This is a genomic window from Bacteroides sp. L008 (genome assembly GCF_040812255.1).
Classification (GTDB): Bacteria; Bacteroidota; Bacteroidia; order Bacteroidales; family Bacteroidaceae; genus Bacteroides; species Bacteroides vicugnae.
The window spans coordinates 1-57,671 of the sequence record NZ_JBFNXO010000003.1 but is presented as its reverse complement, the minus strand read 5'-3'; the positions used below and the strand labels follow the sequence as shown (position 1 = coordinate 57,671).

The 57,671-nt window shown below is 42.2% G+C and carries 48 protein-coding genes, 1 tRNA gene and 2 pseudogenes (1 of these 51 running past the window's edge); 26 read left to right on the top strand and 25 right to left on the bottom strand.

Annotated features, from left to right (window positions below):
• Positions 1 to 851, top strand: the 3' portion of a protein-coding gene (locus AB3G73_RS24095) for a pyridoxamine kinase (protein WP_148364460.1). The gene continues 22 nt to the left of window position 1, outside the view; the window shows 851 of its 873 coding nt (coding positions 23-873); its start codon lies beyond the left edge, outside the window; the stop codon is at positions 849 to 851.
• A gap of 25 nt (positions 852 to 876) precedes the next feature.
• Here AB3G73_RS24095 and AB3G73_RS24090 read toward each other — a convergent pair whose 3' ends face one another.
• A complete protein-coding gene (locus tag AB3G73_RS24090; protein ID WP_367745746.1) occupies positions 877 to 2,091 on the bottom strand; it encodes a carboxypeptidase-like regulatory domain-containing protein in 1,215 nt (404 codons plus the stop codon).
• Entirely contained in the window at positions 2,088 to 2,660 is a 573-nt protein-coding gene (locus AB3G73_RS24085; RefSeq protein WP_217723159.1) for an RNA polymerase sigma factor, read from the bottom strand. Before AB3G73_RS24085 ends, AB3G73_RS24090 begins: the two co-directional genes overlap by 4 nt.
• Before the next feature lie 151 nt (positions 2,661 to 2,811).
• On the opposite strand from AB3G73_RS24085, the gene AB3G73_RS24080 reads away from it, so the two are divergent.
• Entirely contained in the window at positions 2,812 to 4,662 is a 1,851-nt protein-coding gene (locus AB3G73_RS24080) for a von Willebrand factor type A domain-containing protein (protein WP_367745745.1), read from the top strand.
• A 259-nt stretch (positions 4,663 to 4,921) separates the two neighbouring features.
• Here the strand turns inward: AB3G73_RS24080 and AB3G73_RS24075 are convergent.
• The 3 genes from AB3G73_RS24075 to AB3G73_RS24065 all read right to left on the bottom strand — a co-directional run bounded on the left by AB3G73_RS24075 (position 4,922) and on the right by AB3G73_RS24065 (position 6,040).
• Positions 4,922 to 4,994: transfer RNA gene (locus AB3G73_RS24075), tRNA-Trp, on the bottom strand.
• A gap of 65 nt (positions 4,995 to 5,059) precedes the next feature.
• The gene (locus AB3G73_RS24070; RefSeq protein WP_148364464.1) at positions 5,060 to 5,413 is read right to left on the bottom strand and encodes an arsenate reductase family protein; all 354 of its coding nucleotides are present in this window, start codon (positions 5,411 to 5,413) and stop codon (positions 5,060 to 5,062) included.
• 48 nt (positions 5,414 to 5,461) lie between these two features.
• Entirely contained in the window at positions 5,462 to 6,040 is a 579-nt protein-coding gene (locus AB3G73_RS24065) for a uracil-DNA glycosylase family protein (RefSeq protein ID WP_367745743.1), read from the bottom strand.
• 108 nt (positions 6,041 to 6,148) lie between these two features.
• On the opposite strand from AB3G73_RS24065, the gene AB3G73_RS24060 reads away from it, so the two are divergent.
• The 4 genes from AB3G73_RS24060 (at position 6,149) to AB3G73_RS24045 (ending at position 13,055) form a co-directional block, all read left to right on the top strand.
• The gene (locus AB3G73_RS24060; protein ID WP_367745742.1) at positions 6,149 to 9,277 is read left to right on the top strand and encodes a SusC/RagA family TonB-linked outer membrane protein; all 3,129 of its coding nucleotides are present in this window, start codon (positions 6,149 to 6,151) and stop codon (positions 9,275 to 9,277) included.
• 15 nt (positions 9,278 to 9,292) lie between these two features.
• A complete protein-coding gene (locus AB3G73_RS24055) occupies positions 9,293 to 10,888 on the top strand; it encodes a SusD/RagB family nutrient-binding outer membrane lipoprotein (protein WP_195649195.1) in 1,596 nt (531 codons plus the stop codon).
• Positions 10,889 to 10,961: 73 nt separating this feature from the next.
• Positions 10,962 to 11,669 (top strand): DUF5020 family protein, encoded by a 708-nt coding sequence (locus AB3G73_RS24050; RefSeq protein WP_217723152.1) that lies wholly within the window; start codon positions 10,962 to 10,964, stop codon positions 11,667 to 11,669.
• A 72-nt stretch (positions 11,670 to 11,741) separates the two neighbouring features.
• Positions 11,742 to 13,055, top strand: coding sequence for a nucleobase:cation symporter-2 family protein (locus AB3G73_RS24045; protein ID WP_298043887.1), 1,314 nt, complete (start codon positions 11,742 to 11,744; stop codon positions 13,053 to 13,055).
• Positions 13,056 to 13,147: 92 nt separating this feature from the next.
• Here the strand turns inward: AB3G73_RS24045 and AB3G73_RS24040 are convergent, their stop codons facing one another.
• The 4 genes from AB3G73_RS24040 to AB3G73_RS24025 all read right to left on the bottom strand — a co-directional run bounded on the left by AB3G73_RS24040 (position 13,148) and on the right by AB3G73_RS24025 (position 18,353).
• Positions 13,148 to 15,283: a KamA family radical SAM protein gene (locus AB3G73_RS24040; protein ID WP_367745741.1), complete on the bottom strand. Its 2,136-nt coding sequence runs from the start codon at positions 15,281 to 15,283 to the stop codon at positions 13,148 to 13,150.
• Positions 15,284 to 15,529: 246 nt separating this feature from the next.
• Positions 15,530 to 16,159 (bottom strand): hypothetical protein, encoded by a 630-nt coding sequence (locus tag AB3G73_RS24035; protein WP_148364470.1) that lies wholly within the window; start codon positions 16,157 to 16,159, stop codon positions 15,530 to 15,532.
• Between the two features lie 111 nt (positions 16,160 to 16,270).
• On the bottom strand, positions 16,271 to 17,659 hold the full coding sequence (locus AB3G73_RS24030) for a sodium:alanine symporter family protein (protein ID WP_259022498.1): 1,389 nt from the start codon (positions 17,657 to 17,659) through the stop codon (positions 16,271 to 16,273).
• A gap of 46 nt (positions 17,660 to 17,705) precedes the next feature.
• On the bottom strand, positions 17,706 to 18,353 hold the full coding sequence (locus tag AB3G73_RS24025; RefSeq protein ID WP_195649198.1) for a helix-turn-helix domain-containing protein: 648 nt from the start codon (positions 18,351 to 18,353) through the stop codon (positions 17,706 to 17,708).
• A gap of 147 nt (positions 18,354 to 18,500) precedes the next feature.
• Between AB3G73_RS24025 and AB3G73_RS24020 the strand changes: the two genes are divergently transcribed.
• The 3 genes from AB3G73_RS24020 to AB3G73_RS24010 all read left to right on the top strand — a co-directional run bounded on the left by AB3G73_RS24020 (position 18,501) and on the right by AB3G73_RS24010 (position 21,150).
• Positions 18,501 to 18,677 carry a histone H1 gene (locus tag AB3G73_RS24020; RefSeq protein WP_004301965.1) on the top strand — a complete coding sequence of 59 codons (177 nt, stop codon included), beginning with the start codon at positions 18,501 to 18,503 and terminating at the stop codon, positions 18,675 to 18,677.
• A 270-nt stretch (positions 18,678 to 18,947) separates the two neighbouring features.
• Positions 18,948 to 20,216, top strand: a complete 1,269-nt coding sequence (locus tag AB3G73_RS24015) for a putative DNA modification/repair radical SAM protein (protein WP_004304808.1) — start codon at positions 18,948 to 18,950, stop codon at positions 20,214 to 20,216.
• 157 nt (positions 20,217 to 20,373) lie between these two features.
• Positions 20,374 to 21,150, top strand: coding sequence for a TIGR03915 family putative DNA repair protein (locus tag AB3G73_RS24010; RefSeq protein WP_148364579.1), 777 nt, complete (start codon positions 20,374 to 20,376; stop codon positions 21,148 to 21,150).
• A gap of 32 nt (positions 21,151 to 21,182) precedes the next feature.
• On the opposite strand, the gene AB3G73_RS24005 is transcribed toward AB3G73_RS24010, so the two are convergent.
• The gene (locus AB3G73_RS24005) at positions 21,183 to 21,851 is read right to left on the bottom strand and encodes an MgtC/SapB family protein (RefSeq protein WP_259022499.1); all 669 of its coding nucleotides are present in this window, start codon (positions 21,849 to 21,851) and stop codon (positions 21,183 to 21,185) included.
• 174 nt (positions 21,852 to 22,025) lie between these two features.
• On the opposite strand from AB3G73_RS24005, the gene AB3G73_RS24000 reads away from it, so the two are divergent.
• Positions 22,026 to 22,394 carry a DUF2809 domain-containing protein gene (locus tag AB3G73_RS24000; protein ID WP_074637904.1) on the top strand — a complete coding sequence of 123 codons (369 nt, stop codon included), beginning with the start codon at positions 22,026 to 22,028 and terminating at the stop codon, positions 22,392 to 22,394.
• Positions 22,395 to 22,399: 5 nt separating this feature from the next.
• On the opposite strand, the gene AB3G73_RS23995 is transcribed toward AB3G73_RS24000, so the two are convergent.
• Complete coding sequence (locus tag AB3G73_RS23995; protein WP_320983054.1) at positions 22,400 to 23,269, bottom strand: ion transporter; 870 nt, start codon at positions 23,267 to 23,269, stop codon at positions 22,400 to 22,402.
• Positions 23,270 to 23,307: 38 nt separating this feature from the next.
• On the bottom strand, positions 23,308 to 24,288 hold the full coding sequence (locus tag AB3G73_RS23990; protein WP_195649200.1) for a lytic transglycosylase domain-containing protein: 981 nt from the start codon (positions 24,286 to 24,288) through the stop codon (positions 23,308 to 23,310).
• 130 nt (positions 24,289 to 24,418) lie between these two features.
• Between AB3G73_RS23990 and AB3G73_RS23985 the strand changes: the two genes are divergently transcribed.
• Both AB3G73_RS23985 and AB3G73_RS23980 read left to right on the top strand, forming a co-directional pair.
• Positions 24,419 to 25,732 (top strand): TIGR01777 family oxidoreductase, encoded by a 1,314-nt coding sequence (locus AB3G73_RS23985; protein ID WP_148364475.1) that lies wholly within the window; start codon positions 24,419 to 24,421, stop codon positions 25,730 to 25,732.
• 81 nt (positions 25,733 to 25,813) lie between these two features.
• The gene (locus AB3G73_RS23980) at positions 25,814 to 26,077 is read left to right on the top strand and encodes a GNAT family N-acetyltransferase (RefSeq protein WP_148364476.1); all 264 of its coding nucleotides are present in this window, start codon (positions 25,814 to 25,816) and stop codon (positions 26,075 to 26,077) included.
• Positions 26,078 to 26,118: 41 nt separating this feature from the next.
• Here AB3G73_RS23980 and AB3G73_RS23975 read toward each other — a convergent pair whose 3' ends face one another.
• The 4 genes from AB3G73_RS23975 to AB3G73_RS23960 all read right to left on the bottom strand — a co-directional run bounded on the left by AB3G73_RS23975 (position 26,119) and on the right by AB3G73_RS23960 (position 30,662).
• A complete protein-coding gene (locus AB3G73_RS23975) occupies positions 26,119 to 28,869 on the bottom strand; it encodes a hybrid sensor histidine kinase/response regulator (protein WP_148364477.1) in 2,751 nt (916 codons plus the stop codon).
• A gap of 460 nt (positions 28,870 to 29,329) precedes the next feature.
• Positions 29,330 to 29,596, bottom strand: a complete 267-nt coding sequence (locus tag AB3G73_RS23970; RefSeq protein WP_217723144.1) for a zinc ribbon domain-containing protein — start codon at positions 29,594 to 29,596, stop codon at positions 29,330 to 29,332.
• Between the two features lie 20 nt (positions 29,597 to 29,616).
• Positions 29,617 to 30,342 (bottom strand): SDR family NAD(P)-dependent oxidoreductase, encoded by a 726-nt coding sequence (locus AB3G73_RS23965; protein WP_074557892.1) that lies wholly within the window; start codon positions 30,340 to 30,342, stop codon positions 29,617 to 29,619.
• Between the two features lie 20 nt (positions 30,343 to 30,362).
• On the bottom strand, positions 30,363 to 30,662 hold the full coding sequence (locus AB3G73_RS23960) for a nitrous oxide-stimulated promoter family protein (RefSeq protein WP_074557894.1): 300 nt from the start codon (positions 30,660 to 30,662) through the stop codon (positions 30,363 to 30,365).
• 249 nt (positions 30,663 to 30,911) lie between these two features.
• On the opposite strand from AB3G73_RS23960, the gene AB3G73_RS23955 reads away from it, so the two are divergent.
• The 3 genes from AB3G73_RS23955 to AB3G73_RS23945 all read left to right on the top strand — a co-directional run bounded on the left by AB3G73_RS23955 (position 30,912) and on the right by AB3G73_RS23945 (position 34,186).
• Positions 30,912 to 32,417 carry a TrkH family potassium uptake protein gene (locus tag AB3G73_RS23955; protein WP_259022502.1) on the top strand — a complete coding sequence of 502 codons (1,506 nt, stop codon included), beginning with the start codon at positions 30,912 to 30,914 and terminating at the stop codon, positions 32,415 to 32,417.
• 78 nt (positions 32,418 to 32,495) lie between these two features.
• The gene (locus AB3G73_RS23950) at positions 32,496 to 32,702 is read left to right on the top strand and encodes a hypothetical protein (RefSeq protein ID WP_148364480.1); all 207 of its coding nucleotides are present in this window, start codon (positions 32,496 to 32,498) and stop codon (positions 32,700 to 32,702) included.
• A gap of 122 nt (positions 32,703 to 32,824) precedes the next feature.
• Positions 32,825 to 34,186, top strand: coding sequence for an MATE family efflux transporter (locus AB3G73_RS23945; protein ID WP_148364481.1), 1,362 nt, complete (start codon positions 32,825 to 32,827; stop codon positions 34,184 to 34,186).
• Here the strand turns inward: AB3G73_RS23945 and AB3G73_RS23940 are convergent.
• Complete coding sequence (locus AB3G73_RS23940; protein ID WP_367745740.1) at positions 34,183 to 35,886, bottom strand: pseudouridine synthase; 1,704 nt, start codon at positions 35,884 to 35,886, stop codon at positions 34,183 to 34,185. The two genes, AB3G73_RS23945 and AB3G73_RS23940, sit on opposite strands and share 4 nt — an antisense overlap.
• 75 nt (positions 35,887 to 35,961) lie before the next feature.
• Here AB3G73_RS23940 and AB3G73_RS23935 point away from each other — a divergent pair, with 75 nt between their 5' ends.
• Positions 35,962 to 36,489, top strand: a complete 528-nt coding sequence (locus AB3G73_RS23935; RefSeq protein ID WP_367745738.1) for an SGNH/GDSL hydrolase family protein — start codon at positions 35,962 to 35,964, stop codon at positions 36,487 to 36,489.
• Between the two features lie 120 nt (positions 36,490 to 36,609).
• Positions 36,610 to 37,074: a MaoC family dehydratase gene (locus AB3G73_RS23930; RefSeq protein WP_004301986.1), complete on the top strand. Its 465-nt coding sequence runs from the start codon at positions 36,610 to 36,612 to the stop codon at positions 37,072 to 37,074.
• Between the two features lie 115 nt (positions 37,075 to 37,189).
• Here the strand turns inward: AB3G73_RS23930 and AB3G73_RS23925 are convergent, their stop codons facing one another.
• Positions 37,190 to 38,170, bottom strand: coding sequence for a linear amide C-N hydrolase (locus tag AB3G73_RS23925; protein WP_004304821.1), 981 nt, complete (start codon positions 38,168 to 38,170; stop codon positions 37,190 to 37,192).
• 158 nt (positions 38,171 to 38,328) lie between these two features.
• Between AB3G73_RS23925 and AB3G73_RS23920 the strand changes: the two genes are divergently transcribed.
• Positions 38,329 to 39,003 carry a MarC family protein gene (locus tag AB3G73_RS23920; protein ID WP_148364485.1) on the top strand — a complete coding sequence of 225 codons (675 nt, stop codon included), beginning with the start codon at positions 38,329 to 38,331 and terminating at the stop codon, positions 39,001 to 39,003.
• A gap of 31 nt (positions 39,004 to 39,034) precedes the next feature.
• Here AB3G73_RS23920 and AB3G73_RS23915 read toward each other — a convergent pair whose 3' ends face one another.
• From AB3G73_RS23915 to bla, 3 genes are all read right to left on the bottom strand, one after another.
• The gene (locus tag AB3G73_RS23915; RefSeq protein WP_148364486.1) at positions 39,035 to 39,559 is read right to left on the bottom strand and encodes a hypothetical protein; all 525 of its coding nucleotides are present in this window, start codon (positions 39,557 to 39,559) and stop codon (positions 39,035 to 39,037) included.
• Between the two features lie 22 nt (positions 39,560 to 39,581).
• The gene (locus tag AB3G73_RS23910) at positions 39,582 to 41,012 is read right to left on the bottom strand and encodes a GNAT family N-acetyltransferase (protein ID WP_320980075.1); all 1,431 of its coding nucleotides are present in this window, start codon (positions 41,010 to 41,012) and stop codon (positions 39,582 to 39,584) included.
• A gap of 71 nt (positions 41,013 to 41,083) precedes the next feature.
• The gene (gene bla, locus AB3G73_RS23905) at positions 41,084 to 41,965 is read right to left on the bottom strand and encodes a class A beta-lactamase, subclass A2 (RefSeq protein WP_320980074.1); all 882 of its coding nucleotides are present in this window, start codon (positions 41,963 to 41,965) and stop codon (positions 41,084 to 41,086) included.
• Between the two features lie 285 nt (positions 41,966 to 42,250).
• Here bla and AB3G73_RS23900 point away from each other — a divergent pair, with 285 nt between their 5' ends.
• From AB3G73_RS23900 to AB3G73_RS23870, 7 genes and pseudogenes are all read left to right on the top strand, one after another.
• Positions 42,251 to 43,447: a hypothetical protein gene (locus AB3G73_RS23900; RefSeq protein ID WP_004314780.1), complete on the top strand. Its 1,197-nt coding sequence runs from the start codon at positions 42,251 to 42,253 to the stop codon at positions 43,445 to 43,447.
• Between the two features lie 29 nt (positions 43,448 to 43,476).
• The gene (locus AB3G73_RS23895) at positions 43,477 to 44,028 is read left to right on the top strand and encodes a hypothetical protein (RefSeq protein WP_004308256.1); all 552 of its coding nucleotides are present in this window, start codon (positions 43,477 to 43,479) and stop codon (positions 44,026 to 44,028) included.
• Positions 44,012 to 47,680, top strand: a complete 3,669-nt coding sequence (locus AB3G73_RS23890; RefSeq protein WP_320978746.1) for an ATP-binding protein — start codon at positions 44,012 to 44,014, stop codon at positions 47,678 to 47,680. Before AB3G73_RS23895 ends, AB3G73_RS23890 begins: the two co-directional genes overlap by 17 nt.
• Positions 47,677 to 48,537 (top strand): hypothetical protein, encoded by an 861-nt coding sequence (locus AB3G73_RS23885; RefSeq protein WP_367745735.1) that lies wholly within the window; start codon positions 47,677 to 47,679, stop codon positions 48,535 to 48,537. The genes AB3G73_RS23890 and AB3G73_RS23885 overlap by 4 nt, the downstream gene beginning before the upstream one ends.
• Positions 48,538 to 48,546: 9 nt before the next feature.
• Positions 48,547 to 50,301 carry an SWIM zinc finger domain-containing protein gene (locus tag AB3G73_RS23880; protein ID WP_367745734.1) on the top strand — a complete coding sequence of 585 codons (1,755 nt, stop codon included), beginning with the start codon at positions 48,547 to 48,549 and terminating at the stop codon, positions 50,299 to 50,301.
• Positions 50,302 to 50,387: 86 nt separating this feature from the next.
• On the top strand, positions 50,388 to 51,272 hold the full coding sequence (locus AB3G73_RS23875) for a HEPN domain-containing protein (protein ID WP_320978748.1): 885 nt from the start codon (positions 50,388 to 50,390) through the stop codon (positions 51,270 to 51,272).
• 603 nt (positions 51,273 to 51,875) lie between these two features.
• Positions 51,876 to 53,964 (top strand): annotated as a pseudogene (locus tag AB3G73_RS23870) (BT4734/BF3469 family protein).
• A 100-nt stretch (positions 53,965 to 54,064) separates the two neighbouring features.
• Here the strand turns inward: AB3G73_RS23870 and AB3G73_RS23865 are convergent.
• The 4 genes and pseudogenes from AB3G73_RS23865 to AB3G73_RS23850 form a co-directional block, all read right to left on the bottom strand.
• Complete coding sequence (locus AB3G73_RS23865) at positions 54,065 to 54,499, bottom strand: DUF6078 family protein (protein ID WP_321020541.1); 435 nt, start codon at positions 54,497 to 54,499, stop codon at positions 54,065 to 54,067.
• A gap of 327 nt (positions 54,500 to 54,826) precedes the next feature.
• Positions 54,827 to 55,030: pseudogene (locus AB3G73_RS23860) on the bottom strand (XRE family transcriptional regulator); the annotation flags it as partial.
• A 93-nt stretch (positions 55,031 to 55,123) separates the two neighbouring features.
• Entirely contained in the window at positions 55,124 to 55,975 is an 852-nt protein-coding gene (locus AB3G73_RS23855; protein WP_367745732.1) for a GIY-YIG nuclease family protein, read from the bottom strand.
• A 130-nt stretch (positions 55,976 to 56,105) separates the two neighbouring features.
• A complete protein-coding gene (locus AB3G73_RS23850; RefSeq protein WP_164727359.1) occupies positions 56,106 to 57,032 on the bottom strand; it encodes a site-specific integrase in 927 nt (308 codons plus the stop codon).
• 76 nt (positions 57,033 to 57,108) lie between these two features.
• Between AB3G73_RS23850 and AB3G73_RS23845 the strand changes: the two genes are divergently transcribed.
• Positions 57,109 to 57,671: restriction endonuclease subunit S (locus AB3G73_RS23845; protein ID WP_367745731.1), on the top strand; the 563-nt coding region annotated here is incomplete at its 3' end.

Sequence of the window (57,671 nt, the reverse complement as noted above, 5' to 3'; positions counted from 1 at the left end):
AAATAGCCGCCGTTCATGACCTTTCGGGAATGGGACGCGTGTCTCTCACTGTCGTTATTCCTATTCTTTCATCCATGGGCTTTCAGGTTTGTCCGCTTCCTACGGCTGTATTATCCAACCATACGCAATATCCCGGTTTCTCCTTCCTCGACCTGACGGACGAAATGCCGAAGATTATTGCCCAGTGGAAGAAACTGGAGGTGAAGTTTGATGCTATCTACACCGGATATCTGGGCTCTCCGAAACAGATTCAGATTGTTTCTGATTTTATCAAGGACTTTCGCCAGCCGGATAGCCTGATAGTTGCCGATCCGGTGTTGGGAGATAACGGCCGGCTGTACACTAACTTTGATAGGAAGATGGTGAAAGAAATGCGCCACCTGATAACCAAAGCAGATGTGATTACTCCCAATCTGACGGAATTATTTTATTTATTGGATGAACCCTATAAAGCAGACAACACGGATGAAGAGCTGAAAGAATATCTTCGCCTTTTGTCTGATAAAGGTCCGCAAGTGGTTATCATAACCAGTGTCCCCGTGCATGATGAACCCCATAAAACGTCTGTCTACGCTTATAACCGTCAGGGAAACCGCTACTGGAAAGTGACCTGTCCTTATCTGCCTGCACATTATCCCGGTACGGGAGATACTTTTACAAGTGTCATAACCGGCTCTTTGATGCAGGGAGACAGCTTGCCGATGGCATTAGACCGTGCCACTCAATTTATCCTGCAAGGAATCCGTGCCACTTTCGGGTATGAATATGACAATCGGGAGGGTATTCTGTTGGAGAAAGTACTTCACAATCTGGATATGCCGATACAGATGGCCAGTTATGAATTGATTTAATCTTTTACATTCACAAATTTTTGTCCTATTCGAATTTGACGGTTATTTCCACTGATTTATTGCCATAAATCCAGTCCGGACCTTCCTGAATCAGGCGGATGGCTTCCTTGTCGGAAGATTCGCAGAGGCTCTCTTTTACTTTGATGTAGAAGGGACGCCCTTCCTTGTTAACTAGGAAAGTTAATACCACTTTCCCTTTCACTTGTGCGCATTTTTCATCCGTCGGACGAACCAGATTCTCCTTCAGGTACTTCTGATATTTGCGTTTACCAATCACGGGTTGCGGAGTAATATCTTTGTCTGCCTGCTCCTTAGCCGTCACGACAGTTGTCGACTTCTTATTTTTATTTGTTCCGTATCCCACTACCACCACTTCGTTAAGCGTTTGTTTGTTTTCGTTCATGGCAATGAGCATTGTCTGGCTGGTATCTACCGGAATTTCTACCGGATCATATCCGATGAACTGCGCTGTCAACTGTTTTTTACCTTCCTTTTTAACCAGCGAAAACTCTCCGTTCATATTCGTAATGGTTCCGATATTTGTCCCTTTATATGCCACACTGGCCCCGATGATCGGTTCTCCTTTTTCATTGGTCACTTTTCCCTGAATAATGTTACTGTTGGGAATAGTCACCACTTTAGCCATTCTCATTTTCTTGTCGGAAGCGGACTCGGAAGTATCCATTGTTGCTGCTACCTCTTGCAATTCAGCAGTCTGCTCCAAGGCTTCCTCCATCATCGGTTCTATTACTGCGGATGCACTCATCTCTTTCTTGTCCGCTTGTTTCACAGCAATTCCGGAAATAGGGGTAGAATCCGTTTTGACCTTTGTGGCAGCCAGCGCGATTTCCTTTCGCGGGGTTACAGGAGCTGCCGGAGTCGCCGGATTTGTAGGAGTTGCCGGTATTGCAGCTTCAGGCAACTTTGCAGGAACAGACTCTTCAGCGATAAACACTTCATCTGTCATGCTCTTTTTCAGGAACAGGAAATAACTGCTGATACCGAATCCGATAACCAGACATGCAGCGATGCTCCAGGTGATAGCATAAGTGTTCTTTTTCTTTGCCGAATGAGCAGAAACCTGCATCCGCAGTTTCTCGATCCGTTGTTCGTGATTTCCCTCCACCTGGTTGTATCCATCCATAGCATCAGCCAGGAAAGGGTCCTGCATCGACTCTTTTTCCAGCCGGTGTGCCTCTTTTCCTTTGCGGAGTCCTCGTATGTAGTCCAATAGTTTCATAGGGCTTGTTTCTTAATACAAATTTTCAAGTTTCGCTTTCCGTTTTGGATATAGCTTTTCACATTGTTCAGAGTAAATCCGGTCTGTTCCACAATGTCGGCATACGACATTTCCTCTAAAAAGAAACGCGTAATGCTGGTCCGTTGTTCTTCGGGCAACTTTTCGAGACAGTGATGTAATGCCTTTAGTTGTTCCTCTGAACTTTCCTCCTCACTTAATAGATGCAGAAATTCGTCGGATTCCATAACATTAACGGTATAATCTAACGTAATTTCTTTATTTTCCTTTCGTAAAAGTTGCAGGCAATGATTCTTTGCCACCCGGTAGAGCCATGGCTTGAACACTTTTATCTCATAATTTCCCAGTTTAGGCAATAAATCTTCAAACAACTGCATGACCGCCTCCTGTGCCCGGTCTTCATCATGCAGATATTTCAGGCAAAGTCCGTATAGTAACGGGATATATCGGTTATATAATTCGCCGAAATATTCCGTATCGCCGGACTTCGTATAATGTATTAGTAATTCCTCGTCCGATAGTTTTAATATTTTTCTTTTGAAAAACAACATCTATTGATTGCCAAAGATAGGGATTGAGACTAAAAATAACAACTGTAAGACTAAAAATAAAAAAAAAGTTTGATGCCTTTATGGAATCTGTGTGAAATGTGCATCTCTATAATAAAAGCGAACTAATAGTAACATTTTAAAATAAGAAGTTATGAAAACAAATCAATTCAGAGCGATGATGCTCGTACTGCTAATGGCGGTTATTTCTTTAGGTAGGATGAATGCGCAAGTTATTACTGTGTCGGGTACGGTGACGGATGCAAAGGATGGAAATCCGCTTGTAGGTTGTTCGGTACAGATCAAGGGTACTTCGAAGGGGGCAATAACGAATATGAAGGGCCAGTACACAATTCAGGCCAAGAAGGGGGAGACGTTGTTGTTTCAGTATATCGGGTATAAGCAAGAGAGAAGGGTGGTGAAATCGGCTACGCTGGATGTGAAGATGAAAGCTGATGATGTGGTATTGGAAGAATGTGTAGTGGTAGGATACGGGCATGAGCTAAAGGCTACTAAATCGGTGTCTGCTGCTTATATGGCGGTATGTCCGACACCGGGAATCATGTATGATGCTGTAAATGCGGAAGAATACGGGCAGATTCAGGAGAATGGATTTAAGAGTGTGTCGGATGCTCCGCTTTCTACTTTCTCTATTGATGTAGATGCTGCTTCTTATAGTAATATGCGTCGTTTTATCAATAAAGGGGAATTGCCTCCTGTAGATGCTATCCGTACAGAAGAATTAGTGAACTACTTTTCCTATGATTATCCGAGACCGACAGGAAGTGATCCTGTGAAAATCACGATGGAAGCCGGAGCATGTCCCTGGAATGCGGATCACCGTCTTGTGCGTATCGGCTTGAAAGCTAGAGAAATTCCGACGGATAATTTGCCTGCATCTAACCTGGTGTTTCTGATTGACGTCTCCGGCTCTATGTGGGGAGCCAACCGGTTGGATTTGGTGAAATCATCTCTCAAATTGTTGGTAAACAACTTACGGGATAAAGATAAAGTAGCTATCGTGACTTATGCAGGCAGTGCCGGTGTGAAACTGGAGGCCACTCCGGGTAGTGACAAACAGAAGATTCGTGAAGCGATAGATGAATTGACGGCAGGTGGTTCTACGGCAGGTGGTGCGGGTATCCTGTTGGCGTATAAAATAGCCAAGAAGAATTTTATCTCTAATGGCAACAATCGTATCATACTTTGCTCCGACGGTGATTTTAATGTGGGTGTTTCTTCCGCCGAAGGATTGGAACAATTGATTGAAAAAGAATGTAAGAGTGGAGTGTTCCTTACCGTATTAGGTTATGGTATGGGTAATTATAAAGATAAGAAGATTCAGGTGTTGGCAGAAAAGGGAAACGGTAATCATGCTTATATAGATAACTTGCAGGAAGCCAACCGTGTTTTAGTAGGCGAATTCGGTGCTACATTGCATACGGTGGCGAAAGACGTCAAACTGCAAGTGGAATTTAATCCTTCCCAAGTGCAGGCGTATCGTTTGATTGGTTACGAAAGCCGTCTGTTGAAAGACGAAGACTTTAATAATGATGCTAAAGATGCCGGAGATATGGGTGCGGGACATACGGTAACTGCTTTTTACGAAGTGATTCCTACCGGTGCAAAGAATGAATATGTGGGTAAAATAGACGATCTGAAATATCAGAAGAAAGAGAAAGTGGCAGTGAAACCGACAGGCTCTAATGATCTCCTGACTGTGAAACTGCGTTATAAAGCTCCGGATAAAGATGTCAGCAAGAAAATGGAACTTTCTTTCGTTGATAATAAAGATAATAATGTTTCTTCCGATTTCCGCTTTGCTTCTGCAGTGGCTATGTTCGGACAGCTGCTTCGGGACTCTGATTTCAAAGGAAATGCCAGTTACGATAAAGTGATTAATCTGGCCAAACAGGGACTGAATAATGATGATAAAGGATATAGAAGAGAATTCATTCGTCTGGTTGAGGCTGCCAAGGGATTGGAAAGAACGAATAAGAACTAGGAAATCGTGTAGGAGTCATTGTGAGTGTACGCTATGTGACTATGCGTAAGATTCGCAGATATGAATGAACGTAGAATTCCAGATGGATAATCGTAGAAAATGATAGTGACGGTATATGTTCGGGATAGTGACGCTATCGCTGTTGTATACCGTCACTATCTTTGTCGGATGGCGTCACTATCATTTCTTTCGTCCGAATTTCGTCCGACCTGAAACGAAAAATAGCCGTAAACTTATCGTTTACAGCTATTTAACTCTGCACGGGAGGAGAGGCTCGAACTCCCGACACCCGGTTTTGGAGACCGGTGCTCTACCAACTGAGCTACTCCCGTGTTTGCGGCTGCAAAGGTAGTAGAAACTTCTGAATCTCCAAACATTCGGGTAAATAAGTTTTGAATTATTTTAATTTTTCCCACTCATCGGGCTTAAAACCGACCAGAACGAAGCTGTCTGTCACTACCAATGGGCGTTTCACCAATTTACCGTTAGTTGCCAATAGTGCTATCTGTTCTTCCTCACTCATTGTAGGTAACTTCTCGCTTAGTTTCAGCTCTTTATATACTAATCCGCTCGTGTTGAAGAATTTCTTCACCGGCAGACCGCTGCGCGGAATCCATGCCTTTAATTCTTCCACCGTAGGATTTTCTTCTACGATTAAGCGGTTGGTAAACTCAATGTTATTTTCTGTTAACCATTTCTTGGCTTTTTGGCATGTGCTGCATGCCGGGTACTGCAAAAATAATGTTGCCATATTCATTTATAATTTAATATTTGATATTTTATACTTAATACTTGAACTTCACTTCAATATCTGTAAATCCTGAAACATAATCCGGTAAGCGGCCGCTTTCTTGTCCAATGCTAATGGATACGCCCTTGATGATGAGGGCATCCGGAAAAGCCGCATGGCACGTCCTTCGAAAACAAATTCGGAGTAATCACCTACTTTGGGCTCTTCTATGTCGAATTGCTGTCGAAGAGTGTCCGTTGCTTTTTGGCCTGTGGTGACGATTGCTTTGCATTCGGGAAGTTGCCGCAGTAATGCTGCAACATCGGTAGCTTCCACTACTTCAAGAAACTTGTCCGATGCATTATCCTGCAACCGGCGAATGGATGAAGCGGTATCAAATAGGGCAATCCCCTTTTCGTTCAAAAAGTCTATGATTTGCTCGCGACAGAACGATTTTAGTGTCGAATTTAGAAAGTGATTCTTATCATTAAAGAATAAAATCCCATATATACGCCACATGTCGTTGTTTAGGTTCGGGTAGTAAAACTCCATAGACCAACGTTTTTTCTGTGGCGGAAAACTTCCTAGCATCAGAAGTTTTGATTTCGCTGGGAGAAACGGTTCTAGCGGATGTGTTTCGATTTCCATAATTCCTTTCATTTTAATTTCGTACAAAAATAGTGATAATGTTTATTTCCCTCAAAATCAATGAGAAAAAATGCTAGATTTAAAATAATTAGTTATTTTTGCGGCGTGATGAACAAACAATATTTTATTATATCATTGAAAAAAGAAGTTTTTGTGAGTTGCTTCTTAATAGGCCTATTTTTCCTGGCGGGAGGAAATTGTTATGCTTCGGAGCAACAAGCGTTAAGAGGGACGATAGAAGTTCCTTCTGATCATAATACCGTGAGAGGGCGTGTAATTGATATCTATGGTGAACCACTGATCGGTGCTACAATACGCGAAAGGGGGGGAACCAATGGTACTGTGACCGATATTGATGGAAAGTTCTTTTTATCTGTGCCGGATAGTGCTGTCTTACAGGTTTCTTTTGTGGGTTACAAGACTGTAGATGTCAATGTGACAGGTCGGAATGTGCTTGAAATACGTCTTCAGGAAGATGCGGTGATGCTTGATCATGTCATTGTAACGGCCTTGGGACTTGAAAAGGATGAAGCTTCATTAGCTTATTCTGTGCAGAAAATCAAGGGAGAGGAACTGAATCGGGTGAAAGAAATAAATATGATTACTGCCTTAGCGGGAAAAGCTGCCGGTGTACAAATCAATAAGAATTCTTCCGGTATGGGTGGTTCCGCAAAAGTCAGTCTCCGGGGAATCCGTTCGGTATCCGGTGATAATCAACCGCTTTATGTAATAGATGGAGTACCGATGTCGAACACCTCTTCCGAACAGGCTTATTCGGCTATTGGGGGGACGGCTAATGCAGGAAATCGTGATGGGGGAGACGGAATCTCTAACCTGAATCCGGAAGATGTGGAAAGCATCAGTATTCTGAAAGGTGCTCCTGCTGCGGCTTTATATGGTAGCATGGCTGCTAACGGAGTGATTCTTATTACGACTAAAAAAGGAAACTCTGTCGGACAAAGGAATATTAATTTTTCTACGGGACTCACTTTCGAGAAAGCATTCAGTATGCCTAAAATGCAGAATCGTTATGGTGTCAGTGATGTGGTAGACAGTTGGGGCGAGAAAGAGAATCTGATGGCTTATGATAATCTGAATGACTTTTTCCGTACCGGATTGACTTCGATGACTTCCGTATCTATCAGTTATGGAAATGAAAACCTGCAAACTTATTTCTCCTATGCCAATACTACCGGAAAGGGGATTATCGACAAGAATAAACTGAAAAAGCATAATATAAACTTGCGTGAGACGGCTACCATGTTCGACAAACGTCTGAAACTGGATGGTAGTGTAAATGTCATGAAACAGACCGTCGAGAATAAGCCGGTATCGGGAGGTTTCTATATGAATCCATTGGTAGGGCTTTATCGTTTCCCTCGTGGGGAGGATCTGTCTTATTATAAAGATCATTTTGAAACCTATGACGAAGAACGGAAACTGGGTGTGCAGAATTGGCATACGTTTACCGAAGACTTCGAACAGAATCCATACTGGATAACGAACCGTATACAAAGTAAAGAAACACGTACGCGCGTTATCCTTTCTCTTTCAGCAAACTTTAAAGTTAATGAATGGCTGACGATTCAAGCCCGTGGCAACATGGATTACTGGGCGGACAAGTTACGCCAAAAATTCTATGCGTCTACCGCCACCGCTCTGTGTGGAGCGAACGGACGATATGTTGAGATGGATTATCAGGAAACGCAGATGTATGGTGATGTCATGGCGATGGTGAAGAAAATCTGGGGGGATTTTACACTGGATGCGGCGATTGGTGGTAGTATAAATGACCGAATCAGAAATTCTACCCGTTATGATTCGAAGAATGCTTCTTTGAAATTTGCTAATGTGTTTAATATTGCCAATATCGTTATGAACAGTTCTGCCAGTATTGACCAGAAAATAGATGAGCATCGTCAGTTGCAATCTATATTCGGTACGGCACAGATCGGTTATAAGGAGAAATTGTTCCTTGATTTGACGGCCCGTAATGACTGGGCGTCAACCTTGTCTTATACCAGCCATGAAAAAACCGGATTCGCTTATCCTTCTGTAGGGCTCTCCATACTACTTGATAAATGGGTGAAGTTACCCGAATGGGTTTCTTTCGCTAAATTGCGTGGCGCTTACAGTAAAGTCGGAAATGATATTCCTCCGCATATCACTAATCCCTCTTCGCAGATTAATGCCGGTGGCGAGATACAGGCGAATGATGCCGCACCTTTCAAGGAAATGGAGCCGGAAATGACTCATGCAATGGAATTTGGAACAGAATGGAGATTCTTCCAACACCGTTTGGGTATTAATCTGACTTATTATCGTACCAATACTTACAATCAGTTTTTCAAACTGTCTGCACTTGCAGGGGATAAGTATGCTTATCGATATGTAAATGCAGGAAATATTCAGAATCGGGGATGGGAAGTGACGTTGAATGGGACTCCCATATTAACTCCTAGTTTTACTTGGAAAACTTCCGTAAACTTCTCTACCAACAAGAATAAGATAGTGAAATTGCACGATGAGCTGAAAGAATTAGTCTACGGACCTACGAGCTTTTCTTCCAGTTATGCTATGAAACTTATTAAAGGCGGTTCTATCGGTGATATTTATGGTAAGGCCTTTGTGCGTGATGATGCAGGCAATATTGTCTACGAAACAGAGGGTGATAATAAAGGACTTCCATTAGTGGAGGGCGATGGGAATACGGTGAAAGTGGGAAATGCCAACCCTGTCTTTATGATGGGATGGGATCATACGTTCTCTTACAAAGGCTTCACCCTTTATTTTCTGCTTGATTGGCGTTATGGAGGCAAAGTCCTTTCGCAGACGCAGGCGGAAATGGATCTTTATGGAGTATCTGAAATAACGGCTGATGCGCGTGACAGGGGATATGTAATGCTCGACGGTCAGCGTATAGACGATGTGAAAGGATTCTATAAAATAGTAGGCGGGCGTGCCGGGGTGACGGAGTATTATATGTATGATGCTACCAACTTGCGGTTGCGTGAAGTATCTTTGAGCTATAATTTCTCCAAGAAGTGGATACAGAAAACGAAGGTGCTGAAAGATGTTCAGCTTTCGTTTGTAGCCCGCAATCTATGTTTCTTGTATAAGAAAGCTCCTTTTGATCCGGATCTGGTACTTTCTACCGGAAATGATAATCAAGGAATTGAAGTGTTCGGAATGCCTACGACCCGTAGTCTGGGCTTTACTCTGAAATGTGAATTTTAAAGGTAAGAGAGAGAAATGAAGAGAAAATCTGTATATCTATATTTGTTGGGGTTATTGCTGTTTTCCGTAGCTTGTACCGGTAACTTCCGTGATTACAATACCGATTTGTCCGGTATCACGGATGATGACTTGATTATTGATGACAATGGCTATGGAATCCGTTTGGGAATTATTCAGCAAGGTATTTATTTTAATTACGATTACGGAAAAGGAAAGAACTGGCCTTTCCAGCTGATACAGAATCTGAACGCGGATATGTTCAGTGGGTATATGCATGACGGCAAACCGCTGAACGGGGGCTCGCATAACTCCGATTATAATATGCAGGATGGCTGGAATAGCGCCATGTGGACACACATGTATTCTTATATTTTCCCACAGATATATCAGTCGGAGAATGCTACCCGGAATACACATCCTGCTCTGTTCGGGATAACGAAAATATTAAAGGTGGAAGCGATGCACCGTGTGACGGATTATTATGGTCCTATCATTTATAAGAATTTTGCTAATGCCGAAAAACATTACCGTCCGGATAAACAAGAGGATGTCTATTATGAGTTTTTCAATGAACTCGATTCTGCTGTAGTTGCTCTCACCAACTATATAGATGAGAAACCGGAATCCAATGGATTTGCACGTTTTGATATTTTGTTGGACGGGAAATATCCTTCCTGGGTAAAGTTTGCCAATTCCCTGCGTTTGCGTCTGGCAATGCGCCTTGCTTCTGTTGCTCCTGATAAGGCGCGTTCTGAAATACAGAAAATAAAGGAAAACGGTTACGGCTTCTTTGAAGCGGAAACAGGAGGAGTGTTTGTTTCTACCAAATCCGGGTATACCAATCCATTGGGAGAACTTAACCGTGTCTGGAATGAAACTTACATGAGTGCTAACATGGAATCAATTTTGACCGGATATAACGATCCCCGTTTGGAAATTTATTTTGAACCCTGTACGGATGAGGCCCTTAAAGGACAGTATCGTGGAATTCGCCAGGGAACCTGCTTTGCTCATAGTCATTATTCGGGATTGTCAAAGCTGTTTGTCAAGCAGGATACCGATACACCTCTGATGACTGCTTCGGAAGTCTGGTTTCTGCGTGCCGAAGCTGCTTTGCGCGGATGGACGGATGAAGATGAAGAAGCTTGTTACCGGAACGGTGTAACTACCTCTTTTCATCAATGGGGAATTTATGGGGTGGAGGATTACCTGAAAAGTGAGCTGACAGCTTCCGACTTTATAGACACTTATGATGAAGAAAATAATATAGAGGCCCGTTGTAAAGTCACTCCCAAATGGAATCCGCAGGATGATAAGGAGACCAAACTGGAGAAGATTATCACGCAGAAATGGATTGCCATGTTCCCGGAAGGTTGCGAAGCCTGGACCGAACAAAGACGGACGGGATATCCCCGTTTATTTCCCGTTCGATTCAATCATAGTAGGAGCGGATGCATCGACACGGAGATCATGGTGCGCCGTCTTAATTTCCCAGGTACATTGCAGACAGAAGACTCGGAGCAATATTCTGCTCTTGTCGAGGCTTTAGGCGGAGATGACCATGGAGGTACAAGACTCTGGTGGGATACGGGAAATAATAACCTGGAATAAAAAAAGACAGAAGTAATGTGTTTATATGTGTAGCTTTAACTATTTTTGCATCTTCATTTAAACACATTTACTTATGAAACAAATTATCTCTGCTCTTTTCCTCTGTATGTTGCTCTCTGCCGTACCGGGATTGCAGGCGCAAAACATTCAGCTACATTATGATTTCGGACGTTCTTTGTACGATAAAGATTTGCAAGGTCGCCCGCTGCTCACCTCCACAGTGGAGAAGTTTCAGCCTGATACTTGGGGAAGCACTTATTTCTTTGTCGATATGGATTACACTTCCGAAGGTGTCGCTTCCGCTTATTGGGAAATAGCGCGTGAACTGAAATTCTGGAAAGGTCCTTTTTCTGCACATCTTGAATATAACGGTGGATTATCGAAAGGCATGTCTTATAAAAATGCTTATCTGGCAGGAGCTACCTACACTTTTAATAATGCTTCCTTTTCCAAAGGCTTCACGCTGACTGCTATGTATAAGTATATTCAGAAACACCAATCACCCAACAACTTCCAGCTGACAGGTACGTGGTACGTAAATTTCTGCCGCAATCTGCTCACTTTCTCCGGCTTTGCCGACTGGTGGCGTGAAGAAACCAACTACGGAAAGACTATCTTCCTCTCCGAACCACAATTCTGGGTGAACCTGAACAAAATCAAAGGAGTAAATAAAAATTTCAATCTTAGTGTTGGCTCCGAAGTCGAATTGAGTAATAACTTTGGCGGTCGTGATGGCTTTTATGTTATCCCGACACTCGCCCTCAAATGGACACTGAACTAAGAAAACCTAAATTCCGGAAGAATCTCTGTCTATCCCTCTGCGGAAGTTAAAAATATATAGAACACCTGTTAAATGAAAACTGATTTAATCTACGGCGTAGAAGACCGTCCCCCTTTTAAAGACGCCTTGTTTGCGGCTTTACAACATCTCCTGGCTATTTTCGTAGCAATTATTACACCCCCGCTAATCATCGCGAGTGCCCTGAAACTGGATGTGGAAAAGACAAGCTTTCTGGTTTCCATGTCTCTTTTTGCTTCGGGAGTATCTACTTTCATACAATGCCGTCGTTTGGGTGCGATAGGAGCAAAGTTACTCTGCATTCAGGGAACCAGTTTTTCTTTTATCGGCCCTATCATCGCCACCGGATTGGTGGGTGGTTTGCCCTTGATATTCGGTTCCTGTATGGCTGCCGCACCTATCGAGATGATTGTCAGCCGCACATTCAAGTATCTGCGCAATATCATTACTCCGTTGGTATCCGGTATTGTTGTACTATTGATCGGATTAAGCCTGATAAAGGTCGGTATTGTATCTTGCGGAGGCGGATATGCGGCTATGGATAACGGTACATTTGCTACTTGGGAAAATCTGTCCATTGCAGCACTGGTGCTGCTTAGCGTCTTGTTTTTTAACCGTTGCCGGAATAAATACCTGCGTATGAGTTCCATTGTGCTCGGACTTTGTCTTGGTTATGCCTTGGCATTTGTCTTAGGAAAAGTGGATATGAGTTCGTTAAATATGGAAATGCTGATGAGCTTTAATATTCCCCAACCTTTCAAATACGGTGTTGATTTCAATGTATCTTCTTTCATAGCCATTGGCTTGGTTTATCTAATCACAGCCATCGAAGCAACAGGTGATGTAACTGCCAACTCTATGATTTCCGGACTTCCCATTGAAGGAGATTCCTATTTGAAACGAGTTTCCGGTGGAGTAATGGCGGATGGATTCAACTCCTTTCTCGCCGGTGTATTCAACTCTTTTCCAAACTCCATCTTTGCACAAAACAACGGTATTATTCAACTGACCGGAGTAGCCAGCCGCTATGTCGGCTATTATATTGCAGCAATGCTCGTTCTTTTAGGTTTATTCCCCATTGTCGGTGCCGTATTTTCTTTAATGCCCGATCCTGTATTAGGCGGTGCCACTTTATTGATGTTCGGCACAGTAGCCGCTGCAGGAATCCGTATTGTCTCCTCACAAGAAATAGGACGTAAAGAGACTTTAGTATTAGCAGTCAGCCTTTCTTTAGGCTTGGGTGTAGAATTAATGCCGGATGTATTACAACAAACTCCGGAAGCAATTCGAAGTATCTTCTCTTCAGGAATCACCACCGGAGGCTTAACTGCAATTATTGCAAATATAGTAATACGGGTAAAAGAATGAAAAATAAGTATTAAGTATTAGGTATTAAGTATTACCACCGAAGCAGCTGGTTTACGCTTGATATTTGTCGATTAATACTTAATACTTATTTCTTATTCCTTAATACTTAAATTACTCATTTTATCTGTTGTACGGAAGGGGAAATCAGGATACTCGTAAAGGCTGAAACGAGGTTCGGTTTCTCCTTTCGTATAATTCCAGATAGAAGCATAGTCTTCCGGATCTTCTCCCATCTTGGCTAACTGGCGCAGGTAAGCAGCTAGCGATTTATTCTCTACGATATAAATCTGCCCCATCTGATCGATAATCGGGCTATGATGACGAGTGCCGTCATGTTCGAAGCGTAGAATTCGTTTTCCTTCTTCTGTTAGTCCCACCAACTGGAAAGTCATGCTCTTACCGATAGCCGGTAAATTCAGTACACTGCGATCTGTAGCAAGGAAAGGCAAATGATGTTTTCTCATGAAGCGTCTTAATTGCTTGGCAACATCTTCTTTGGGCTCCTTTTCCGCTCCGACTTTCGTTTCTAATATCTTATATAATTCCTCTTCCTGTTCCTGTGTCATCCAGCCATAAATCTTTTCCTCCTGTTGTTCCTGCATCGAACGACTGTTGGGTGCAAATACCGCATAATTCTCATTGAATCCCTTTACCGAGAAAGTGTAATAACACACCACCCCCAATGAATTGAGCACCTGGCGAAGCCGGGTCGTATGCCCTCGACGTGAAGCAGCTACTGTATATACTAGTTGGTTTGTAATAATCCATCCTGCAGAAAGAATCTTCCGAATCGCTTCTTTAGCTTCAGGAGTAACCTCCAGCGGTGTCTGGAAATGAGTCTGAATAATAAACTGTTTCACACCGATGGTCGATGCCTTCTCCTTGAATTCTCGCAGAATATCAATCAGTCCGTCATTGATACGCATCGGCAAGTAAGCCAACAGGCGTGATCCCAACCGTACCCGTTGCAATTCCGCATATTTCTCTCCATCCTTACGTTCAAGATTCGCCCTTTGTTTGCGTGCCGCCATCCGGTACACCGCATCCAGAATGTTCTGAAGTGTTTTATTCTGACTCATCAGCGCATCGCCCCCTGTAATCAGAATATCCCGCAACTGCGTATCCTCTTCAAAATAAGTCATCAACCGGCGCAACTTACGATCCCATGACTCTTTCGGGCGTAAAGACTCAAACTCGAAATTCAACCGCTCGCTCTGGAAATCATACATACGTTGACAAGAAGCACAAAGTCCTCCGCAAGCCCGTCCCATAGTATCAGGAATGAGGATAGCTACCTCCGGATACCGACGATGAATATTATGTCCGTCCGGCAAAAGCCATCCCGCAGCATTAGGCTTCCCGGCCTCTACAATATCCTCCTTTTCCCACGCACGAATATTTCCATACGTCTCCACCAAACGTGGAGAATACAGAATATAACTCCGGATAGCCTCGTCATTATACCCATATCCCGTTACATTAAGTAACGATAAATAATAAGGAGTCGCAAAAAACGGCATTCCTTTCTTCCGGGCACGATAAAGCAAATACATAGTCTCTGAAGAAAGTGAATTTCCCAAGAACCGGTTCAACTCACTCGGACTTTTCACAGCCATCGTCAAATGAAAGCGGAAATCATTCCACCATTCACTTACCAACCTGTACTTTTCTTCATAACTCATTCCCTCCTCAAAATGAAAACGCACCGAAGGCTTCGATTTCCTGTTCTCAATCTTCTGAATCAGCAAGTGCAACATCCTTTCCTTATTCTCATCACGCATCTCACATACCTCTTCATCCAATCCCGTTTCCCACCGGTCATTCCGACTTTTGATACGTTGCGGCGATGGCAAAGGCACAACCTCTCCCTTTAACCGTTTAAACATCTGGAAAATTTCAATAAACAAATCCGTCGGCATCTCCATATTTTCCAACGTCCCCGTCAGAAACTCATAAAGTAGCCTGATAGTCTGTACTGGCATATCCTGTCCTGTAGACAGTTCATGGACATTCTGCCCATCATAATGGAGTAAGAGTCGAATTTGCTCCCTCGCCTCCTCCGCAGCCTCATTTTCTATCCCGCAAACTTCCAAAAACCGCAGCATCCCAGCCTTGAACTCTTCCACAGAAGAGCTCTTATCAGCCATCTCCACCACCTCCGGAATTTCTTGATTATAGATTTGTTTCAACTGTGAAAAAGTAAGTGTAAGCATTTTCTTTTGTTTCATAAGCAATCTCTCTATTTAAAAATTATTATCATACATTATTCACGCCGCACGGTCCCTTCGGCCTCGTCTGCATGGCGTCAAGTAGCCGGGCAGGCGCGGCCTTGATTTTTTCTTTTTGGTACTTTTTCTTTTGTATCAAGACAAAAGAAAAAAGTACATAAAGATAACAAAAAAAGCGGAGGTATAAAACCCCCGCTTTTTCTATCCTATTAATCTTTACGCTTTTCTAACATTTAAAGCGACTTGTTATTTCGTTTCCGTGTCATCATTCTTCCTTTTTGGTTCCTTCTTGGCAAGGAGAACAATATTATACACATAATCCGTCATCCACTGTTCCGAATATCCCAAACGCTCTTTGTATTGGCGGACAGCCGCAGCTGTTTTGTGCACATCATCAGCTTTCCACACGGTCTTGGTACAAACATCATGTACCGTTTTCTGTGTCATACCATACAAAGCCTTCTTGAAGATCGACGGCATACGGAACTTCCACTGCATCAGATTTCCCATCAACATCATCAGATCATTGGAAAATCCCTGATACATGAACAAATAAGATTGAATATCATTTTGAGTGCGGCAGTTCCGTTTCACGGAAGAGTCGATTTCCTTAAAGAAGTTCTCGTTCAACCCATAATCCTGCATCAGCATTTTGCGTGCAGCAGACTTTTCGGCCAATCCCAGTTTACCGTTTTGAGTAGGAACTTTAAACAAACGTTTGAAGTTAGCTACGTCCGGCAAGAAGCGGATATTAGTGATACCGAGGTTTGTGGCGATAACTGACTGGAAATATACCCGGGTCAGTGATATGAAATCTTCTACATTGCCGACTTTCGTTTCATCGGATTTTTTCTTGAATAAACCAAATAAGCCCATTGTTATCTCTACAATTTTATTATTTACAATTTACTATTTGAGCGTGTGGGAGGTATATAACATAACTACCATTTGTCAATTTGCGTGCAAAGGTACAAAAACAGTTGGTTTTCACCAACATTCCAAGTCCTTTTCGATGTCCGGCATTGTCTCTTTCTTAAAAACAGGGCTTTGGATGCCAACTTTCTTTTGCGCCCGGTAATCATTTAACAGACGGATAGCATATTTTCCGAGGAAAAGGATAGCGATCAGATTGCAGATAGCCATTAACGCCATCGTGACATCTGCCAGGCTCCATACCATATCCAATGTGGCAAGTGAACCGAAGAGCACCATACCACCCACCAATATCCTGTAACCATGAAGTACCCACTTCCGGTGAGTGATAAAGCGGATATTAGCCTCACCGTAATAATAATTTCCCAGAATACTGCTGAAAGCAAAAAAGAAAAGAGCAATGGCAACGAAGATACTGCCGGAAGAACCGATTTCGTTTGTCAACGCCTGTTGAGTCAGCTGCACTCCATTAGCCGAACCATCCAGAGGAGCACCACTAAAGAGGATGATAAAAGCCGTACAAGTACATATCAATAATGTATCTGTAAATACCGCCAAAGTCTGTATCAACCCTTGTTTTACGGGATGGCTGACATGAGCCGTAGCAGCCGCATTCGGAGCCGAACCCATACCGGCCTCATTACTGAAAAGTCCTCTCTTGATACCTTGCATTAATGCCATACCAACTCCTCCTGCCAATGCCTGCTCCCAACCGAAAGCATGGCTGACAATCAGTGCGATAACACCCGGTAAATGAGTGATATTGAGTACGACAATAACCAGTGCCAGCCCTACATATCCCAATGCCATAACAGGCACGATAATACTACTGACGCGGGCAATGCGTTGAATACCTCCAAAGATGATAAGCAATGTCAGCAAAGTCAGCACACCTCCCAATATAATATGATTGAATCCAAAGGCATGCTCTGCGGCGGCACAGATCGTATTACTCTGTACAGAATTGAAAGCAAACCCGAAAGTAATGCTTATTAATACGGCAAAAAGCATTCCCATCCACGGTTGTTTCAACCCTTTTTTCATATAATAAGCAGGTCCTCCAATGAATGAATCCTTTCCACGTATTTTGTATAATTGTCCCAAAGTAGACTCAATGAAAGCACTCGAAGCCCCTAACAGTGCGATGACCCACATCCAGAAAATAGCTCCGGGACCTCCGATGGCAATGGCAGTAGCCACTCCCGCAAGATTCCCCGTACCCACGCGACTGGCGATGGAAATAGCGAATGCCTGAAAAGAAGATACATGTTTCTCTCCCTGTTTTCCTTTGCCGGCGGATTCGCTTAACAGCACGATCATTTCCCGGATCATACGAAATTGCACAAAACGTGTCCGTATGCTGAACCAGACTGCACATCCTAATAACATGATAATTAGAATATACGTCCAAAGTATGTCGTTAATCTCGTTGATAAAAGTCATAGTTAAGTATTAAGTATAAAGTATTAAGTATTGGGGTTGTTTGTGGTTATTCGTCTTTTATTCGGAAGTAGAATTTATGATTTTCGAATACAGGTTCCACAATATCATAACGAACAAATTTGGCGAGCAGATGTTCAGCGGCACGTCGTGAAAGTCCGGTTTGGCGACAGTAACGGTTGAGTGAGAGTAAAGTTCCGTGTTCCAGTTGGTCGAGCAGGAGCTGTTCACGTTCGGTGTAGCGGATGAGTTCTCCACGGGGACTATCGCTCTGTTGCCATATGCGGAGATGTATGGGAGTTGCCAGAATATTTTCGTCCTTGATGCGGAGATAGGCTAGGGGCTTTCCGGCTTCGTCCTTGGCATAAACCGGTTTATGTGGAGTCTCTTCGATGGTTGCCACTAACACTTGCCGTCCTTCCACAATGTATGTTTGCAGAGAATATTCCACTTCCGGCACGCAATAAAGTTGTGCTGCGGCTTCAATCATATATTTTTCTTCTTCGGAGCGTACTCCTGCAATTTTACCATTGTCTTTAACGCCAATAAGTAATCGTCCTCCGTCCGTGTTGGCAAAAGCCGAAAGTGTTTTGGCAATTTTGCGTGCGTCGGAAATTTCGAATTTAAAATCCTGTTGCTGGTGCTCTCCTTCAGCAATCAGTGCATGTATATAATCGGTATCAGTAAGCGGTTTCATGGCTACAAAGGTAGGTAAAATTGATAAAAAGTCCTTTTTTTAGATATTTTTCGAAGATTATTTCAAAAAAAATATTGATTTTATGCTTTTATTTCGGGAAACAGTGTATTTTTGCGGCACATTATTAACGAAAAAAATAAAAGGATTATGAAAGAATTGGTAGAAAAGGTAGCAGCTCTTTATGCTGACTTCTCAAAAGATGCTAACGCACAGATCGAAAACGGTAACAAAGCAGCAGGAACTCGTGCTCGTAAGGCTTCTTTGGAAATCGAAAAAGCAATGAAAGAATTCCGTAAAGCATCTTTGGAAGCTTCTAAGAAATAATAGTTAGAAGACTACTAAGATATCAGAAAAAAGAGAGGGCATATCGTGAAGCGATATGCCCTCTTTTTGGTTTAATGTGGAATGAGTTTTAATTGTTTTAGTACAGATAGTGACAATTGTTTAAGTAGAAAGGGGTATCTTTGTATGTAGCAATTCATTGCATGACTCGTGAAGAAACGACTGATAAGGTTTTAATATAGTATTGATTCATATTGAATATCTATCTCAAATTAAATCGTATATTTGCGAAAAGAATCAAGATTGGGAATGATGAACGAAAACGTCTTAGCTAAACTGAAGATACTTGCAGAATCTGCCAAATACGATGTTTCCTGTTCTTCCAGTGGTACGGTGCGTTCCAATAAGCCGGGAACGCTGGGAAACACTGTGGGAGGATGGGGGATATGCCATAGTTTTGCCGAGGACGGGCGGTGTATCTCGCTATTGAAAATCATGCTTACCAATTATTGCATTTACGATTGTGCCTATTGCGTCAACCGCCGTAGCAACGATCTTCCCCGCGCTACTTTTTCCGTTTCGGAGTTGGTGGAGCTGACGATGGAATTCTACCGTCGTAATTATATCGAAGGGTTGTTTCTTAGTTCCGGAGTGGTCCGTAATCCGGACTATACCATGGAGAGACTTGTGCGTGTAGCCAAAGATTTGCGGCAAGTGTACCGTTTTAACGGTTATATCCATCTCAAGAGTATTCCCGGAGCCAGTCGCGAATTGGTGAATGAAGCCGGGTTGTATGCCGATCGCCTTAGTGTCAACGTCGAAATTCCCAAAGAAGAAAACCTGAAACTTCTGGCGCCGGAGAAGGATCACAAAAGCGTATTTGCTCCGATGAAATACATTCAACAAGGCGTGTTGGAGAGCAAAGAAGAACGGCAGAAGTTTCGCCACGCACCCCGTTTCGCACCTGCAGGACAAAGTACCCAAGTGATTGTGGGAGCTACCTCCGAATCAGATAAAGATATTCTTTTTCTTTCGTCGGCACTTTACGGGCGCCCTACCATGAAACGTGTCTATTACTCGGGCTACGTCTCTGTGAATACGTATGATAAGCGCCTTCCGGCATTGAAACAGCCGCCTTTAGTACGTGAAAACCGGCTCTATCAGGCTGACTGGTTATTGCGTTTTTATCAATTCAAGGTAGATGAAATTGTGGATGATTCCTATCCGGATCTCGATCTCGAGATAGACCCGAAACTCTCGTGGGCTTTGCGCCATCCCGAACAGTTCCCTGTCGACATTAATAAGGCGGACTACGAAATGTTGCTCCGTGTGCCGGGAGTAGGGGTGAAGTCTGCGAAACTAATTGTTGCTTCCCGTCGTTTTTCGCGGCTGGGATTTTATGAACTGAAGAAGATAGGAGTAGTAATGAAGAAAGCGCAATATTTCATCACTTGCAAAGAACTGCCTCTCCAGATGCAGACGGTGAACGAACTTTCTCCGCAACGGGTACGCAGTCTGTTGTTGCCGAAACCGAAAAAGAAAGTGGATGAGCGGCAGTTGTTGCTTGATTTTGGCGAATAAGAATAATTTACTATTAGACGATTTACTATTTACTATTTAAGTTAGCATTGTAAAATATCATGTATGCATCGGACGTTAATGATTTCAAAAGTGATACCAAGCGTAGATCGTCTAATAGTAACTTAAATAGTAAATTGTGAATTGTCTAATAGTAAATATGTTTAGTGTTTATATTTATGATAAAACCTTTGATGGGCTGCTGACGGCCGTGTTCGACGCCTATTTCCGCAAGACCTTTCCCGATGCTTTGCTGTCGGAAGGAGATGCTTTGCCTTTATTTTGTGATGAGCTGCATACGGTAGTGACCGATGAAGAAAAGGCCGGGCGTGTGTGGCGGGGATTGCAGAAGAAAGTTTCCTCTTCTGCTTTGGGTTGCCTCACGCAAAGTTGGCTGTCGGAACTTCCGGAAATAGGAATACTTATTTTTCGATATATCCGTAAAGCAATTGATGCACCCCGCTCTATTGAAACCAACTTTGGTGATCCGGATGTTTTGCAATTAGCGCAAATATGGAAAAAAGTGGATGGCGAACGTGTGCACTTGATGCAGTTTGTCCGTTTTCAGAAAGCTGCCGACGGTACATTCTTTGCCGCTTTCGAACCGCAGTATAATGCGCTCCCGCTGACCGTTCACCATTTCAAAGATCGTTTTGCCGATCAGAAGTGGATTATTTACGACATGAAACGCCGTTACGGATTTTATTATGATTTGCAGGAGGTGACGACTATCTCGTTTGATGATGACAGCCGTGAATCCCATTTGATTACGGGGATGCTGGACGAAAGCCTGATGGACAAGGATGAGAAGCTTTTCCAACAACTTTGGAAGACATATTTCAAGGCCATTTGTATCAAAGAACGCATGAATCCGAGAAAGCACAGGCAGGATATGCCTGTACGTTATTGGAAGTATTTGACGGAAAAGCAGAAGTAGATTTCCATTTTGGGAGAGGAGCGAAAGTCTGACTATTCAATTCGCTGCACCGTTACATCCGGAAATTCCTGTATCAGCGAAAGCAGATGCCCTTCATCATTATTTCGCTTCGACTTGATAACCATCGTAACCTGATAATATTCTGTTTCACCCGTGTGTTGCGTTTCCATCTCGTAAGAGACTATCAGGTAGTCTTTAGAGTTGAATCTGTCCGCTATCTGTTTCAGTATGTCTTTGTTGGGAGTTGAGAAAGAAACCATTGAGCTTTTCATTCCGATGCTTTTAAATAGATAGCTAAGTAGTTCCAGTCCGACGAGGGTCAATATCGTGGCGGCAATGCTGATGGTGTACATTCCTGCACCTACCGCCAGGCCGATACCTGCTGTTGCCCAGATCCCTGCGGCGGTAGTCAGTCCGCGTACAATCTGTTTTTGAAAGATGATGGTTCCTGCACCGATAAACCCGATACCGCTGACAACCTGTGCCGCCACCCGACTGGGATCAAGTGTGACACTACTTTCTTTTATAATTTCCTGAAATCCGTATTGGGAAACGATCATAATCAAAGCACTACCTAGCGACACGAGAAAATGAGTGCGATATCCGGCTTCTTTGGCACGGTATTCACGATCCAGTCCGATGATGGCTCCCAGTATTCCGGCAACCAATAAACGGATTACAAAATCCATATTCAACATCATGTGTTCAATCTCCTTTCTGTTTTTTATTGTTTGTGGAAAAATGCTTAGGACTATAAATATACAATTATTTCCCCTTTTTGTATCAATCATTTAGCAATATTTGAACGTATCCAATTCATTTTATCGTATATTCGCAGATTCAAATAAATGTTTAATCCCGCGACCGAGCAAATAATGAAGAAAAGATTTTTTTATATAATCAGCTTTCTGGTGATCTTCTGTATTGAGGTGTTGATAGCTTTGTATGTGCGCGACCGTTTCATACGTCCCTATGTCGGAGATATGCTGGTTGTAGTGCTGGTATATAGCTTTGTACGTATCTTTCTACCGACGGGGATTCCGCGGATGCCGTTTTATGTCTTTCTTTTTGCCTGTTTCGTAGAAGTGTTGCAATACTTCCAACTGGTGGAAACATTGGGCGTTACGAACCGTGTAGCCCGAATTGTGCTGGGTTCTACGTTCGATTGGGGAGATATTGCCTGCTATGCTGTGGGATGCGTTTTCATTGTCTTATTCGAGCATTTCGTCCGGCGTAGATCATAGAGGACTTATTTCTCTTCCGCTTTGGTTTCGGATGGGTCCAGGCTGTGGCCGCAATATTTGCAAAACTCTGCATTATCTTCGTGTCCGGAGCGATGGCAGTTGGGACATTCTTTGTCTCTCCTGCGTTTATACTCTTTCATCATGGAGGCAGATACGATACCTGTGGGTACGGCGATAATCGTGTAACCGATTAGCATGACACAGGCGGAAAGGAATTTTCCGAGGCCGGTGGCGGGAGTAATATCTCCATAACCTACGGTAGTCATGGTGACGATAGCCCAATAGATGCTGTTCGGGATATTGTTGAACTGGGAGTTGGGTTGCGTTCCTTCAATCATATACATTAGCGTTCCGATGGAAGTCACCAGAATGACGACAAACAAGAAGAACACTGCAATCTTCTTACTACTTTCACGCAAGGCAGTGAGCAGCCGTTCCCCCTCATTCAGAAAGTTGAAAAGCTTGAAGACGCGGAACACACGTATCAGGCGGAAGGCGCGGATGATGAGTAGATAGCGGGCGCCCGGAAAAAGCAGACCGATGTAAAGAGGCAACGTGGCCAATAGGTCTACGATACCGAAAAAGCTGAATACGTATTTCCGGGGACGGGGTGAACAGTAAATCCTCGTCAGATATTCGAAAGTAAAAAAGCCGGTGAAAAGGAACTCCATAATGACGAACGGAGTCGTCAGATAGGTGGGAAGTCCTTTCAGGCTTTCGATGATGACGAGCAATACGCTGACCAGAATACAGCCGATAAGAATCACGTCGAACAATTTCCCGGCAGGGGTGTCCGATTCGAAGATGATGACGTACAACTTTCGTTTCAGTTTCTCGTCATGCAAAAAAAAATGGATTCTTTCTTTCAGTTTCATATCAATAGTGTTTGGCCGGAATTAAAGAAAAAGCCTTTTTAGTCGATGACCCACTGTTTATTATAGGCAACGGTTTTTTGCGGGTTGTAATACATTCCCTCTTGTGTAGGAATATAGAGAATGTATGTCTTTCCGGTCTTGTTTTTCAATGAAGTGTCGCGCAGCCAGGGATTGGCATCACGGAGTTGGGCATAGGTGATTCCCTGTGACTTTGCGTAGTCGTTCAGATCGTCGATAGAAGTGTTGACGGTTACCTCTTTATAAGGAATAGGCGGATAGAGATGTTCCCGTTTCAAGAGGAATCCGTAACGTTGCGGGTTATTGAATATCTCTTTGGCTGCCAGCAGGCGAAACATATAGCGGGAAGTTTCCTCTACCAGCCATAAGTCCATGGCATGATTTGCCAACTGCTTTTCGAGTTGGGAGGAGATACGTCCCTGTCCGGCGTTATAGGCAGCGGAGACAGCCATCCAGTCGCCATATTTGGCATACGCTTGTTTGAAGTATTTGCAGGCGGCAACGGTTGCTTTTTCAATATGGTAACGCTCGTCTACGTTATCGTTCACTTCCAGCCCGAATTCCCGTCCGGTGGCAGGCATAAATTGCCACAGACCCGCTGCTCCTGCCGGAGAGCGTGCAATGTTGTTCAGGTTGCTTTCGATGACCATCAGGTATTTGAAGTCATCAGGAATGCCGTTTGCTTTCAGTATCGGTTCCACGATGGGGAAGTAACGGTTGGCACGCTTTATCAATAGCATGGTGGTGGAATGCATATAGGTGAAGGCCATCATCTCGCGGTCCATCCGTTCGCGGCGGTCGTAGCGCCGGAGATCAATCGTTTCCCCGTCGAAGGTGACTTGTGTGGGAACGGTAGGCGGAGTAACGCAATACGGCACTTCCGATTTAGCGGAATGTTGTTCGTTCACTTGGCTGCTGCCTGTCAATACAGGGATGGAAGCACCGATGCAAAATACTAATATAAGTGTAAGAATATAGTTGATTTTCATTCGTCTTTTCATTTTATAACCTTTTTGGATGCTTCAATGTTTAAGTCTACCTTGCAAAGATAACCTCATTTTGCCTTTTTCAAAGAACTTTTCTTGCATTTTATACGTTTTTCTAATAGAGTTAAATAAACAATGAATCAAGATGAATATAGCAATGACCGGAGCTACCGGATATATCGGTAAACATCTTTCTAATTATCTCACAGAAAAGGGCGGACACCGGATCATTCCTCTGGGAAGGTCGATGTTTCGCGAAGGTATGTCCGGTTATTTGATTCAGACATTGACCCATTGCGATGTTGTCATCAATCTGGCAGGTGCACCTATCAATAAGCGTTGGACACCGGAATATAAACAGGAGCTTTTCAATAGTCGTATTGTCGTAACCAATCGTATTATCCGCGCTTTGAACGCAGTCAAGACGAAACCGAAACTGATGATTTCGGCTTCCGCCGTAGGCTATTATCCTTCGGAAGCGGAGGTAGACGAATATACCCGTACCCGTGGAGAAGGCTTTCTGTCCGATCTTTGCTATGCGTGGGAAAAGGAAGCGAAACACTGTCCCGAACCTACCAGGCTCGTTATTACACGCTTCGGCGTAGTGCTTTCTCCGGACGGGGGAGCGATGCAGCAGATGCTTCGTCCTTTACAGGCCACAAAGATAGCCACCGCCATTGGTCCCGGTACGCAAGCTTTTCCATGGATATCGATACACGACCTTTGTCGTGCAATGGAATTCTTTATCACTCACGAAGAAACACGTGGTGTATACAACTTGGTTGCCCCGCAACAGATCTCGCAAAATGCTTTCACCCATGCGATGGGAAAGGCTTATCAGGCATGGACAACGATTGTGGTTCCTCAAAAAGTTTTCCGAATCTTATATGGTGAAGCTGCCTCTTTCCTGACTGCCGGTCAGAGAGTCCGCCCTACGCGTCTGACGGAAGCGGGATTTCATTTCTCCATTTCCAATGTCGAACGTCTTTTCAGAGGTACGGATCACAGTACGGTTACCTCTCTCGACCTGCACCGGTATATGGGACTCTGGTATGAAATAGCCCGTTACGAGAACCGTTTTGAACATGGACTTGTAGACGTCACGGCTACTTACACGCTTCGTCCCGACGGCATGATTCGTGTAGAGAACCGGGGATGCAAACGTAATTCTCCTTACGACATCTGCAAGACTGCCAACGGACACGCCAAGATACCCGATCCCGCACAGCCGGGTAAACTGAAAGTGTCTTTCTTCCTTAGCTTCTATTCTGACTATTACGTCTTGGAGCTGGATGAAGAGAATTATAACTATGCTTTGGTAGGTAGTAGTACCGATAAATATCTCTGGATACTAAGCCGTACACCTCAACTGCCGGAAGCAATCAAGAAGAAACTCGTCACCGTTGCCGAACGCCGTGGATATGATACGAGTCAGTTGAAGTGGATTGACCAACTCTAATCCCAATCCCTGCTAATAACCCAAGATTATTTTGCAAGAGTACTCAACGAACAATAAGCCAACTTTAAAGTAACAGAAATTATGGATTACGAAATTATTCATCAGCCCGAACAAAAATTGTTCAAGACAGAAGTAGACGGTCGCACCGCCTTTGTAGAATATCGCCTGATAGGTGATTCTCTTGATATTATCCATACAATTGTACCCCGTCCGGTAGAAGGCCGCGGAATAGCTGCTGCACTGGTGAAAGCTGCTTACGGCTACGCATTGGCCAACGGGATGAAACCGAAAGCAACCTGCTCGTATGCGGTGAAATGGTTAGAACGCCATCCGGAACTGGTATAAACCGTTGTCCGGATGACGTTATCAGAATTGTTTGTGCTTTACTAATATTTGGTAGAAAAAAGTTCTAATAGTTGGCTTTTGTTTAATGGTTTTGTGAGGAATGCATTACAACCTGCCTCCATGGCACTCGCTCTGTCAGAATCGAATGCGTAAGCTGTCAAGGCGATAATCGGAATTTTGGTATTGAATTCCCTGATTTTCCGTACCGCTTCGAGTCCTCCCATGATCGGCATCTTCATATCCATGAGGATGATGTCATACTGTTCGTTACGTATCTTCTCAAGAGCTTCCACTCCATTTTTTACTCGTGTAAGATTATACTTGAAGAGAATGTGCTGCACTAAAGAAAAGTTGCTGTCATTGTCTTCGGCAATCAGTACTTTGAAAACCTTCTTATTGATATCGCTCAATGAAGGAAGTGGCGGAACGGAAACCGACGGTCCGGATATTTTTTTGTTTTCCTGGGCCATGTCAGTCCCCTGTGTATCTGTAGTACAAGGAACCCATGCCCAAAAAGTGGAACCGATACCGGGCTTGGAAGTGAACCCGATCTTTCCTCCTGCACCTTCTATGATTGCTCTGGAAATGGCCAGGCCGAGTCCTGTGCCTTGCGCAAATTCGTTAAGCTTCTGAAAACGTCCGAACACCCTGTCCTGCACTTCTATCGGAATACCGACACCCGAGTCCTGCACGTAGAAACGGATTCCTTCGTTTTCTATGCTATATCCCATTTTGATGAATCCCTCTTGAGTGCACTTCACCGCATTGGTGAGGAAATTCATCCATACCTGTTTAAGACGGTTGGCATCCAGAAATATCCAGCAGTCCGCATAAGGATTATCTACGAAGACCTTTACGTCAGGATTGGTGATTTTCTGTTGAATCATCATGTATAGTTCATTGCAGGTCTTGGACAGATTGAATTTCTCTCTCTTACGTTCGAGGATGCCTGATTCAATTTTGGAAAGGTCGAGAATATCATTAATGAGCCGCAACAATAATTCATTGTTGGATTCGATGATATTCATGTATTCTTCTTTTTCTTCCGGATTATCGCAATGCACCATTAAGCCGGAGAAGCCGACAATGGCATTCAGGGGTGTACGTATTTCATGGCTCATGTTGGCAAGGAATGCTGATTTGAGCCGGTCGGAAAGTTCTGCCTTCTCTTTCAGCTCTTTCAGTTCCTGTGCCATCTTTTCCCACTTCGTGTTGTTGAACTTTATGCCGGTGTAGCGGGTGACGTTTCCTTTCTTGTCTCTTTCAACCGGAATACCGGTTACTATCAGAGTTTGCCACTCTACATCCCATTTACTTTTGGAGCGGTACTGGAAACTGAACTCTTTATCTGTCCGTTGGAGCATATGCTCGATGTATTTGCCGATACAGTCCAAGTCCTCCGGGTGAGCCACTTCCATGTAATCGTTCGGGGTGATGGCTCTTTCCGGATGATAATCGTTTACCGGGTCATTGAATGCTTTGAACTGTCTGGTCATGACATCGAAATCCCAGTAAGACATTCCGATAGTCTTGAAAGTAAGTTCCATTTTGTAATTTCGTTCCTTTACTTCCTCGTCCAGTTGGTGAAGTTTGGATATATTTTGCCGGAATCCCGTGAAACGTATGTTATTGCCGTATTCGTCTTTCTCGAACGGTACGCCCAGAATATTGCAATATTGCCATGAATTATCATATTTAGTTTGCATGCGACAGGTGAAATTGATGGTCACTTCTTTTCCCGAAAGCATGGATTGCATAGCGTCGTAGACAACAGACCGGTCGTCGGGGTGTATGACTTCCAGATACTCTGTAATGGTGAGAAGTTTGTCGCTTGCATAATCATTGATAGGATCGTGGTAAGATTCGAACTTACAGGTACGTACATCGAAATCCCAGTGAACGATATTGCTCACCTGCATGGCAAGTTCGCGTTTGGCTATCAGTTCCTGTGTTTTCTTTACCATTTCCAGTTTCTCGGTAATGTCCAATTGCGTTCCGATAATCAATAACTTCCCCATATGTTCGGAGGACAGGCGCATTCTGCTCTCATAGTGGCGATATTGTTTTTCGGCCTCATTGTAGGCGCGTAATGTGATTTGTCCGTTTTCGATCTCCTTATTTATTAGCTGTGAGAACACGACTCTCAACTGGTCACGGTCTTGCGGATGCAATATATTTAATACTTCCTCCAGAGTCATTCCTTTTTTGACAATGGATGTTCCATACAATGAGTTGAATGTTTTTTTGCGGACATCGTATACCCAGGAAGACATATTGGCGGCTTCCATTGCCATTTCCAGATTTTTCTTGTTTTCTTCTGTCCGGAATTCTGTTTCTCTGACCGCTGTCTTGTCATTGGAGAGCAGCATATGTCCGATGATATCTCCCGCTTTATTCCGTAAAGGAACTAACTGGACTTCGAAGATCATGCTATTTTTGTTGTAAGTAGCAAAATACTCGTCTTCATTGATGCGGTTGAAATCATATTCAAATTCCAGCGTCATGTTTTCCTCACCGCTTTGTATTCTGGCTTTGAGCTGGTCATCCATGTAAGGGCTGGAAAACAGGTTGACGACACCTACGACTGCACTCCGGTCGCTGACTCCGTACATTTTCAATGCGTGATCATTGATGAAACGTAAAATTCCGTCTGTATCATACATTTCTATGCTTATCGGTATATGGGCATATATACCTTCCGCAAACAGAATTTGTTCGTGCATCAATTCAGTTATTCCTTGTTCAAAGATTGTCTGGCTGTTTTCACTGGGAAGAATCTCCTTTTCATTCATTTTTATTGTTATTTATTTTTGTCTGTCGAATCAAATGGGTAATTGGGTTGTAGAGTGTATGTACATCGTTTCTTAACCACCGTAGCATGCTTCTATATACAAATGTAATAAAAATAATAAGAAAAAAGGAATTAATGAACGGAAAAGCTGAAGTTATGAACGATTGCGTTTGTGCCCAATTTTATAGATATATTTCCTGTTTACTAACATATCTCTTGGATTACGGTATAATTGTGGAAAAAAGAAAGGGAATCTGCCGCTTAGTGTTTTTTATGAATGATATTTTTTTGTGGATAATTTTAGAATTTAGGCTTGTATGCAGATAGTACGCACGTTGATACGTACATGAAATATAGAATTTGAAAGAATTTGTTTATAGCGGGGGAGAGAATGGTTGTACATGGTTTTATATAAACTTTCAGAGATAAATGTATCTCTGAAAGTTTATATTTATTACATTTTATTTCCACCTCTTCAACTGTGGAAAGTACTCTTTCATCGCTTTCCGTGCTTCCTCCACCGTGTATTTTACTTTCGAATCTTTATTGAACTCGTTAAGAAAATTTAGATTATGTTCGATCATCTCGTCCATGGTGCACTCTTTCGTGAAATGTCCGTCCGCATAGCAATAGTGGCAATAATCTTCGTTCTTGCTACCATTTGCTTCTTTTCCAAAAGTTGAGTCGTCTATCGGCATACCGCAACTTTGACAAAATTTTTGTTCCATTTTTTAGTTAGATTATAAGTTTATGTTACAGGCAATCGTTTCCACATCCAACGGGGAATCATTTTCCAGAAAAAGACCAGTATCCGGTAGCGCCAGTCGATCACCACTATCCGTTGTTTCCGCTCCAGTGACCAGGCAATGTGGCGTCCCACTTTGGCTGCGTCCATCAACATCGGATAATGTTTTCCGTCATTCAGCAAATCGGTGGCAACAAATCCGGGACGGATATCGGTAAAACGGATATTTAGTTTTTGTAAATATGAAAGTTGTTCGAGAGCATCTATGTAAGTGTTCTGGAAACGTTTGGTGGCAGAGTAGGCAGGAGCCACCCCAAGCCCTTTCGTTCCCGCGATGGAGCTGATGACTGCCAGGTGGCCGCCTCCGTTTTTCCTGAAATAGATGAAAGCGGTATCCACCATGCGGATAAATCCCTCAACATTGGTGTATGCCGTGTTCAGTTCCACCTCCATATTTAGCTCCGTATTTTGGAAACCGATGCCCGAACTAAGAAGAAACAAATCCATGCCGCCCACCTTGTCGATGAGCATATTCAATTTCTCGCCTGCATCTTCCTGTGTTACGTCCAACGCTTGAATCTGAATCTGATCCGGTGCTGCCCGTTGCAGGTTTTCGAGAGCGGATTGCCGTCTGCCGGCTACTCCGATTTGCCATCCATCCAGTAACAGACATTTTGCAACTTCTTGTCCGATGCCGGAGGTAGCGCCAATGATAATGGCTTTTTTCATTACTGATTTTTTTTAGTAAGTTATAGGTTCAATAAATGTCGTATGGCCTGCCAGGGTGCATAAAGCAACATCCTCGGTCCGGAGAAACGCATCACTTGCCGCATTCGTTCGCGCATGGCAGGCTTGTAGCAATGTACGGTGCATTCCTTGCATGCCCCCTTTTTCTCTCCAAACGGACAATGGTCGAGACGGGCATGGGCATAGCGAAGCAACTCTTCACAGTCGGCACAAAGAACTGTATTTTTTTCTTTTTTCCGGCAATAGAGGCGGATCATCAATTCTACTGTTTTCTTTTCACGTTCAATGTGTGATGCTGTCATCTCTTTCTTTTTACACTTTGAAGTGACAAAGATAGCGAAGATTATGCAGAAATACAGGCGTATTCTGTTAAAATACACCTTCTTCTTTTTTCTAATTTGAAAATCACCCTTTCATTTTGGTAGGGTATTTAGAGATTACTTTTTCATAATGAAAAAAATATTGCATTGATTATAAGCGAATTATCTGCATCCTTTTCATTTTGGCATACTCTTGGCTATGAGGGGAGCATACAAGATAATTCATGAGTTATGGAAGAGTACATTTCAGATAACAGTCTGTATATTCGGAGTAAGAATAATAGCATGATCAACCGGAAGATGATAGGGCGTGTGCTGGGTATGTTGCTATTCATCGAATTGGGGATGTTTTTACTTTGTGCCGGAGTGTCGGCCGGTTACGGGGAAAGTGATTATAAATACTTTCTTTATACCTGTGTCATCAATGCTGTGGTAGGCGGATTGTTACTGCTCTACGGACGGGGAGCGGAGAATAAGATGAGCCGGAGAGACGGATATTGTGTAGTCACTCTTTCATGGGTGTTTTTTACCTCTTTCGGCATGCTTCCTTTTTATTTCAGCGGAAGCATTGATACGATAACCAATGCCTTTTTCGAAACCATGTCCGGGTTTACCACCACAGGAGCCACCATTCTCGATGATATTGAATCCCTTTCCCACGGTATGCTTTTCTGGCGAAGCCTGACGCAATGGATCGGTGGTTTGGGGATTGTGTTTTTCACGATTGCCATTCTTCCTATCTTTACCACCGGAGGAGTGCAACTCTTCTCTGCTGAATCTACGGGAGTGACACACGATCGTACCCATCCGAAAATCAATGTTATGGCCAAGTGGTTATGGACCATTTATCTGGTACTGACTATTTCGGAAACTGTTTTATTGATGTTTGGGGGCATGAGCTTGTTTGATGCCATTTGCCAGTCGTTTGCCACTACTGCTACGGGTGGATATTCTACGAAGCAGAACAGTATTTCTTACTGGAATTCTCCGTATATAGAATATGTGGTGGCTATCTTTATGATTGTTTCCAGTATCAACTTCTCTTTGTTTCTGATGTGTTTGAAAGGAAAAGTCAGTCGTTTGTTCAAAGATGAAGAGTTGCACTGGTTCCTGGCGTCGGTGGGTATTTTGACTTTCCTTATCACATTGGCACTTGTCTTTCAAAATCATTACGACTGGGAGCAGGCTTTCCGGAAAGCATTGTTCCAAGTGTCTACGGTGCATACTTCCTGCGGTTTTGCCACGGACGATTATAATATGTGGCCTCCTTTCACGTGGTTGTTATTGTTTATTGCGATGCTTTCGGGGGGATGTACGGGGTCTACCAGTGGAGGTATCAAGAATATGCGGTTGCTGATTGTGGCACGTGCCATCCGGAATGAGTTCAAGCATCTGCTCCATCCGAATGCCGTGCTTCCCGTTCGTATTAATAAGCAGACGGTGTCTTCTTCTATCGTAACTACCGTACTGATTTTCTTTGCTTTTTATTTGGTCCTGATTCTGATTGGGTGGACGGTTCTCTTGTTTTTGGGAGTTGGCTTTACCGAGTCCGTCAGTACGGTTATTTCGAGTATAGGCAATGTCGGTCCGGGATTGGGAACTTGCGGACCTGCATTTTCATGGAATTCTTTACCTGATCCGGCAAAGTGGATACTCTCTTTTCTGATGCTGGTGGGACGTCTGGAGCTGTTTAGCGTACTCCTGTTGTTTTATCCGGGATTCTGGAAGAATAGATAAACAGTAAATCATGAGCGGGCTTCTTAAACTTCTTAGAAAGAGCTTGTTGTTGACGGAAACAATCTGTATCTTTGCGGCATGAAAAAGTTATTGTGTCCGCAATGCAAGATTGCAGCTATGTATGTGAAGAATGGACAAGGTGAAAGGCTGCTGGTTTATGTGCTCGAAGATGGTGAAGTGGTTCCCAAATATCCGGAAGATTCGGTGGAGGGGTTCGATTTGACAGAAGTCTTCTGCTTGGGATGCTCGTGGCATGGTTCACCTAAACGGTTGGTGAAACGATAGACCGGGGTATTCATACTCTCATACTCATTTATTGATTTATGTCAACTAAAAGAGGAACGCAAATCGAGAACTAATTCCTTGAATTTTCCGTATCTTTGCGCCCAATTTTGGAACATAGACGTATGGCAACTTCTAAAGAAATGACGGCAGGGCCGGCATTACCTCTCATTTTAAAGTTCACATTGCCGCTTTTACTCGGCAATCTCTTACAACAAACGTATTCGCTTGTTGATGCTGCAATTGTAGGAAAGTTTTTGGGAATTAACGCGTTAGCTTCTGTGGGAGCCAGTACATCGGTTGTTTTCCTGATTCTCGGATTCTGTAATGGATGTTGCGGAGGTTTCGGGATTCCCGTTGCGCAGAAGTTTGGTGCACGAGATTACAGTACGATGCGCAGTTACGTTTCCGTCAGTTTGAAGCTGGCAGCAGGGATGTCTGTGGTCATTGCTCTTGTTACCAGTCTCTTTTGTGCGGACATACTCCGAATCATGCGCACACCGGAGAATATTTTCGAAGGAGCTTATGCTTATTTGCTTGTAACGTTTATCGGTGTTCCTTTCACTTTCTTCTATAATCTTCTTTCAAGCATCATCCGTGCGTTGGGAGACAGTAAGACGCCTTTCTGGTTTTTGCTGTTCGCTGCTGTTCTGAATATCATTCTCGACTTGTTCTGTATTCTGGTACTCGGCTGGGGAGTGGCGGGAGCTGCCATTGCTACTGTCTTTTCGCAGGGGCTGTCGGCTGTCCTTTGTTATATTTATATGTACCGGAAGTTTGAAATATTGCAGGGTAGTCCGAAAGAACGCCGGTTTCAGGCGAAACTGGCAAAGACATTGCTTTACATCGGTGTGCCTATGGGATTACAGTTCTCTATCACGGCTATCGGCAGTATCATGCTTCAGAGTGCGAATAATGCGTTGGGAACGGCGTGTGTGGCTGCTTTTACATCTGCCATGCGAATCAAAATGTTCTTTATCTGTACGTTCGAAAGTCTGGGAATTGCGATGGCTACATATAGCGGACAGAATTATGGGGCGGGGAAACCGGAACGTATCTGGTTGGGAATCAAGGCGAGTGCTTTGATGATGATCGTTTATGCGGCATTTACGTTCGTTCTTCTGATGGTGGGAGCCAGATATTTCGCGTTGATCTTTGTAGATCCGTCAGAAACGGAAATTCTGTTGGATACCGAGCTATTCCTGCATATCTCCTGTATGTTCTTCCCGATGCTTGGATTGTTGTGCATCCTGCGCTACACGATTCAGGGAGTGGGATATACCAATCTTGCCATGTTTTCGGGAGTGGCGGAGATGATTGCGCGTATTCTTGTCAGCATTTACGCTGTGCCTGCATTCGGCTTTGTTGCTGTCTGCTACGGTGATCCGATGGCTTGGATAGCGGCAGACTTGTTCCTCGTGCCGGCATTTATCTACGTTTATCGCAGGTTGAAAAAGCAGGTGTTCACAAGCACGGTTGCAGCTTAGAAGTCGTCCTCTTTCTGTATGCATAGAATCTTTCCGCTGATGGGATGACGGAATTCTATATATTCGGCGTGGAGGTATAACCTGTCCGCTTTCTTTCCATAAAGTTCATCCCCAAGAATGGGGCAACCCAATCCCTCCGGATGGGCGGCGTGTACCCGTAATTGGTGTGTTCGTCCGGTCAACGGATAGAAAGTAATCCGGGTATATTTTTCGGATTCACTGATGATCCGGTATTCTGTAATCGCTTCTTTCCCATGTTCTCTACTGACGATTTGCCGGGGGCGGTCGAGGGGATTCAAACAGAGAGGAAGGTTGATTCTTCCTGCTCTTCCAAATGGTAGTGTTGTCTTTTCCGTTGATACTGTCTTCTCTGTTCTTGCTGTTACCCCATCCAATACAGCGGTATAGCGTTTCTTGATACTTCTGTCAGCAAATTGTGCTTGTAAATGTTGATGTACCTCTTTCGTTTTCGCTACGAGCAATAATCCGGAAGTTGCCATATCGAGGCGATGTACAATCATAGGTCCGGTGGCATCGGGATACTTCTTTTTCAGGCGATGATAGACTGAATCTCTGTCCTCCGCCTTTCCCGGAACGGATAACATTCCTGCCGGTTTATTGACTACTACTAGCCATTCATCTTCATATACGATTTCCAGTTCTTCATCCTCATGGATGGAGTTTAGCAGCGGATTCTCGTCTACTTCCAGTCCTTGCAACATGTGCAGCAAAATAGGTTCACACTTTCCTTTGCAGGAAGGATAATAATATCCGTGATGCCGGATTTCGTTTTTAGGAGAGTCTCCCCACCAAAATTCGGCCATAGCCAATGGCTTTAATTGATGAAGATACGCATATTGCAACAATTTAGGCAAAGCACATTCACCCGCACCGGCAGGAGGAACTTTCTGAACTGTCTGTTCGAAGATAGTGTATAGGTCTTTCACTTCTCCTCTGGCATTCAGCATCCGGAACTGCTCGAACAACTTTCTTTGCAAGGCTGCCGAACGTTCCTTCCGTTCGGTTTTCAGTTGTTCTATTTCAGTCTCGAAGTGTCTTGTTTCCGTTTCGAGTTCTTCCAATCGTTTCTTCCATTCTTTTTCCAGTCGTTTGTATTCCGCTTTCTGGTATTGGCTTTCCCGGATCAGGGAGGCTTGTTCCTCTTCGGAAAGGGCGGAGGATGATTGGCGGCGAATCTCTCTCGCCTCCTTTGCTGCTTTGAGTGCTGCTTTGGCCTGATTCAAAATAGCTTTAGCCTGTTCTGTTCCCGTCTTCCACTTTTCTTTTGAATCGAGATAAGAACGACTGTTTTCTAATTCACGAATACGGATATTGATGGAAGATATTTGTTCTTCTTCCATTTTGAAGAATCCTTCCGGTTGCAATAAGTCGTAGACAGGAGGGACAAAATAAGGATGCAGATTCTTCCCTGCCAGATTGCCGGAGAAAGCAGCGAGATAACCAATTTCATTGACCGCTTCTTTTTTTGTAGTCTCTTGCTTATTCTCTTTTTGTACAATCAACACCCCGAACATTTTTCCGAAAGCTAACTCTTCTTTCCATTCTTCTCGGCTCGCGATATATTCTTTCACTTCTTCCGCTGCCAACACGCACAATGGATGAGGCGTATAGTGGAAAGGATAAGTGAATTTATCCGGTAACTCAAGGTGAGAAATAGGTTGCTTGAAAAAATGTATCATCGGTTTATATATATGAATGAATGTGATTACCTTTGCAAAAGTAAAGTAAATCCGTGAATTATTGAATGAAGTAACATGAATAGAATGGGAGAGAAACCTAAATTTGCCTTTCTTGGCAACAGTCACATGGCATTTTGGGCATTGGATGTCTACTTTCCTTCATGGGAATGTCTGAACTATGGTGCTCCCGGTGAAGGACTGGCTTATGTGGAGTCTTTTACCGTAGACACTTCCGATTGCCAAGTCGTCATTCAATTCGGAACCAATGATATTTATCGGTTGAATGATGAAAATATGGACGATTATGTGGAACGTTATGTAAAAGCGGTTCTTGCCATCCCTTCACTGAAAACATATCTTTTCTGTATTTTTCCACGTAATGATTACGATGATTACAGTACGGCTGTGAATCAATTCATTCGTGTCCTTAACCAGAAGATATACGAGAAATTGCAGGGGACGGACATTGTCTATCTCGATGTTTTCGACCGTTTGTTGCTGGATGGCAGGCTGAATCCGGAGTTGACTCTCGACGATTTACATTTGAATGGCAAGGGTTACAGTATTTTGTCAGAAGCACTGAAACGGGCTTCCGGTTTGTAAAACATACCTAAATACTTCATTCCTTGCTTTTATTTATAAATTTGGTGGCATATCAGTTTATTTTTCCTATTTTTGTCCCCAATTTAATAGTAAATAACCCCCATAAAAACGATAAGACTTATGGAAAAAGTAATTATCAATTCGTATGAAGAATTTGAAAAACTAGTAGGCCAACAGATAGGTGTTTCCGATTATGTGGAACTCTCGCAGGAACGTATTAATCTTTTTGCTGATGCAACGCTGGATCATCAATGGATTCATGTAGATACGGAACGTGCGAAAGTAGACAGCCCTTATCATAGCACGATTGCTCATGGCTACCTGACATTGTCTATGCTTCCTTATCTGTGGAATCAGATTATACAGGTAAATAACCTGAAGATGATGATTAACTACGGTATGGATAAGATGAAATTCGGTCAGGCTGTATTGTCAGGACAGAGCGTGCGTCTGGTGACTACTTTGCACTCACTGACCAATCTGCGTGGTGTGGCAAAAGCAGAAATTAAGTTTGCTATCGAAATAAAAGACCAACCGAAGAAGGCGCTGGAAGGAATTGCTGTATTCCTTTATTATTTCAATTAATGGCAAGCTGTTAAAGAAACAGATTTTATCCCCGGAAATGATCGAAATACGTCTCAAGAGTTAGATACAAAAACTTTTTGGGTGTGCTTCAGACGGATCGTTTCCGGGGATAATTTTATCCTTTTACTCCCATAAATCTGAACGGCTGTGCCGGTTGAAACTCTTTCGTTGCATTTCCATGATAAGTTTCACCGTTGGCGATAGACAATTTGAGTACCGGAGCTCCTTCCGACAAGTCTGTTTCCCGCAGATTTACCCAGAATGTATTAGGTGTCAGACTTGATTCGAAGAAGTAGAGCAGATTCTTACTATCCGATACCGTTCTCCATTGTGTGGTGGAAATTTCCGGAAATTCGGGAGTGGATATGCCATAAGGAACAGAAGTATTACGGATAACGCTGAATACACTTGCCACGGCTATCCTCACATCATCTGTTGGGGGCAGGGCATTGATATAAAAACTGGCTCTTGCAAAACGGTCGGACGGTCGGTTGGTTCCGGGCAGGAAGCTCAATCCTCCTATTGATTTCCAGTATTCGTTTAGTGCCAGTTGTTTGTTGTAGGTAGGGGAGTTGGTCATCACTTTGTACTCCTTGCTGTGGTAGACAGTCAGCTTTCCGCCCGTATATTCGAATATCGCACAATCACTTGTTGCATCGGAAATTGATAAATGCAAGGTTGCCAGGCGGGAACCATCCGGCATCATGTCCGATACCACTTGGAAAGTATTCTCATCGATGAAAGCGACGGCCTCTTCTACGTTGGCGAAGTTATCCAGCATATATTGTACCCATGCGGTAATGGCAAGTCCCGGTTTAGTTTGATCTCTGACCGGATACTCCGTTTCGGGCAGCCACAGCAGATTGGCAACCAACCCTTTTTCATTCATCCCATCTGTACTGGCAATCTCGAAAGCCGAAGTTACCACACTGCCATACTTGGAAGTCCATTTCAGGGAGTTGGCTCCCGTTTCTCCATTTCTTTCCATACCTTTGGGAAATACCCAAAGATTACTGTGCATTTCTGTTTTCCAATCCATAGACCGGCCGGTTGCCACCATTCCATTTTTTCCCGAATAAACGACTCTTGTACACATAATTTTAATTTCTAGTTAAAGGTTTATTATAAGCTGCTTTCACGAGGAATTCAACCGATGCGGATTCCTTTCGCAAAAGCATATTCTCAAAACAATAACGTTCCATTTATGTTTTAGATACATCTCAGATATTAATAAAGTATCAAAAAACAGGTATTATGTCATTAAGCAATCTTCTAATCATATTTTCGTCATCGTTTATGGCACTGTTTCCGGTGATAAATCCTTTGGGAAATGGTTTTGTCGTTAATGGATTCTTTACAGACCTCGATCCTCAACAACGGAAAGCAGCTATTCAGAAACTGACACTCAATTTTATAATGATCGGTGTAGGGACATTGGTGATAGGGCATTTGTTTCTGTTGATTTTCGGTCTGGCTATTCCTGTTATTCAGTTGGGAGGTGGAATACTGATTTGCAAGACGGCAATGGAGCTGTTGGGGGATTCGGGTTCGTCTGATAAAGAAGAAGCCAGCAAGAATGTAGACGGTTTCAGATGGAAAAACATCGAGCAGAAGATATTTTATCCCATCACGTTTCCTATCAGTATCGGGCCGGGCAGTATATCGGTTATCTTTACTTTGATGGCGTCTGCAAGTGTTAAAGGCAAGTTGCTGCAAACCGGAATTAATTATTTGGTCATTGCACTTGTCATTATTTGTATGGCAGCCATCTTTTACGTTTTCCTTTCACAGGGACAGAGGTTTATTCAGAGGTTGGGACCGGTGGGAAATCAAATCATTAATAAGCTTGTTGCTTTTTTCACTTTCTGCATCGGTATTCAGATTTCGGTGACGGGTATATCCCAGATCTTCCATCTGGATATACTCTGATCAAACGATGAAAAAAAGGTGATGAAAACAATCAGCTTTTCTTTGCTTGTATGGCTTTCAGCGTGTTTCTTCGCACAGCACGGATAGCGGGAACCAATAAGTCGGGTTCCATGATTTCCAACATGGTGCGTAGTTCCTGTTGCAGTTCCGGTATGGAGCGTGTCAGTTGATAAGCCAGTTTCATACAGAGCGACTGTACGCCCGGTGGTTCCTCACGGGAGATCATACGTTCCATGCAGAAATCGAGGAAATCCACTCGTGGCGGGTCGGCGGCAGGTTGCTGGCATATCAGGTTCAGAATCATTCTCCGTTTTCCAGAGTGTGGGCAGGTCATGGCAGCGTCAATCAATACGTCTTGTTTCCCGCTTAACCATTCTACATCTGCCTTTGAGAAATGAGTACATACCCACAATGCCTGATAGGAGACGATAGCATCTTCGTCGAATATCAGTTGGTAGATTTCTTCTCTAAGCCGTTCATCATCCTGTATAAAGTGGAGTACCTCTCTGATGTCTTCAATGTGTACTCGTTCGGATAATCTTGCACGTAGGTTCATGTAACTTTCGTGTTTTGGGGAATTAATCTCTATTATCGGAATCAGCTTCCGGCAGTTGTAAATGAAGAATGGGGAAAGGTTTGCCCATGCTGTCCGTTTCATCTCTGCCGATGACTTGGAATCCTAAATGGAGATAGAATTGGAGTGCCTTTTCATTCTGCTCGTTTACATCTACTTTATCCATATATTTTTTATCTTTTGCGTATTCTATTAATCGTTTGCCATATCCTTTTCCTTGTTCGTCGGGATGTACGAACAACATTTCGATCAGTTCATCGCTCAGTCCCATAAAGGCGGCAATCTTTCCGCTGACATTCCGGATCACGAAAAGTTCAACGGCAGGTAAATAATGATCCCGCACCAGTGGTTTATAAAACTGGATATGTTCTTCCGTCAGGAAATCATGTGTGTGGCGAACGGACATTTCCCATACATCGAGGATTTCATCATAATCTTCCGGGGTAGGTTGGGAGATGCCGGGCAGATAGTAACACTGGTGGTCGTAGATGTTTCCGTTGTAAGTCAGTTCTGCCTGATGAAGTGTACCTTCGTAGATGAAACCGTTCTTTTTCAGTACTTTCTGCGAACGTTTATTGTGCGGGTAACAAGTAGCTGTGATGAGGCTAAGCCGCAATTCTTCAAAGCCATAGTTGAGGACGGCTTGCACTGCTTCGGTCATATATCCTTTGCCCCAATAAGTCTCGCCGAGCCAGTAACCCAACATTCTCACTTGTGGATTTTCCCGTTTGGGGTCGGGAATAATACCAACGGAACCGATCAGTTGTTTCGTGTCTTTTAGCATCACCGCCCATATACCCTCCTGATTGATAAATGTGGAATGAAGGATCTGGCGGGATTCATCCAATGTACGGTGAGGCGGCCATCCGGCGTTGTTCCCCAGATTCGGGTTCTGGCAACAAGCGAAAAACGCTTCTGCATCTCTCTCTTCGAAGGGGCGGAGAAATAAACGTTCTGTATGGAGCGTTACGGGGGGAATACTTTCAATTTCAGTTTTCGGCTCAATTTCAGTCTCCTCTCCAACTTTAGTTTCCGGTTCGATTGCTGTTTTCCGGTATACACATTCGATCCGGTTTCCATCAGGATCGAGGACTACACTTTCAAAGTATCCGTCTCCCGAAGTACGCGGTTCGCCGGCGATGGTATATCCTTCCGAACGCATTTGTTCGGTGAAGCGTAATACTTCTTCCTGGCTGGGGAAGGTGAAAGCGAAATGTGTCAGTCCAACCCTGTTTTCTTCAATGGGAGTGTTCTGTACATCTGTACGACTCATCAGTTCCAAGTCTGTTCCCTCTCCAAAGGAGATAAAATAGGACTCGAATCCTTTCTTGGGATTGATATATTTTTCGTTGCTTTTTCCTCCGAAGAAGCGGACATAGAACTCTTTTAATTCTTCCAGACGAAAAGTCCAGATAGCGATATGATGTAGTTTCATATAAATGAATTTTCTAATTTCTATTACTTTGTTTCAATCTTCATTCGTACCGAACGTACTTTGTCTCCATTTTAATGCTGCATTACATATTCGTAAACGATACGGGAAATATCTGCGATAATCTTACTGTTCGCCTGATTGTTTTCTTCAGAATCCTTCACGAAGACAGCTATGCTGTAACTACGTCCACCGGGCAAAAGAACGAAACCGATGTCATTACAGCCGATTTGTTGTCCTTTCGCATTAAGATCTCCCGTTCCGGTTTTATGGCCTACGGTTACTTTTTTGTCGAGCAATGGAGCGACCAGACGGTCTTGTCCGGTTTGACATTCCACCATTGTTTGAAATATGAAGTCTTTGTACACTTTGGGAAACAATGGCTTCTTACGGAATATTTCCACTAATTCGGCTGCGGCTAACGGAGTAGTCCAGTTTTCATAACATAGGTTCAAGTCTTCGTGCATGGCAGTTTCCGTTCCGATAATGACACATTCCCGGATTCCTAGTGAATGGATATACTTGTTTACGGCATCCGGACCTCCCTGATAATCAAAAAGAATATCGCAGGCATTGTTGTCGCTCTGTTGAAGTGTATATTTTAGCAGGTCGGCAATACTCATTTCAATTCCTCCCTGCGGATATTTATCCCGTAGCGGACTGTAAGTATCCGGCTTTAAATCCGATTTTTTAATGGGTAACCGGGTTTCCAGCGATCGCTTCTGTTTTCCCATATAATCTGCCAATGCTAATGCCTGATGAAACTTGAATACGCTCATCAGTGGATAGTGAATATCATTATTGACAGTTATCGTATCTTTCCCATCAATGATGACGGCTATTCCTATTTCGGCCTTCTTTCCCTTGATGGCTTCTTTCAACTGTGTCTCCAGTTGAGTTTGTCGGGCAAACAGGAGGGTGGGGACTAAACAAAGAAATAGGATGAATGAACGCATAATCAATTTCTCTTTTAACGGGTTACTAATTCTCTAGTGAAATCATATTCTCTATTGAAGTCACAAAGGTATAAATAGTAATTGCCTTTGCAAATTCTTACTTGAAATTTATAGTTGTATAATGAATATGTAGAGTTAGTTTCTCAATTTTTGTAGTAATGAAAATATTGATACAGAAATTAGGTTTACTATTTCATTTATGTTATTTTTGTGATATCTTATTACTGAAATATATACTATGTAAATATTTGGAAGTAGTAAACATCATTAAAAGACAAAACTAATATGAGCACTTTTCGTTCTATAGAAGAACTTGTCAAAAGTCTGGACAGGGAGAAAGAACTTCTGAAAGAAATGTTTGCCAAACGGAAGTCTCTTTCGTTCCGCTACGATTATGCGCTTGAAATGACAGAGTACAAAGAAGAGCGTATCCGTTATCTGATTGACTATGGGGTTATCCGGGATACTGGTGACTTTCTGGAAATGGAAGATATCTATCTGAAATTCTTTGAAGATGTGCTCGAAGTAAATGAAGAAATCAATGTTTCTTTCGTGCAGGATTACCTGACGCGACTGAATGAAAATATTGACTATTATCTGAAAGAGAATAACGAGCAACGTAAATACAACTACCAGCGTGAAGTGAAACGCTGTCTAAAAAACATCGCTCTGACTACAGTCCGCAATGTGATGGACTTGAAAAGGAACATGGATAATACTTATAAGAACGAACCGAATTATAAGATAAAGAAAACCAAACTCGTCCGGCTTGATGAGAAACGGAACAATATTGCTCTGCTGATCCGTAAAAGTGAGGAATTGATAGACTACGGACAGCCTATTTTCTTCCGAGTGGCGATGGACGTACAGATGCGGAATGTAGTAAGTGATGTAAAACTTCAGCTAAATGACTCGTACCATAACCTGATTGAAATCCAGAAACAAATCATCCATTATCTGAATCTGATAGATTATCAGAACCGCATCTTTGAGAAAGTAAAGAAGTTGAAGTACCTGAAAGACCAGTTCTTGTTGGAAGAACATACAAGTATCCGTTCTGTTGCCGCACAAAAAAATCCTGTCTGGATGGAGCCGCAGGTCGGTTATCGCATCAAGCTTTCCATTGATAATCTACGGACTTCCGATGAGGCTTTTCAGATTTTGAAGAAACTTGTCGCGCGGCAGAGAAATTCTCCGAAAGGAATGAAACAACTGGCAGATGCCATTCCGGAAGGATACCTGGATGGGCAGTCGCAAATGATAGATACCGTAAACTTGCAGGAAGTGCATAATTCATTTATGGCGTCCAGCACCCACCTGTTCTCTTTTGTGATGAACTATCGCTACCGGAAAGAGGTGACACGTGGAGAGAAATTAATCTTTTTCTGCCAACTGGCATCACAGTATGCCGACGAACTTCGCTTTACGGATACTTATGAAATCTCCGATGAAGTGGAATACCCTTTAATATATGCCAAATGATGTATGCTGAATGTTAAAAACAGATGACCATGAAATACACTGAAGAAATATTTAATATACTTAGCAAAGGGGGATTCATTTCTTCCAATAGTGTCTCTACCCAAGTGAAACGCTTGTATGATGCCATTGAGGAAGATTTGCCCGATTATTATGATTACTATAAAGGTATCGGTTTCTATTTGGAAGGCGGTGACGGTTATTACTACTTTACTCGCAAGGAATCGAAAGTCGATTTGGAACGTAAACTGGAAGCGATTCAGAAGTGGATTGATTACCTGAGTTTCCTAAAAACCTATCATTCGGCATTCGGCCCGGGCTTTCTGTTCCGTGCTGCTGATATTGAAATTCAGATAGGATGCGATATCGAATTGAAAGAAAAGGCAACCAAACTGTTTTCGGATAAGAAGAAATATGATGAAGTTGTCGGCAAACTGTTGAAAGAATTGGAGAGTATAGGACTGATAGAGAAAGAAAACGAACTCGATGGGACATATAAAGTATTGTCGGCTTTCCATTATATGGAGGACTTGGTTGATTGTATCACAATTTCAGAGGAGGTGCAAGATGAGATACCTGAATAAGATTATTTTTCTGAACAGTGCCCATATTCCATATGCGGAAGTGAAGTTGGATGGGAACGTACATTTTATAGGTACGCAAGGTGTTGGTAAGAGTACACTGCTCCGTGCCATCCTATTCTTTTATAATGCTGACAAACTAAGACTGGGCATTCCGAAAGAGAAGAAAAGCTTCGATGCTTTTTACTTTCCTTATGCCAATTCTTACATTATCTATGAGGTGATGCGGGAGAATGGGGCATATTGTGTGGTAGCTGCCAAATCCCAGGGACGGGTGTTTTTCCGTTTTATTGATGCGCCATTCCAACAGGACTGGTTCATTGACGAACATAATGTGGTACATTCTGAATGGGGACGTATCCGAGAACATATCGGTTCGAAGATTCAGATTACTGCACAAGTGACTAGCTATGAAATGTATCGGGACATTATTTTCGGTAATAACCGCAAGCATGAAATGATACCTTACCGCAAGTTTGCCATTGTGGAAAGTGCAAAATATCAGAATATTCCGCGGACGATACAGAATGTCTTTTTAAATTCCAAACTGGATGCTGATTTTATAAAAGATACCATTATCCGTTCGATGAGTGATGAGGATATCTCTGTCGATTTGGACTTCTATCGTAGCCAGATAAAGGAATTCGAGCAGGAATACAGGGACGTGATGCTTTGGTTTACAAAGAACAAGAATGGAGAAGTGCCTGTCCGGAAGATGGCGGAGAAAGTAATGAACGCCTATCGTGACTTGATTTATACCCAAAAGCAGATTGGTGAAGGGCGTGCGGAGCTTAACTTTGCGGAGAAACGGGCTTTGCGTGAGATTCCGTTAGTGAAGGAAGAACAGGCTAAAGCGGAGACGGAACGTGAACGGTTGCTACGGCTTATGGGTGAACTGCAACAAAAGTACACCAATGAACGTGATGGTTTGATTAGGGATATAGGTATAATAAACGATTTGCTCAAAAAGATACGTGAGAAACGTCTGCATTACGAGCAGATGCAGATTGAAGAAATCATCAAACGGGTATCTTGCGAAGAACTACTGATTCAGGAACTTGAACAAGTCCGGAATATGAAATCGGAACTGACAAGAGCTTATGAGGATGTATTGAGTAAGTACCGATTGCTGTTTGAGAAACTGGAAGCTGATTTCCGTACTTTTGAGAATAGTCAGCAAGCACGGATAAATGCTCGGAATGCGGAGATTGCCGGCAAACAGGAGGAATTGATGCAACAACTTCGTGTGGAAGAAGAGAGAGTAAGAGCAACGCAAGAAGAGAAAGTGCAGACTGTGGATAATCGTATCCGGCAGTTGCGCGATGAACAGGCAAAGTGTAACCTGAAACTTCAAAAGGTGAAATACGAACATCTCCATCAAAAGGAAATGTCCGATTGTGAAGACGGGATTAACGAATTGCGCAAAAAGGACAAGGAGTTGGAGCTTAATATTCGTCAGCAACAAGGAGAAATAAAGCAGTTGAGACAGGAGTGTGAATGGAAAGTGAAAGAATTGAAATGGGAATTTCAGGCAAAGATGGAGATTGTTCGCAAAGAGCGGAGTGCGATTGAAGAACAGTTACAAACATTGGACGCCTTGATTGAGAAACGAAAAGGTTCTTTGTGTGAATGGTTGGAGAAGAACAAACCGGATTGGCAGGAGACGATAGGCAAGGTGGCGGATGAGGAACTGGTGTTGTACAACAATGAACTGCAACCTCAATTAGTGAATAAGGAAGCTACTTTGTTCGGCGTTTCACTCAATCTGACAGCAATCGAGCGTTCTGTCCGCACTCCCGAGGAAATGAAGCAGGAGCGTGACAGGCAGCAAGCAGCCCGGCAACTTTGTACCGACCGTCTCACCCGACTGACGGAAGAAGAGGCGGAAGCTGTTTCTTCTTTGGAGAAGAAGTATTCGAAGCAAATACATAGTATTTTGGAAGAACAACATCTGATGGAAGCCGAGCGAATGCAGATTCCTGCAAAATTGAAGAATTTGCAGGCTGATTACGCCTCATGGAAGACGAAGGAAGAGGAATGGAAAAGAGGGTGTACCGAAGAATTGCAGGCGCAACTGAATGAAGTCGGCCATCGTCTTTATGTGGCGGAAGGAGAGAAGGAAAAGCATTTGGCGGAACGGGAAAAACTGTTGAAAGCCTGCCGGAAAGTGTATAATGACAGCAGGACGGAACTCCGGAAGGAACTGGAGGAGTTTATTGCCGGTGTTCAGCAAGAGATAGAGCGGATGAAACAGCAAACTGAGGAGCGGAAAAAGGAATTGAAGCAGGCGCAGGAGAATGAATTGAATGGAAAGGGTGCTGATACGGTCACTATCCGCAAGTATGATGACAGGCTTGCCGGAATAAATAAAGAATTGGATTATATAGGTAGATCCCGCCCGCAAGTTCTTTATTATGAAAGAGACAAGGAGGAACTGTTTGATAAAGAACCTGCTACGCGAAGTCGGAAGAAAGAACAGGATGCGAAGCTAGTTGCATTGGACGAACGTTTCGCTCTGAAAAAGGAGAAGTTGCAGATTCAGAAAAAAGGGGCGGACGAGCATCTTGAGCGGATTAGCAAAGAATTGCACTTATTGGAGGACGGGTTGAATAAAGTGGATATGTTCCGGAAAGATGAAACTTTTTGTCCGTCTTCTGTGACAGAAATAGGAGAGAAGCCTACCCGGAAAAATTGCGATGTTATTGTGGAAGAGTTGAAGTCGCTCATCGTATCCACTATCAGAAAAACAGAAGAATTCAAGAAAGCAGTGACGCAGTTCAATGGAAACTTCTCGTCAAAAAACACGTTTCATTTCCGTACGGAACTGGTTGGAGAACAGGATTACTACGATTTCGCTTCCAATCTGTGCGAGTTTGTGGATAATGATAAGATTTCCGACTATCAGAAACATATCAGTGAACGGTATACGGATATAATCCGCCGGATTTCGCAGGAAGTGGGAGGGCTGACCCGTAATGAAAGCGAGATACACAGAACAATAAAGGATATCAACGACGATTTTGTCAAGCGGAATTTTGCCGGAGTAATAAAGGAAATAGCTCTTCGCCCGCTTCAGAGCAGTGATAAACAGATGCAGCTATTGCTGGAGATTAAACGGTTTAGTGATGAGAACCAATATAATATGGGAAAGGTTGACTTGTTCTCGCAGGATTCCCGTGAAGATGTCAATGCGGTGGCTGTCCGGCATTTGTTGTCGTTTATGAAATTCCTGCTTGACGAGCCGGGACGCAGACGGTTGGCGCTTGCCGATACATTCAAACTGGAGTTCCGTGTGAAAGAGAATGATAACGATACGGGATGGGTGGAGAAGATAGCCAATGTAGGTTCTGACGGTACGGACATTCTGGTGAAAGCAATGGTCAATATCATGCTGATTAATGTATTCAAAGAAAAGGCGTCACGTAAGTTTGGTGACTTTAAAATCCATTGTATGATGGATGAAATAGGCAAGTTACACCCCAACAATGTAAAAGGTATTTTGGACTTTGCCAATTGCCGGAATATATTGTTGGTAAACAGTTCTCCCACTACTTACAATGTGGAAGATTATCGTTATACCTATTTATTGAGTAAAGACGGGCGGTCAAATACACAGGTTGTCCCATTGTTAACCTATAATAAGATAGAAAAATGAGTGGCAGTTTATTTACATTGGCAATGGCGAGGCTGGTTCTGAAAATGCTGGGCGGCGAGCTCATACCTTACACAAAGTTTGATGGACTGATAGCAAATAGATTAATGGATGAGGGAATCATCACTATTGTTCCCCGAGGGAGTAAGCGTAGTTTTCGTATGATTGACCCGGAAGGATGTCGTATCTACATCTCCCAGAATTATACTTCCGGTATGGAGCTGGAAGATTGGATTGAGATGAAGAACTATCCGGATGAAGTGTCACGTTCGGAGCAAGTGGCGAAGGCGGGGGACTCTAAATTGCGATATACCCGTACGTTCAAAGGTTTTCTCCTCAATTGTTATACGCCTATAGAAGCTACTTTTCATGGCAAACCATGCGTTCTTTCTCCCTTGCAAGGCACTTCCATCTTCATGCAGGATTACGAATATTTCCGTATTCCTGAAGATGTTGTAGTAGTAGGTATAGAGAATGGAGAGAATTTCCAGCATATCCGTGCCCAAAAGTACTTGTTTGAAAGAATGAAAGTTCTTTTCGTGTCCCGTTATCCGCAATCGAAGGATTTGTGTAACTGGCTAAAGATAATTCCCAATCGCTATATTCATTTCGGAGACATTGATTTGGCGGGAGTCTTCATCTTTCTGAATGAATTTTATGCTAAATTGGGTAATCGTGCGGAGTTTTTCATTCCTGCGGATGTGGAGAAGCGTCTCAAGACCGGAAACCGTCAGCTTTATGATAACCAGTATTTGCGTTATAGAGGTATGCTTGTTTCTGATGAGCGTATAAGACCATTGGTGACAATGATTCATAAATATGGGAAAGCGTATGAACAAGAAGGATATATAAAGTATTAAATTAGTCATATGATTACACTGGATAATTTTGAGGACTTTGTCCCCTATAAGATATTGATACGCGGGGAAGAGTATTATGATACAGATGTCGTTTCCGAACTGGAAGAAACCTCACCCGGTGAATGGACTGCAATCGTAGAGGGAACGGACGATTATAATGTAGAAATATCTATGAACGGAAAGGAAGTAGAATCCTGGTACTGTGATTGTCCGTATGATGGAGAAATCTGCAAGCATGTCGTGGCAGTACTTTTGGCAATTCGTGATAATAATAAACGGGTGAGTCGTAGTGCATTTTCAAAAATGAGAATAGTTACAAAGGAAGAAGAGGTTGTACAGCCCGATGTGGACATCAAACAATTGCTGTCATTCATTAATCCGCAGGAACTTTCTACATTTATCAGTGAGTATGCCTCAATGAATCCGGAATTTAAGGCAGCGTTTTTGAAGCGTTTTATATTCAAGGAATCGTCTTCGACATCAAAGGGAAAAGATTATAGAACGGAAATCCAAAAGATTTTTAATAGTTTCGGTGACAGTAAAAAATCTCGTTGTCATAATCGTTATAATGATTACAGTCGTGATTGGGAAACTGTTTTCAATCGAATGGATGTTTTTCTGAAGAAAGCAGACTTCTTTTTGAGTCTGGGAGATATGGATAGTACTATTGCCATAGCTCTTCAAACACTTCGTTCTATCGGTGAGAATTATGAGGATGAATTACTATATATTGACGATGATGATGACTTTGGCACTTCTCTTTATTGTGAGCATGCAGGAGGTTTACTCATGAAAGTGGTTGGACATCCTAAAACAACTCAGAAACAAAAGACGGATATTCTACAGGAATTACGTCAGATTGCTGAAATATCTACTTATCGAAATTACGGAATCTATGATATAGATGAACTTATGATGCAAATCAATCTTTCGATTCAGCCGACAGAAAAAGCTTTGGAATTGATTGATGGACTTCTTGAAACAAGAAAGGACACTCATGATTTATATCAGTTAGTTCTTCGCAAAGTCAACTTATTATTGGAGCAGAATGAAGAGCAAAAAGCGAATGAAACGATCCGCCAATATCTTTATCTGACTGAAATACGGGAGATGGAGGTTGAAAAATTGATTGTCCGTTGCCAATACGATGAAGCCATCCGTTTGCTGGATGAAGGAATAGAGATTGCGAAAGAAGAGATATATCCCGGTACCGATAGTAAATGGTTGGAAATAAAACTGAAGATTTACGAGACGACCAACCGGACTTCCGAAGTAATTGATACATGTCGTCTATTGTTTGTGACAGGCAGGGATAAACTGACATATTACAATAAACTCAAAACTCTGATTCCGAAAGAACAATGGAAGAGTTTTTTGGATACGATGATGAAAGAAACAGAATTTAGTAACTATTTTTCTTTCGGTGGAAGTGCTGAAGCTGATATCTATGTGAAAGAACAGGATAATGAGCGTCTGTTCACCTTGTTGTCATCAACTAGATATGATCAACTGGAAGCATTGATGCGGTATGCTCATTATTTGAAGGATACTCATTCGGAACAGCTGATTGCTATGTATACTTCTTCATTGAATGACTATGCCGAACGGAAAATGGGACGGAGGAATTATGAATTTATCGCACAAGTGTTACCGTGCATACATAAACTAAAGGGAGGACAGACTGCGGTGAAAAACATAGTAGCGGAATTTCGGATAAAATATAAACGTCGTCCGGCAATGATGGAAGTGTTGAAGGATTTTTGAAAAGATTTTATTATAAGTTTTTTCCATCTCTGTAGTTTAGGGATGATAAAGTTCGTACCTTTGTAAAGTTACAAATAAGAATGATAATGAAGAAGTCTATAAAACGTTTACCCAAACGTACACAGGAAGAATTGACAGTCTTGCTGGATTTAGTGTGTAAAAACATCGAGAATTGTCAGATGGTTATCCTGTTCGGAAGTTATGCAAGGGGAAACTATGTTTTATGGGACAGTAATATAGAATTTGGTGTTCATACTTCTTATCAGAGTGATTACGATATTCTTGTCGTCGTGACCGGACAGACTAAATATGTGGAAAGAAAATTGCACCGTATTACGAATAAATATCATGATTCGTTTGCTGATCGTCGTCATGCTTTTCCACAATTTGTTGTAGAACATATTAATATCGTAAATCGTAATCTGGAAATCAGCCAATATTTCTTTACGGATATAGTAAAGGAGGGTATTATGCTTTATAATAGTGGCAAACATGAATTGGCTAAACCACGGAAGTTGAGTTTTAGGGAGATTCGGGATATTGCACAAAAAGAATTTGATGGGTTGTATCCTTATGCGTGTAATTTTTTTGACTTAGTGAAAATATGTTTGTCCAAAGGACAAAACAAAGAAGCTGCCTTTTTACTTCATCAAGTCTGTGAGAAACTTTATAATTGTATCTTGATGGTTTTTACAAATTATCGTCCTAAGAATCACAGAATTCAAGACCTTCGGGGAATGGTAAAACGCTTTTCGATGGAATTGGCAGCAGTCTTTCCTCAAAATACGGATGTTGAGAAAGTCTGTTTTGATTTATTGTGCCGTTCATACATCGAGGCTCGTTATAATAATGATTTCAGTATTTCACAAGAACAACTGGAATACCTTATTTCCCGCGTAGATATTCTGAAAAATATTACTGAACGCTTGTGCAAAGAGAAAATCGCGGAATATGATACGATGATGGAATAATTGTCCCCTGTGAAATTACACAGCCCCCCTATGAAATGAAAAACAAAATATATCCGTCATCTGTCACAGATTATAATCTAACTTGCAGAGTATAAGTACTTAATGCTGTGACAGCACATGGTGACAGCAGTGTGATAGTAATAATGCTGTCACCCCCAAAAAACAAAAAAAATCAAAGATACTGTTTGGAAATTGATAGTATCAGTCATAGAAAGATAAGTCGTTCAATTTATTATCCCCGTACTTATGAGTTGTGTCCTGCCTTTAAACTAACTGTTTCAAGGCGTGAAACTGTTGGTTCTGCGGTTTGAAACTTTAGTTTCATAGGCTTGAAACTCTAGTTCCAATTACTTGAAACCATTGGTTTCTTACCGATGAAACTAGAGTTTCTCCTAGCTGAAACTTTAGTTTCAAGCAGAGAAAACTAACTTGAACCGTAATTGGGTGATAACGATCCCGTTTCTTTTGGCTAAATAGACATTTGATATATCAATAATTTTCTATATTAAAATCTTGTTTTTCTTGTCGGTCCCGAATAATATGAGTAATTTAGCAGTCTCAACGATCACAAAGGCGCTGACAAAACAATTTATTATCAAATTAATGAAAATTACTCAATTTCGTAAGAACGAAGATACGATAGCGCTTAGCGTAATGGATCTTGATATACTGGTAAATAAGATAAAGACAGAAATAAAATCCCGTCCTGTTTCTACATTCAGAGAGCATTTGCGATATACCCTTCCCGATGAACGATGTATGTTTACCAATAAACTTCCCAAAATAATTCCTGCTGCCGAATTCCGAAGAGTAAACGGTCAGAAACAGATGAAAAACTACAACGGTATTGTAGAACTGACCATCGGTCCCTTGTCCAATAAGTCGGAAATCGCTTTAGTGAAACAAAAAGCCTGCGAGCAACCGCAAACCCGTTGTGTTTTTATGAGTTCAAGTGGCAAAACAGTGAAAATATGGACTACCTTTACCCGACCGGACAACTCGCTTCCCAATACACGGGAAGAAGCGGAATTATTCCACGCCCATGCTTATCGATTGGCTGTGAAATGTTATCAGCCCCAGATTCCTCGATATACTTCCCAAAGAACCGACTTTGGAACAATATTCACGCTTATCCCACGATCCGGACATCATATATCGTCCGGATTCAGTCCAATTTTATCTCTCTCAACCATCATCAATGCCCGAAGAAACCACTTTCCGTGAAGCGGTTCAGGCGGAGAAATCTCCATTGACTCGTGCCGTACCGGGATATGATGCGGAAAATGCATTTCTGATGCTTTTCGAAGCCGCTTTTCGGAAAGCTTATGCCGATCTTAGGGAAGCGGGGCTCGAATTGTGCGAAGACACATGGCATCCTTTAGTTGTCCAACTGGCTAAAAACTGTTTTGCTTCGGGACTTCCGCAAGAAGAAGTTGTGAAACGTACCATTTTCCACTTCTATATGTATAAACAGGAAGAGCTTATCCGGCAAATGATTGGCAATATATATACCGAGTGCAAAGGCTTTGGTAAGAATATTAGCCTGACTAAAGAGCAGCAACTCGCCTTGCAGACAGAAGAATTCATGAAACGTCGCTATGAATTTCGCCATAACACCCAAATTGGCGAGGTAGAATATCGTGAAAGGCTTTCTTTCCGTTTCCGCTTCAATCCTCTCGACAAACGTGCGCTGAACAGCATTGCTCTGGATGCGCAAATGGAAGGCATCCCGTTGTGGGACAGGGATATTAGTCGTTATATTTACTCCAATCGCGTACCTGTATTCAACCCGTTGGAAGATTTTCTCTACCGGCTTCCTGCGTGGGACGGCAAAGACCGTATCCGTGCATTGGCAGCCACCGTCCCTTGTAAGAATCCGTATTGGATGGATTTGTTCCACCGTTGGTTTCTCAATATGGTTTCTCATTGGAAAGGAAGTAATAAAAAGTATGCAAACAGTGTTTCTCCCTTACTTGTCGGACCGCAAGGGACACGTAAATCCACCTTTTGCCGGAGCATAATGCCCCCTACCGAGCGTTCCTACTATACCGACAGTATTGATTTCTCCCGAAAGAAAGATGCAGAACTTTACCTCAATCGTTTTGCGCTTATCAATATCGATGAATTTGACCAGGTGAGTTCGACACAACAAGGCTTTCTGAAACATATTCTGCAAAAGCCTGTACTGAATGTGAAGAAACCTTATGGCAGTGCCGTGCTTGAAATGCGCCGTTACGCCTCATTCATAGCTACGAGTAACCAAAAAGACCTGTTGACCGACCCTTCCGGCAGTCGTCGTTTTATTTGTATCGAAGTGACTGGAGTGATTGACACCAACCGTCCGATAGACTATGAGCAGCTTTACGCACAAGCTATGTATGAACTGGAACATGGCGAACGTTACTGGTTCGACCAGGAGGAGGAAAAGATCATGGTGGAAAACAACCGTGAATTTGAACAAGTCCCGCCGGAAGAGCAACTTTTCTTCCGTTATTTTCGTGCCGCGCAGCCTGAAGAAGGGGAGTGGCTGTCTCCAGCAGAGATTATGGAAGATATTCAAAAAGGCAGTTCAATCCCGATGTCTGTCAAGAGGGTTAATTCCTTCGGAAGAATACTGAAAAAGCAAGAAATCCCTTCCAAACATACGCGTAGCGGTACACTCTATCATGTTGTAAGACTAGTAAATCGGTGACGGCAAAAATGCCATCACCCTGCCGTCACCTCTTGCTGTCACAGTCTTATCGGTTCATTACTAAACTATTAACCCCTAACCTGTGACAGATGACAGCAACTTACCAAATATATTCTTCTGTGTAGCGTTGGTAAGTTGGTTCTTCTTTTATCCCTTTATTACGGAATAGTTGTTTTATATAGGCTTGGTCTTTAGGCATAAGCCCCCGTTCTCCGCGATAGAACCGATAATATCCCGTTTTCCCGTAGTGTCCCACTAATTGTATTCTGATACTGACTGCATCCTCATAAGGGATTCTGTCAAGCAATCGTTTTAGTCCCCATGCCACATGGACTTTGACGGCAGTTTTAAAACATTCGCATTGGTTTCCATCCGCAGGATAACGTGCCGGATTAACGATGGAGATATAAAGGTTGTCAGTTGTATCAAGTTGTGTAGCTATGTGGCGCAGGCATTTTGAGGCTTGTGGACATTGATCGTTGAAGCAACGGGCAAAATTGTAAGGGACAGACAGGCTGTCGGGTTCTTCTTTCATCTTGTTAGGTTTATTTTATTTGTGAAATACTGTTGTAAATAGAGCAAACAGAATTCTCCACAAAAGTAGGACTTTATTTTGGGAATGGGAAGCGTTGGGTAGTGTTTTATTTGTATGTAATGGGGATTTCTTATCAACATTTGATAATTAGGGATACTCAATACATATCCCTAATTATTTGCAACAAGGTTTCTCTTTCTTGTCTAAGGTTCTTTATCTCTATTTTTAGCCAATCAATTTCTTTGTTCTTTGAGGAAATCAATTCAACTACAACTTCCTTAGGAAAATAATTGTTATAAACGAAGTTGAGTGTTTTATAAAGGTCGTCTATTTCTCTTTTTTTAGGCTCTCAAATTGTTCTTTCTGTTTCTCTAACAGTTTCTCAAAGAGTTCAATCGTTTGTTCTATGGGAAAATTATTGAATGTTTGGTTATTACCAATTGCATTTTTTACACCGCAATTCTCGTAAAAATTATTTGTGTTATATAAAACAGTTTCTTCGTTATACTCTTTCAATCCGTCGGTGGTAACATTTGAGGATTCATACAATATGTTAATTGTGGGTAGTTAATGCGCCTTTGACAGCCTTGTTAATTTTCGGTTAACTAACTATTTCTTGTATCATTAATTATTATTTAAGCCAAAAGCTAGAGTACCTAATTTTTGCTTATAGCATTTTTCGATATTTATGGCTTCATAACTACTAATGCTAATAGATAATGTTTCAAGGATAGACCAAGAGAAATTATTAGGATAGCTATTGTCTTGATCGTATAACTTTTGTAAGGTTACATTGTTTCCGTGTCCTCCAGTTTTGGCATATTCTTTCCATCTACCCCAAATACCTTCTTTCCCATATGTTGAACCTATATAATTTTTTCCAGTTTTTTTGTCCGTTATTATATAAATACAGTTTACAGCAGAAAGCATTTTTTTCCATTCAGGATATTCTTTTTCTAATATTATATTTTTTAGTTGTGCGAGGGTTAGAGCTATTTTCTCATATCCGGGGAAAATATGGTCAAATCCTGGAGTAATTTCAATAATCTCTTTGTCATTTTTATCATTAAGCCATTGATGCCAAGATATGGCTGAAGGCCCCCAGTCTATAATGATACGTTCTTTTAGTTCATCAAAGCCTTCTACTTCAGTCATTTTATAGCAATATTTATTAGTGTTGCGTTCGTTGTCAGGGCCTTCAATCTTGTAAATACCGATAAAACGGGCAATAGTGCCGTTTTCTCCAATAAAGGAAACAATATAATCGACATTTTTAAATACATCCCTATGTTGCTCACTTTGATATGCTATAAATTTATCTTTATCATTTCTATACCAGTCATACGGGTTACCTTCTACTTCTACTCCATTTATGAATTGTTTTTGGCGTGCGTCTTTATGCCGTACTAACTTGATTCTTTTATTTGTATCTAACCCTTTAAGTTTTAATAGTTCTCCAATTTTGATGATTGCCATAGTAATTTGTTATTAAAATTAGTAGGTTTTAGGATAGGGATAGGCTTTCCGGTTTGGATAGCTTGAGTACAAATATATGAAGAAAAAGTTATAAAGGGAAAAAGAAATAGACTTTTCCCCTTTACGTGGATTATTTTAATCCTTTAATCATTCTATCTATACATTTTTTCTTTTGTTCCATATTGGGGTGAACGTAAAGATCAAGTGTTGTACTGATATTAGAATGGCCTAAAATAACACTTACAGTTTTGTAGTCGCAGTTGCTTTCTATGCAACGTGTAGCAAAGCTATGACGAAGACCATGAAATTTTAGTTCTGGAATATTTAGATCTTTCATTAGTTTCTTGTAATAATTGCGATATGTTCTAGGTTCTGTAGGCTTTTCTTCATTTGTTAGAATGTAATAGTTACCGTTCACTATCTTTTTCAATGGCTTTAAAATTCTGATTAATTCTTTTGTAATTGGGATCTCACGAATGGAATTTTTAGTTTTTGGAGTGTTGATAATAAGTTCTGTATGTCTCTTCTCTCCATCAATGATATAGATGCGTTCAATTGTTCTTTTAATAGAAATTATTCCTAATTCTATGTTTATATCATCCCACGTTAAAGCACATACTTCTCCTATTCGTAGTCCGGTGCTAAGGCAAATATAAATTCCTAAATTTTTGAATGTGAAATGCTCTTGGATAAAACCCATGATTCTTTTTTGATGTGAGATACTAAGAACTTCTAAATGTTGTTTCTCATCTTCCGTTGGAAATCTGATTTCCCATTCTTTATAATCTAGGAATCCATGTTTTACTCCGAATTTTAATATCATTTTCAATACAATTAAAATATCCTTAATGGATTTTTTACTTAACCCATTATTAATCTTCTGAAGAGCAAATTCCTGCACCTTATTTTCTTCTAACTCATACATTTCTCCAAATGTCGGATAAATGTGATTTTCAAGAATTAGTACATACGCAGCAAATGTCGATTGTTTTACATATTGCTTTTTGTCCTCTTTCCAAAGTACGGAAATTTCTTTGATAGTTTTTTTTTGAATCATACTTTTATATTTTTAGTTATACAAAACAGGGTAAAGCTACGCGAATTGAGGATATAATTGCTATAATGTTCCTCATTTGAGATTCCCAGAGTTTACGAATGAATGGGAGAAATGTCCGTTAGGTCTGATTGCAGATATTACGAAAGGAAACGGCATCTCAAAGGAACAGTTATCAGCTCAAGGTATCCCATGTATTTTATATGGCGAACTATACACTAAATATAAGTCTGAGATAATTACTGAAATTTACAGTAAAACAGCTTTAAATCCTTCTGTATTAGTAAAAAGCCAAGCAAATGATGTTATAATACCTTGTTCTGGAGAAACTGCTATTGACATTTCAACTGCTCGATGTGTGCCATATAACAACATCTTGTTAGGTGGAGATTTGAATATTATTCGACTTAAATCACAAGATGGTGGATTCTTTGCCTATCAGTTAAATGGTGTACGCAAGCATGATATTGCCCGTATTGCTCAAGGTGTTTCGGTTGTTCACTTATATGGAGAGAATCTCAAAAGAATCAAAGTTTGTTATCCATCTATTGAAGAGCAGCGAAAGATAACATCTTTACTATCCCTCATTGATGAACGTATCGCTACCCAAAACAAAATCATTGAGGACTTGAAGAAACTAAA

Excerpts from the sequence above, each read along its gene's own strand:
- AB3G73_RS24030 (WP_259022498.1), bottom strand. The coding sequence starts at position 17,659 with ATGACTTTTATCAACGAGATTAACGACATACTTTGGACGTATATTCTA.
- AB3G73_RS24055 (WP_195649195.1), top strand. The coding sequence starts at position 9,293 with ATGAAGAGAAAATCTGTATATCTATATTTGTTGGGGTTATTGCTGTTT.
- AB3G73_RS24020 (WP_004301965.1), top strand. The coding sequence starts at position 18,501 with ATGAAAGAATTGGTAGAAAAGGTAGCAGCTCTTTATGCTGACTTCTCA.
- AB3G73_RS23865 (WP_321020541.1), bottom strand. The coding sequence starts at position 54,499 with ATGAAAGAAGAACCCGACAGCCTGTCTGTCCCTTACAATTTTGCCCGT.
- AB3G73_RS23935 (WP_367745738.1), top strand. The coding sequence starts at position 35,962 with ATGAATAGAATGGGAGAGAAACCTAAATTTGCCTTTCTTGGCAACAGT.
- AB3G73_RS24040 (WP_367745741.1), bottom strand. The coding sequence starts at position 15,283 with ATGAAACAAAAGAAAATGCTTACACTTACTTTTTCACAGTTGAAACAA.
- AB3G73_RS24065 (WP_367745743.1), bottom strand. The coding sequence starts at position 6,040 with ATGGAAATCGAAACACATCCGCTAGAACCGTTTCTCCCAGCGAAATCA.
- AB3G73_RS24050 (WP_217723152.1), top strand. The coding sequence starts at position 10,962 with ATGAAACAAATTATCTCTGCTCTTTTCCTCTGTATGTTGCTCTCTGCC.
- AB3G73_RS23995 (WP_320983054.1), bottom strand. The coding sequence starts at position 23,269 with ATGAAACTGAAAGAAAGAATCCATTTTTTTTTGCATGACGAGAAACTG.
- AB3G73_RS23965 (WP_074557892.1), bottom strand. The coding sequence starts at position 30,342 with ATGAAAAAAGCCATTATCATTGGCGCTACCTCCGGCATCGGACAAGAA.
- AB3G73_RS24085 (WP_217723159.1), bottom strand. The coding sequence starts at position 2,660 with ATGTTGTTTTTCAAAAGAAAAATATTAAAACTATCGGACGAGGAATTA.
- bla (WP_320980074.1), bottom strand. The coding sequence starts at position 41,965 with ATGCGTTCATTCATCCTATTTCTTTGTTTAGTCCCCACCCTCCTGTTT.
- AB3G73_RS23855 (WP_367745732.1), bottom strand. The coding sequence starts at position 55,975 with ATGGCAATCATCAAAATTGGAGAACTATTAAAACTTAAAGGGTTAGAT.
- AB3G73_RS23960 (WP_074557894.1), bottom strand. The coding sequence starts at position 30,662 with ATGACAGCATCACACATTGAACGTGAAAAGAAAACAGTAGAATTGATG.
- AB3G73_RS23975 (WP_148364477.1), bottom strand. The coding sequence starts at position 28,869 with ATGAATGAAAAGGAGATTCTTCCCAGTGAAAACAGCCAGACAATCTTT.
- AB3G73_RS23875 (WP_320978748.1), top strand. The coding sequence starts at position 50,388 with ATGAAGAAGTCTATAAAACGTTTACCCAAACGTACACAGGAAGAATTG.
- AB3G73_RS24090 (WP_367745746.1), bottom strand. The coding sequence starts at position 2,091 with ATGAAACTATTGGACTACATACGAGGACTCCGCAAAGGAAAAGAGGCA.
- AB3G73_RS23890 (WP_320978746.1), top strand. The coding sequence starts at position 44,012 with ATGAGATACCTGAATAAGATTATTTTTCTGAACAGTGCCCATATTCCA.
- AB3G73_RS23850 (WP_164727359.1), bottom strand. The coding sequence starts at position 57,032 with ATGATTCAAAAAAAAACTATCAAAGAAATTTCCGTACTTTGGAAAGAG.
- AB3G73_RS23910 (WP_320980075.1), bottom strand. The coding sequence starts at position 41,012 with ATGAAACTACATCATATCGCTATCTGGACTTTTCGTCTGGAAGAATTA.
- AB3G73_RS23990 (WP_195649200.1), bottom strand. The coding sequence starts at position 24,288 with ATGAAAAGACGAATGAAAATCAACTATATTCTTACACTTATATTAGTA.
- AB3G73_RS23930 (WP_004301986.1), top strand. The coding sequence starts at position 36,610 with ATGGAAAAAGTAATTATCAATTCGTATGAAGAATTTGAAAAACTAGTA.
- AB3G73_RS24060 (WP_367745742.1), top strand. The coding sequence starts at position 6,149 with ATGAACAAACAATATTTTATTATATCATTGAAAAAAGAAGTTTTTGTG.
- AB3G73_RS24010 (WP_148364579.1), top strand. The coding sequence starts at position 20,374 with ATGTTTAGTGTTTATATTTATGATAAAACCTTTGATGGGCTGCTGACG.
- AB3G73_RS23955 (WP_259022502.1), top strand. The coding sequence starts at position 30,912 with ATGGAAGAGTACATTTCAGATAACAGTCTGTATATTCGGAGTAAGAAT.
- AB3G73_RS24035 (WP_148364470.1), bottom strand. The coding sequence starts at position 16,159 with ATGGGCTTATTTGGTTTATTCAAGAAAAAATCCGATGAAACGAAAGTC.
- AB3G73_RS23940 (WP_367745740.1), bottom strand. The coding sequence starts at position 35,886 with ATGATACATTTTTTCAAGCAACCTATTTCTCACCTTGAGTTACCGGAT.
- AB3G73_RS24025 (WP_195649198.1), bottom strand. The coding sequence starts at position 18,353 with ATGAAACCGCTTACTGATACCGATTATATACATGCACTGATTGCTGAA.
- AB3G73_RS23900 (WP_004314780.1), top strand. The coding sequence starts at position 42,251 with ATGAGCACTTTTCGTTCTATAGAAGAACTTGTCAAAAGTCTGGACAGG.
- AB3G73_RS23895 (WP_004308256.1), top strand. The coding sequence starts at position 43,477 with ATGAAATACACTGAAGAAATATTTAATATACTTAGCAAAGGGGGATTC.
- AB3G73_RS23885 (WP_367745735.1), top strand. The coding sequence starts at position 47,677 with ATGAGTGGCAGTTTATTTACATTGGCAATGGCGAGGCTGGTTCTGAAA.
- AB3G73_RS23970 (WP_217723144.1), bottom strand. The coding sequence starts at position 29,596 with ATGGAACAAAAATTTTGTCAAAGTTGCGGTATGCCGATAGACGACTCA.
- AB3G73_RS23950 (WP_148364480.1), top strand. The coding sequence starts at position 32,496 with ATGAAAAAGTTATTGTGTCCGCAATGCAAGATTGCAGCTATGTATGTG.
- AB3G73_RS23915 (WP_148364486.1), bottom strand. The coding sequence starts at position 39,559 with ATGAACCTACGTGCAAGATTATCCGAACGAGTACACATTGAAGACATC.
- AB3G73_RS23985 (WP_148364475.1), top strand. The coding sequence starts at position 24,419 with ATGAATATAGCAATGACCGGAGCTACCGGATATATCGGTAAACATCTT.
- AB3G73_RS24005 (WP_259022499.1), bottom strand. The coding sequence starts at position 21,851 with ATGATGTTGAATATGGATTTTGTAATCCGTTTATTGGTTGCCGGAATA.
- AB3G73_RS23945 (WP_148364481.1), top strand. The coding sequence starts at position 32,825 with ATGGCAACTTCTAAAGAAATGACGGCAGGGCCGGCATTACCTCTCATT.
- AB3G73_RS23925 (WP_004304821.1), bottom strand. The coding sequence starts at position 38,170 with ATGTGTACAAGAGTCGTTTATTCGGGAAAAAATGGAATGGTGGCAACC.
- AB3G73_RS24070 (WP_148364464.1), bottom strand. The coding sequence starts at position 5,413 with ATGGCAACATTATTTTTGCAGTACCCGGCATGCAGCACATGCCAAAAA.
- AB3G73_RS23920 (WP_148364485.1), top strand. The coding sequence starts at position 38,329 with ATGTCATTAAGCAATCTTCTAATCATATTTTCGTCATCGTTTATGGCA.
- AB3G73_RS24045 (WP_298043887.1), top strand. The coding sequence starts at position 11,742 with ATGAAAACTGATTTAATCTACGGCGTAGAAGACCGTCCCCCTTTTAAA.
- AB3G73_RS24000 (WP_074637904.1), top strand. The coding sequence starts at position 22,026 with ATGAAGAAAAGATTTTTTTATATAATCAGCTTTCTGGTGATCTTCTGT.
- AB3G73_RS23980 (WP_148364476.1), top strand. The coding sequence starts at position 25,814 with ATGGATTACGAAATTATTCATCAGCCCGAACAAAAATTGTTCAAGACA.
- AB3G73_RS24080 (WP_367745745.1), top strand. The coding sequence starts at position 2,812 with ATGAAAACAAATCAATTCAGAGCGATGATGCTCGTACTGCTAATGGCG.
- AB3G73_RS23880 (WP_367745734.1), top strand. The coding sequence starts at position 48,547 with ATGATTACACTGGATAATTTTGAGGACTTTGTCCCCTATAAGATATTG.
- AB3G73_RS24015 (WP_004304808.1), top strand. The coding sequence starts at position 18,948 with ATGAACGAAAACGTCTTAGCTAAACTGAAGATACTTGCAGAATCTGCC.